The sequence below is a fragment of the Spirillospora sp. NPDC127506 genome (assembly GCF_040302145.1).
Taxonomy (GTDB): domain Bacteria; phylum Actinomycetota; class Actinomycetes; order Streptosporangiales; family Streptosporangiaceae; genus Spirillospora.
In genome coordinates, this window is sequence record NZ_JBEORG010000004.1 from 1 (window position 1) to 57451 (window position 57451).

The following is a 57451-nucleotide window of genomic DNA, read 5'->3' on the forward strand; positions in this document are numbered from 1 at the left end:
CGGTGTCCTCGCCGCCGTCACGGCCGTGGCGGGCTACACCCTCACCCGGCATCCACGCCGCGGATCCTCCTCCCCGCACTGAACCGACCCGGCCCGCGGCCGGGCTGCGAGGCGCCGCTCGGCGTTCCCAGCCGAGCGGCCCGTCAGGCAGACCCGCGATCGGGCGTCTGCAGATGCTCCCGGTGCCCTGACCAGCACGAACCGTCCCATCAACACCAGGAGAACCCCCGGGCCCGTGGAACTGCGACCACCCGACGCGACAGTCGGGCCCAACGGCTGACCCGACGCAGAAGACCAAAACCCGGTTGGGTCGCTCCGCGGCCCAACCGACCTCGCAAAAAATCGAGCTAGTTCTCCGCCTCGGCGGATCGGGCGTGCTCGAGCATGGCGAGGACCATGCCGATGGCGTGGTCGAGGTGGCGCTCGCAGGCGGCCTGTGCGCGCTCGACGTCGCCGGACGCGATGTCGTCGACGATCTCCTCGTGACTGGTGAGCAGCCCGTCGAGGGACTCGTACTGGGTGGTGACCTCCAGCCTGAGCAGTGTGGACAGCAGGCCGCTGTGCCGTTCGAACGCCTGGTGCAGGCGGCGGTTCTCCGTGAGGCGGCACAGTTCCGAGTGGAAGAGCATGTCGAGCCTGGCGAACTCCTTCTGGTCCATCGCCTCCGCCGCCGCCCTCAACTGGCGGGCCACCTCCCGGAGGCGACCGATGGCGGCCTCGTCGCCCGCCTCGCTGATCATGCGTGCCGCGTAGGTCTCCAGAGCGCATCTGAGCTGGTAGATCTCCTTGACGTCCGCAGGAGTGAGGGCCGCCACGAAGGAGCCGCGGCGAGGCTCGTCGTAGACGAGGCCCTCGGCGCGCAGCTGGGCCAGTGCCTCGCGGACGGGACCTCGGCTGATGCCGAGCTGCCGGGCCATCGCAGCCTCGTTCAGCCGCTGCCCCGGGGCGAAGTCCCCGTTGAGGATCTTCTCCCGCAGCAGCTCGGCGGTGGAGTCAGACAGGGGGGTGGGGTCCGCGAGGGGGGATAGATCGCCGGGCGTTGCCATCGAAGAAGCTCCATTGCGAACTGTTGACAGTTTACCGAAAACGAGTTTAGTGTCCGGCAGCGTCAGCGGCAACTCGGGGAAGTAGAGAGAGGATCCGCAGGTGAGCGAGCACGACGCGAGCAGCGAACGGCTCAAGGAGCTCGGGTATGAGCCGGAACTGGAACGCAGGCTGAGCATCAGACACGTCGTCGGCCTCGCCATGGCCGATGTGTCCCCGACCATGGCCGTCGTCTTCCTGACGGCCGGCGTCTTCCTCATCGGCGGTACGTTCGCCGTCGGCGCCAGCATCATCCAGGGCGCGGTGGTCATACTGATCGCGCTGTGCCTGGCCGAGCTGGCCTCGATGTACCCGATCGCGGGCGGGATGTACTCGCTGGTGCGCAACGTGCTTCCCGGGCCGGTCACCTGGGTGACGATGTTCAACTTCCTCATCCAGGGCATCGTGATCCCGGCCTCGATCGCTCTCGGCGTCGCGCAGTTCGTGAAGAGCCTGGTGCCCGGTCTGGGCATGGCCGACCAGCCACTGGCGCTGATCTTCCTCGGGATCGCCGTGGTCATCGCGCTGACCCGCGTCGACGTGGGCGCGTGGGTCACCATCGTGATGGTGGTGGTCGAGCTGGCGGTGCTGGGGATCATCACGGTCGCCGCGCTCACCGCACCCCAGCAGAGCGTGATCGACGTGGCCGTCCACCCCGTGCACCTGAGCGGGACCGAGCTGACCGGGCTGACGTTCGTGGTCATGCTGGCGACCTTCGCCCCGGCCTTCAACGTCATCAACGGCTACGACGCGGCGCTCGGCTTCTCCGAAGAGCTCAAGGGCGGGGAGCGCAGTGTCGCCAAGGCGGTCATCGTCTCCGCCGCGCTGGCCTGCGTGCTGATCATCATTCCGCTGATCGCCGCCGTGGTCGCCGCGCCGGACCTGAAGGAGTTCCTGTCCGCCGAAACGCCGATCGCGTACTCGGTCGAGGCGGCGCTCGGTTCGGCCGCCACCAAGATCATCGACATCGGGGCGGCGGTGGCACTGTTCAACGCCATGCTGTCCCTGCTCATGTACTTCGGCCGCGCCGTCTACACGACCGGCCGCGACGTCGTGTGGCCCGCACCGGTCAGCCGCCGGCTCGGCCGCCTGAACAGGTTCCAGGCGCCGGCGGCGGGCGTCCTGGTCCTGGCCGTGCCGGCCGGCGTCCTCGTCTTCACCTCCGCGCTGGACTTCCTGATCATCTTCGCCGGCACCGTGATCGCGGCCGTCTACTTCTTCATCGGCTGGGCGGCCCTCGTCAGCCGGATCACCCAGAAGGAGCAGCGGCGGGTCTACCGGATGCCCCTGTGGCCGGTGCCGCCCATCATCGTGATCGGGTTCACCGGGATCGCGCTGGTCAAGCAGGAAGGCCGGTACATTCTCGCCGAGGCCGTCCTGATCGTCCTCGCGTTGGCCGCGTGGGGGCTGTCGAAGCTCTGGACGTCCTCCGCGGACGGCGCCCCGCCCGCCCTCGGCGAGACCAGGAAGGCCCAGCTGCACGGGGACGCGAGGTCATGACCGGCGCCCGACGGCCCGAAGCGCCCACCGGCGGGTGGCTCGCGGGCGCGGCGGCCGCGATGGTCCTCACCTTCGACGTCGACGGGGAGTCCCCGCTGCTGGCCGAGGACGCCCGGTACGCCGAGAACGCGATGCTCATGTCGCACCAGGCGTTCGGCCCGGAGGTCGGAGTCTCCCGGATCCTCCGCCTCCTCGCCGAGTACGAGGTGCCCGCCACGTTCTTCGTGCCCGGTGCGACGGCGGAACGGCATCCCCGGACGGTCGAGGCGATCCTCGCCGCGGGGCATGAGATCGGCCACCACTCCTACCACCATCGTCCGTACGTCGAGATGAGCGAGGCGGAGGAGCGGGAGGACTTCGAGCGGGCGCTGGAGACGCTGGCACGGCTCGGCGCCCACGTGACCGGTCACCGGACGCCGCTGTCCAGCGCCAGCCTCCGCACGTCCGGCCTGGTCGCCTCGCACGGGCTGAGCTACGAGTCCACACTTATGGACGACGACCGCCCCTACATGCTGGACACCGGGAACGGGGACATCGTCGAACTGCCGCCGTCGTGGGCGCTCGACGACTGGCTGCAGTACGTGAACCTGCCCATCGGCGAGTCGTACAGGGTCAAGTCGCCGGCGGAGGTGGTCGCGGGCTGGCGGCTCGAACTCGACGCCCTGCGCGCGGAGGGCGGTCTCGTCGTCCTGACCCTGCATCCGTTCGCGACCGGGCGTGCGAGCCGGCTGCGGGCCCTGGCCGGGCTGATCGAGTACGCGCTGGACGCCGGTGACGTGGCCGTCCTCTCCGCCGCGGAGGTCGCCCGGCGCGCTCGTGCGGACGAATCGCTGCCGCGCCGGTCCCTGGACCGGCTCGACCCCCGCCCTGATCCCGCGGTCTACCCGAGCTGAGCATAAGGAGCGTCCATGGAACCCGCGACCCCCTCCTGGCTCCCGGAGGGCAAGACCACCGCGTTCGCGCTCACCATCCCGGTGGACTGCGAGACCGTCGTGCTGGCCGAGGGCCGCCGCTTCGCGCAGCACCCGCTGCCGATGAGCCACCAGGTGTACGAGATCCAGCGCGGCGTGCCCCGCCTGCTCGGGATGCTCGACGCCCTCGGGATCAAAGCCACCTTCTTCGTGCCGGGATGGACGCTGGAACGCCATCCGCAACTGGTGGAGCCGATCGTCGGCGCCGGCCACGAACTGGCCCACCACTCCTACAGCCACCGTCCCCCGACGGACATGTCCGAGAGCGAGGAGCGCGCCGACTTCGAACGCGCGCTGGAGGTCATGGCCGCGTTCGGTGTGACGCCGGCCGGTCACCGGGCGGCGTACTGGTCCGCCAGCTCTCGGACACTCGACATCGTCGCGGAATACGGCCTGCGCTACGACACGAGCCTGATGGGCGACGACAGCCCGTACCTGGTCCGGCGCCGCGACCGGGACGTGGTCGAGCTGCCGTGCCACTGGATCCTCGACGACTTCGACCACTACGCGTTCCTGCCGCAGCCCCGGATCGGGCGCAACGTCGAGGCGCCGCAGACCGCCGTCGGCATCTGGCGCGCGGAACTCGACGGCCTGCGCCGGTACGGCGGGCTCTACCAGCTGACCTGCCACGCCTTCCTCAGCGGCCGGGCCGGCCGGACGCTGGCGCTGCGCGGACTGCTCGAATACGCGCTCTCCTGCGGCGACGTCGAGTTCATGACCTGCGGCGAGGCGGCACGCCGCGCCCTCGCGGCCCCTCCGGCCCGCCCCCGGGCCGGCGTCACCGAAACCCAGTGAAAGGAAAGCATGCAGATGAGCCGTATGAAGGGTAGGACCGCCCTGGTCACCGGCGCGAGCTCGGGGATCGGACGCGCCACCGCGCTGCTGCTGGCGCGGGAGGGCGCCGCGGTCGCGCTCGTCGCGCTGCCGGGTGCCGAGCTGGACCGCGCGGCCGAGGAGTGCCGGGCGGCGGGCGCGCGGGTGCTGCCCCTCCCGGCGGACGTCGCGGACTCGGCGGCCGTCGCGGACGCGTTCTCCCGCGCGGAGGCGCTCGGACCGGTCGACGCGGTGTTCAACAACGCCGGCATCTCCATGGTCGTGCCGGTCACGGAGACGACCGACGAGCAGTGGCATCGCCAGCTCCGGGTGAACCTGACGGGCAGCTTCTTCGTGGCGCGGCAGGCGGCGAGGGTGATGGCGCCGCGCCGCCGCGGCGCCATCGTCAGCACCGCCTCGGAGCTCGCGCTGACGGGACAGGCCGGGTATGTCGCCTATACCGCTACCAAGGGCGGGATCCTCGCCATGACCCGGGCGCTCGCCGCCGAACTGGCGGCGAGCGGGGTACGGGTGAACGCGGTCTGCCCGGGCGCCATCGACACCCCGCTGCTGCGCGCCGAGTTCGACACGGCCGACGATCCCGCGGCCGAGCGCGCCGAGAACGAGCGGTCGATCGTCCTCGGGCGCCTGGGCAGGCCGGAGGAGATCGCGCAGACCGTGCTCTTCCTCCTGTCCGACGACGCGGCCTATGTCACCGGCGCCCACTACGTCGTCGACGGCGGCCGCACCGGCTGCTTCCCGGTCGGCAGCCTGGCGCGTCCGCAGGAGGACGGAGGGGAGCAGGCATGACGACCACGCTCGTGACCGGCGGGCTCGGCTTCGTCGGAAGGTACCTCGTCCGGCGGCTGGCCGCCGACGGCCACCGGGTCATCTCCTACAACCGCGACTTCTCCGAATCGGACGACCCGTCGGTGGTCGCGGTGCAGGGCGAGTTGTACGACGTCCCGCGGCTGCTGCGGACGCTCCAGGAGTACGAGGTCGAACGCATCGCGCACACCGCCGCCATGTCCCACCCGGAGCTGTCGATCGATCTTCCCATCACCACGTTCACGGCCAACGTCGAGGGCACGCTCCACGTGCTCGAGGCCGCCCGCCTCGCCGGGGTCCGCCGGGTGGTGAACTTCTCCTCCGAATGCGCCTACGGCGACCAGGAGACCCACCTGGTCCAGGAGGAGGGGGCGCATCTCCTCCCCAACACCCCGTACGGGGTCACCAAGGTCGCCACCGAGCTCATGGGGCGGATCTACGGCCGGCTCTACGGCGTGGACGTCATCTCACTGCGCATCACCGAGGTCTACGGCCCCGGCAACCCCATGCCGGAGGTGCTCCGGGAGATGATCGCCGCCGCGGTGCACGGCCGGCCGTTCCGGCTGGACGAGGGCGGCGAGCACCGCTTCCAGTTCGTGCACGCCGAGGACGTGGCGCGCGCCGCGCAGGCGGCTCTGGAGGTCGGTGACCACGGGCGCGCGGTCTACAACATCACCGGGGGACGCCAGGTGACGCTGCGGGAGGCGGCGGCGCTCGTCGAGAAGATCCTCGGCAAGGCCGATCTCGCCATCGGCCCCGGCCACATCCCGACACTCGACCGGCAGGGACCGTACGACATCACGGCCGCGAGGGACGAGCTGGGGTACGTGCCGCAGCAGTCCCTGGAGGCCGGCATCGCCTCGTACGCGGACTGGCTGCGGGATCGGCGGTACTAGCCGTGGCCATCGCGAACCCGGCGGGAGCCGGTCTGCGCTTCGACGTCAACTGCTCGATCCTGTTCACCGAGCTCCCGCTGCTCGAACGTCCGGCGGCGGCGAAGGCCGCCGGGTTCGACGCCGTCGAGTTCTGGTGGCCGTTCGACCGGGCGGTCCCCTCCGACCGGGAGGTGGACGCCTTCGTCCGCACGATCGACGATGCGGGTGTCGCCCTGGTGGGGCTCAACTTCGCCGCCGGGAACATGCCGGCCGGCGACCGCGGGCTTCTCTCCGACCCGTCCCATACGGCGGAGTTCACCGACGGCGTCGACATCGCCGTCGACATCGCCCGGCGCACTGGATGCCGTGCCCTGAACGCGCTGTACGGCAACCGCGTCGAGGGGTGCTCTCCCGCGGAGCAGGACGAGCTGGCCGTCGAGAACCTCACGCTGGCGGCACGGGCGGCGGAGCCGGCCGGAGCCGTGGTCCTCCTCGAGGCGCTGAACGCGAAGGAGAACCCGCGCTACCCGTTGCGAACCGCCGCCGACGTCGCCCGCGTCATCGACGTCCTTCCGGCCGGGAACGTACGGTTCCTCGCCGACTTCTACCACCTGGCCATCTCGGGGGAGGCCGCGGCCGAGGTCGTCGCCGCCCACCACGAGCTGATCGGCCACGTGCAGATCGCCGACGTGCCCGGACGCAACCAGCCGGGCACCGGCGGATTCGATTTCGACGAGCTGTTCGGCGCGCTCGGCGCGCACGGCTATTCCGGCTGGGTCGGTCTGGAGTACCGGCCCACCGAGGCGAGCATCGACAGCTTCGACTGGCTGAACGACGGACCGTGAGTCATGGAGGCGAGATGGCGGTCATAGGTTTCATCGGGCTCGGCATCATGGGCGCGCCCATGGCGCGGCACCTGATCCGCGCCGGACATGACGTGCGCGGCTTCGACGTGAACGCCGACGCCGTGGCCGGGCTGGCGGCGGACGGCGGCACCGGCGCCACCTCGTCCGCGGACGCGGTCAGGGACGCGGAGGTCGTCATCACGATGCTCCCCGCCGACCAGCACGTGGAGGCGGTCATCCTCGGGCCGGACGGAGTCCTGATGCACGCCCGGCCGGGGACCCTGCTCATCGACATGAGCACGGTGAGCCCGCAGACGTCCCGGGCAGTCGCGGCGGCGGGACGCGAACGGGGCCTGCGGGTGCTGGACGCCCCGGTGTCCGGAGGGGAGACCGGCGCGGTCGAAGGCGTGCTGTCGATCATGGTGGGCGGTGAGAAGGACGATTTCGAGGCCGCTCGGCCGGTTCTCGAAGCGTTGGGCAGGACCATCGTCCATGTCGGCGAGCACGGCGCCGGTCAGGTGGTCAAGGCCGCCAACCAGCTCGTGGTCGCCGGGATCATCGCCCTGAACGCCGAGGCGCTGGTCCTCATGGAGGCGGCCGGCGTCGACCCGGAGCCGGGCCTCACGGTGCTGAACGGCGGCCTGGCGGGTTCCACGGTGCTGACCCGCAAGATGTCCGCGTTCCTCAAACGGGACTACACGCCGGGGTTCCGCATCGACCTCCATCACAAGGACATGGGCATCGTGCTGCGGGCGGCGGAGGCGGCGGGCGTGGGACTGCCGCTCGCCGGGCAGGTCTCCCAGCTCGTCGCGGCGGCTCGGGCCGCAGGGATGGGTTCGCGGGACCACTCGGCACTGCTCGAGGTCATCGAGAGGCTCAACGGCCGGACGAAGGAGAACGCACATGCCTGAACTGCGCGCCATGGAGGCCGTCGCCGGCGTCCTGAAGTCCGAGGGGGTCGACACCGTGTTCGGGTGCCCGGGCGCGGCGATCCTCCCGCTGTACGCGGCGTTGCGGACCAGCGGCATCGAACATCTGATCGTCCGGCACGAGGAGGGCGCCACGCACATGGCTGACGGCTGGGCGCGGACCTCGGGCGGGGTGGGCGTCGCGATCGGCACCTCGGGCCCCGCCGGAACCAACATGATCACCGGCCTGTACACCGCGATGGCCGACTCGATCCCGATCATTTGCGTCACCGGCCAGGCCCCGTCCACCAAGCTCCACCAGGAAGCGTTCCAGGCGGTCGACATCGTGCAGATCGCCAAGCCGGTCACCAAATGGGCCGTCCAGGTCAAAGAGGCCGCCCAGGCACCGTGGATCTTCCGGGAGGCGTTCCGGGTGGCCCGGTCCGGCCGGCCGGGGCCGGTGCTCATCGACCTGCCGCTCGACGTGCAGAAGCAGACGATCGCCTGGGACCCGTCGGTGGACGCACCGCTTCCCGTCACGCCCGTGGCGCCCCATCCGCTCCGGGTCCGGCGTGCCCTCGACATGCTCGCGGCGGCCGAGCGACCCCTCATCCTCGCGGGCGGCGGGGTCATCCTCGCCGAGGCGTCCGACGCGCTCCGCGAGGTCGCCGAGATGCTGCAGATCCCCGTCCAGGTGACCCTGATGGGCAAGGGAGCGCTGCCGGACGGCCACCCGCTGCACGCCGGAATGACCGGCATCCAGACCACACAGCGCTACGGCAACGCCGCGTTCCTCCAGGCCGATCTCGTCCTGGCCGTCGGCGCCCGGTTCGGTGACCGGCACACCGGTGATATCGACGTCTACCGCGGGGACCGCACGTTCATTCACGTCGACATCGAGCCCACGCAGATCGGCAAGGTGTTCGGTCCGGACCTGGGGGTGGTCTCCGACGCCCGGTTGTTCCTGGAGGCGCTTCGCGACGCCGCCGGGGAGCGGAGCAGCCACCCGGACCGCTCGGAATGGACCGCACGCGTCGCCGAACTGAGGTCCACGCTGACGCGCAGGGACGACTACGACGACGTCCCGATCAAGCCGGCCCGCGTCTTCAAGGAGATCAATACCGCCTTCGGGCCGGACACCTATTTCGTCACGGCGATCGGGCTCTACCAGATCTGGTCCGGCATGTTCCAGCGGGTGTTCAAACCGCGCCACTACCAGGTCTGCGGACAGGCGGGGCCGCTCGGCTGGGAGATCCCCGCGGCGATCGGCGTGAAGAAGGCCAGACCGGACGCCGAGGTGGTCGGCATCGTCGGGGACTACTCGTTCCAGTTCCTCGTGGAAGAGCTCGCCGTCGCCGCCCAGTACCGGGTGCCCTTCGTTCTGGTGATGCTGAACAACGAGTACCTGGGCCTGATCCGCCAGGCCGAGATCGAGTACGACATGAACTTCGAGGTGGACATCCACTACGACGAGTTCGGCTCGGACAACATCAAGATCATGGAGGCGTACGGGTGCTCCGGCCGCCGCGTACATCGTCCGGACGATATCGCCGGCGCGCTGGCCTGGGCCCGCGAGGAGGCCGTACGGATCGGGCGCCCGGTCCTGGTCGAGATCATGATCGAGCGGGAGGCGAACTCCGTGCGGGGCACGGCCATCGACCGCCTCATCGAACCCGAACCGGTGTGATGGGCCCCGCCGTCGCTCAGAGGGGAGAGGCCGCGGGAGCGGGCCTCTCCCTTCCGGGGGCCGCGTCATGAGCCGCGTCCTCCTGGCTCTCGACAAGTTCAAGGGGTCCCTCACCGCGGCCGAGGCCACGCGCCATCTGATGACGGGCCTGCGCAGGGCCGCCGAGGACGCCGAGCTGATCGGCATCCCCGTCGCCGACGGCGGGGACGGCACCGTCGACGCCATCCTCGCCGCCGGGTTCGAACGGGTCACCCGCGTCGTCGAGGGACCGACAGGGCGACCGGTGGAGGCGTCCCTCGCCGTACGCGGCGAGACGGCGGTGGTGGAGTCGGCTCAGGCTTCCGGGCTCCTGCGGCTGCAGGACGGACCGGAACCACTGGCGGCGTCGAGTTTCGGGACGGGGCAGCTCATCGACGCGGTGGTCCGCATGGGCTGCCGGCGCGTGATCCTCGGAGTGGGGGGAAGCGCCTGCACCGACGGCGGGGCCGGCATGCTCCAGGCGCTCGGTGCCCGGCTCCGCGACATCGATGGCACCGAGCTCCCGCCCGGTGGCGCGGCGCTGCGCCGGCTCCACGATCTCGATCTTTCCGGTCTGCTCGACATGACCGGCGTCACCGTGCTGCTCGCGACCGACGTCACCGCCCCCTTGCTCGGTCCGAAGGGGGCGGCGCCCGTGTACGGCCCCCAGAAGGGCGCCGGCCCGGAGGACGTCGCCGTCCTCGAGGCGGGCCTCACGCGATGGGCCGAGGTCCTGGAAAGCCGCACCATGGTCGCGTGCGCGGCGGCTCCGGGCGCCGGAGCCGCAGGCGGCATCGGCTTCGCCGCACTCGCCGCGCTCGGTGCGGAGCGCCTCAGCGGGATCGACCTGGTCCTGGATCTCACGGGATTCCGCTCCGCACTGCACGGCGCCTCCCTGGTGGTCACCGGTGAGGGGAGGATCGATGCGCAGACCGCGCACGGCAAGGCCCCGGCCGGGGTGGCGCGCGCCGCCGCACGGGCGGGAGTCCCGACCGTGGCCGTCGCCGGCTCGTGCGCGCTCTCCGACCGGCAGCTGCGCCGGCTGGGGCTGGCGGCCGCCTACACCCTCTCCGGCATCGAGCCTGACCCGCGCGCCTGCCACGAGAACGCCGGCCCGCTCCTGGAGAAGCTCGCCGCCCACATCGCCCGCGACTGGCTGGCGGCCGACGCGCGGTAGTCGCATGGCCGGCGAGCGTTCGCCTCAAATCCATTGACAATCAGCGCCAAAAGCTGGAGGGTTCACATAGTGAAAATATGTTCACTATGTGAATAATGTTGACGGCGTTCGGAGACCCAGCCGCGGAACATGACCGACATCTTGCCGCTGCCCGGGGCGGTGGCGGAGTTGATCCACGACGGCGACACAGTGGCCATGGAGGGGTTCACCCGTCTCATCCCGTTCGCTGTCGCCCGCGAGGTGATCCGCCAGGGCATCACGGATCTCACGCTGGTCCGCATGACCTCGGACGTGATCTATGACCTGCCGCTGTCGATCGGAGATGTCGAGCTCGCCGAGACGACCGACGCCGTGGTCTCGGTACCGGAGGTGTTCAACTGCCGGCTGCAAGGCGGGCGGTTGACGTCGGGTTCCTCGGCGCGGCCCAGCTCGACCGTCAGTGATGGTCGGAGTCGATGGCCAGTTCGGTCACGAGTGTGCTGATCGCGCGGGCGGTCTCGACGACCTGGGGGGCGATCACAGCCCGCAGCTCAGCCTTGTCCAGCGGACGGGCGATGGAGACGTTGATCGCGGCGATGGGACGACCCGCGGCGTTGAAGACCGGGGCACCGACCCCGCGGATGCCGAGGACCATCTCCTCGTCGTTGAAAGAGTAACCGCGGCTGCGGATCAGGTCGAGTTCGCGCATCAGCTTGTCGCGGTCAGTGATCGTGTACTGGGTGACGGCCTCCAGCACCCGGTCTCCGAGGATTTCCTCGATCTCCTCGCGGGGCAGGAAGGCCAGGATCGCGCGCCCCAGCGAGGTGGCGTGCACTGGCAGGCGGCTCCCGACGAAGAGCCGCAGCGCGAGCAGGTCGTCATTGAGCAGTCGCGCGACATAGACCACCTCGGCACCATCCAGCAGCGCCATGTTGACCGTTTCACCGGTGGTCTCGCGCAGTCTCTGAAGGTAGGGCCGCGCCATTTCGGGGAGCTCCCGGCTGCTCAGCGCGGCGCGCGCCAGCGAGATCGCCTTGAGTCCTGGGCGGAATGTGCGGGAGCTGGTCTCTTCGAGATAGCCGAGGTTCAGCAGCGTCCGGCAGAAGCGGTACGCCGTCGCGCGGTTGAGACCGGTGAGCGTCGCGATGTCACTCGTGGTCAGCGCCGGGCGTCTCTCATCGAACAGCTCTAGGATCCCGAGGGCGCGCGAGACGGACTGGATGCCGTCCTTTTTGCCGAGGTCGCCGTCATCAAGCGAATGAGAGTTCGATTTGCGAGCCACAACGTCGATGCTATCGCACGACGGCGACCGCTTCACGCCGGCGATGGGCTCGGAAGCCCAGGAGCCGGTGCCTGACACCCCTGCATCACCCTCTACAAGGCGAAACACGGGCTTCAGGGATGCCCAAGGGACTCTGGGGCGACGGCCGAACCAGTGCCCGCGATGGAGCCGGGACGCATCTTCACCGGACAGCCCCGGGGCGGTATGCTCATCATATGAACGGTGCGTCGGAATATGAGCGACCTGGTATGGCATCTAGCGGGTCCGCCGCCCCAGCTCGCGACGACGCCGCGGCGCCGTGGAAGACTCGCTTCCGGCGGCTCGGCGGCGCGCAGGTGCGCGACCTGCTCGGCGAGCCGGACCCGGAGACGCGGCTGAAGATCCTGGATCATCTCGACCGCAATTGCCGCGCCTTCATCGCCCATGCGCCATTCTGCTGCCTCGCCACGTCGAACGGCGCCGGTGAGGCGGACTGCTCGCCACGCGGCGACTATCCGGGATTCGCGCGAGTGCTGGACGAGAACACCCTCGCCGTCCCCGACCGGCTCGGCAACAAACTCGGTGACTCCTTCACCAACATCGTCGAGAATCCGCACATCGGAATGCTGTTCTTCGTCCCCGGAGCGGTGGAGACGCTGCGCGTGAACGGACGTGCCTACGTCACCGACGACCGCGATCTGCGGACGATGCTCGAACAGGACGGGGTGCGCCCGCAGATGGCCACCGTCGTCGAGGTGGAGGCGGCCTACCTGCACTGCGGCCGGGCGCTCCTGAGGTCCAGGCTCTGGGAACCGGACATGAAGGACCTGGCCGACGAGATCCCGTCCCCCGGAACGTTCTGGGCGGACGCGGCGAAAGCGGCGGGCGCTGCGGAGGCGGCCGGCCTGGACGCGGAGCGCCTCGACCGCCTGTTCGAGGCCGGCTACCAGGAGCTCTACTGAGATGATGCTCCGTGAGGGAGGCCGCCTCCTGACCGTGGTGAGAACGGAGCGGCAGGCCCGCGACATCGTGGCACTCGACCTCACCGACCCGGCCGGCGAACCGCTTCCCGCGTGGGAGCCGGGAGCGCACATCGACGTCCAGCTGGTCACACGGCATCTGCGCCAGTACTCGCTGTGCGGCGATCCCGGTGACAGGAGCCGGTACCGTATCGCCGTCCTCCGGGAAAGGCTGTCGCGCGGCGCCTCGGCCTATGTGCACTCGTTCCTGCGCGTCGGCAAGCGGGTGCGCGTCTGGGAGCCGCGCAACCACTTCGCCCTGGAACCCGCCGAACGCTACGTGTTCCTTGCGGGGGGAGTCGGGATCACGCCGATTCTGCCCATGGTCGTCCAAGCCGACCGGACGGGCGTCCCCTGGAAACTCGCCTACAGCGTCCGGACCCGTGAAGACGCCGCGTTCAGCGACGAGCTGGCCGCGCTGGACGGCGACGTGACCGTCCGGGCCACGAGCACGGAAGGACGGCTGGACCTCCCCACCTATCTCGGACCGGGGGAAGCGGGGACGGCCGTCTACTGCTGCGGTCCCCCCGCCTTCGTCGACGCCGTCCAGGACGCCATGGCCGGCTGGCCGGACGGCGCCCTCCGGGTCGAACGGTTCGTGCCTGCCCCTGTGGATTTCGGGCCCGGCCAACCGTTCACCGCCGTATGCGCCAGTACGGGCAAACGGGTGCGGGTCGACGCCGACGTCAGCCTGATGACCGCGCTGCGACGCGCGAAGGTGCCGGTCCCCGGCGCCTGCCTGCGCGGTACCTGCGGCTCGTGTTGCGTCAAGGTGCTCGCGGGCGTCCCCCAGCACCGCGACGCGATCCTCCCCCCGGACACCATGGACCGCATCCACCCCTGCGTGTCGCGGTCCGCGACACCGGAGATCGTCCTCGACCTCTGAGACCCGGGTCCGGGCGAGAAGAGATGCGGCCGGTGTCCGGGACACCGGCCGCATCTCTTTGGCCGAGGACGCGAAGCTGAGGTCAGCCGTCGTCGGCTCGGGCCGCACCGGCCGTCCGGCCGACCGCTTCCGGCGAGTCCTCGGGAACCGTTCGCGGCGCCTCCGGTTCCGCGCGGGCCGGAGCCGACCCCTCGAACTGGAGCTCCGCCGAGCCGAGCAGCCCGTGCGGGCGCCATCGGAGCATGACGATCAGGGCGACGCCGAGGACGGCGGAGGAGATCCCCGTCGGGGCGTGGATTTCGGTTCCGGCGACCGACATCCCGCTCTCGACCCGGCGCAGCAGCTCGTTCAGGACGGTGATGACCGCGGCCCCGAGCAGCGCGCCGCTGATCCCGCCGATCCCGCCGACGATCGCCATGGCGATCACCAGGACGAGCTGGGCGATGTAGAACGACGCGGGTGAGAACGCGGTGAGGAGCTGCGCGTACAGCGCCCCGGCCACACCGGTGACGAACGCCGACAGCGCGAACGCCCACAGCCGGGAGCGCAGCACCGACACCCCCGCCGACTCGGCCGCCATGGGCTGGTCGCGGACGGCCCGCGCCCGCAGCCCGGCCCCCGACCACTTGAACAGCGCGCTCACCGCCACCGTCGCCACGAGGGTCGCGTACACACCGGTGAACGTGGTGTTCTCCGGGACGCCGAAGAGCGACTGCGGGCCCCGCGTCAGCGGGGTCGCCTGGGCGAGCACGTTGGTGACGATGATCAGCAGTCCGAGGGTGGCGATGGACGCCGCCGCCCCCGACAGGCGCATCAGGGCCGGCCCCGTGACCAGCGCGACCAGCGCGGCCGCCGCGCCGCCGATCAGCAGCGCGGGCACGAAGCCCACCTCGACGGACGCGAGCGGTCCCGGCAGGTCGGGCAGGACGAGCTCCTTGTCCAGCACGGGAATGGCCGCGATGCCGCCCGCGTACGCGCCGACGGCCATGAACGCGACGTGGCCGAAGGAGACGATGCCGGTGTTGCCGACGAACAGCTGGAAGCCGACCACCATGACGGCGTTGATGCCGAAGAGCAGGACGATCTCCCGCATCGTCGGCGCCAGGAACAGCAGGGCGCCGAGCAGCGTCACCGCTCCGGCGGCGAGCACCGCGCCCGCCGTCGCCCCGAGCCGGCCCGCGGGGCCCGGCAGCCTGTCCGCACGCAGTGCGAGCCTGAGCATCAGGTGGCCTCCGTTCTGGCGCCGCTGAGCCCTCCCGGGCGCAGGACCAGCAGGGTGATGACGACCGCGAACACGATCGCCTGCGCATAGGTGATCGCCCCGGCGGGCAGGACGATGTTCATGGCGACCTCGATCGCGCCGAGGGCGAGGCCCCCGAGCATCGCGCCGGAGATCCGGCCGAGACCGCCGAGGACGATCGCGATGAACGCCTTCAGGGTGGGCTCCAGGTCCGACCGCGGGGTGACCGCGCCGACCTTGGCGAACCACAGCAGGCCCACCACGCCGGCGATCGCACCGCTCACCGCGAACGCGATCATCAGGACGCGGTCGGGCCGGATGCCCATCAGGCGCGCGGTCTGCGGCAGCTCGGCGGCGGCGCGCAGCTGCGCCCCGAACGCGGTCCTGTTCAGCAACGCGTAGAACGCCGCGACGACGAGCGCGCCGCTGGCGATCGTGACCAGCTGGAGCACCGGGATCCGCAGGCCGCCGGTCGTGACGACCCCGGTGAGGAAGCCCGGGACGTCCAGCACCCTCGGCTTCTCCCCGAACACCAGGATCGCGATGTACTGGACGATCAGGAGCACGCCGAACGACGTGATGAGCAGCGTGATCGGCGGCGCACCGATGAAGGGCCGGAACGCGACGCGCCCCATCGCCATGGACAGGACCGTGACGAACAGGATGCACAGCGGCACGACCAGGGCGAACGGCACTCCGGCGTCCACCAGGACGCAGGCGCCGTAGCCGCCCCACACCAGCAGCAGCCCGTAGGCGAAATTGATCAGGTTCATGACGCTGAACACCAGCGTCAGGCCGAGGGCCAGCAGGGCGTAGGTGGATCCGACGCTCAGGGCGTCGAGCACGTGCTGGACGAATGCGGTCACGGCGACTCAGCCCCCTTCAGCCCGAAGTACGCCTCGATGAGCAGCTCGTCGGCCCGCATCTCCTCGGCGTCGCCGTCCAGCACCTTCTCGCCCAGTTTCAGGCAGCAGGCGCGGTCGACGAAGTCGAGCGCACGCCGGGACGACTCCTCCACCACGATCAGGCTCTGGCCCTGCTCGCGCAGCGTGCGCAGCACCTTGTAGACCTCGTTTCCCATCTTCGGGGCCAGGCCGAGGCACGGCTCGTCCAGGACGAGCAGCTTCGGGTCGGCCATCAGGGCTCGGCCGATGGCCAGCATCTGCTGCTGCCCGCCGGACAGGTTGGAGCCCTTGTCCGCCCGCCGCTCGGCCAGCACGGGGAACGTCCCGTACACGCGGTCGAGCACCTCGTCGTTGTGCCGGCGCAGCCGCGCCCGCGACAGGCGCCCCCGCAGGCTGGTCGAGCCGATCAGCAGGTTCTCCTCGATCGAGAGCGTGGTGAAGATGCCGCGGCCCTCGGGGACGAGCGCGATGCCGAGCCCGGCGCGTTCCTCGGCGGGCACGCCCGTCACGTCGGCGCCGTCGAACCAGACGGTCCCCTCCCACGGGGCCACCAGCCCCGAGATCACTTTCATCAGGGTCGACTTGCCCGCGCCGTTCGCGCCGAGGACGGCCACCGCCTCGCCGCGCCGGACCTCGAGGGAGACCCCCTTCAGCACCTTGGTCGCCCCGTACCCGACCACCAGGTCCGTGACCCGCAGCAGCGGTTCCGCGGTCATGACGCCCCCAGGTACGCCTCGACGACATGGGGCTGGTCGAACGCCTCCTGCGGCGGGCCTTCGTAGATGACGCGGCCCTCGTCCAGGACCTGCACACGGTCGCTGATGCTGAGGACGAGGTTCATGTCGTGGTCGATGACCACGATGCCGCAGCCGCGCTCGTCCCGTATCCGGCGCAGCTGCTCGCGCAGCTCGCCGGTCTCGCCGTCGTTCAGTCCGGCGGCCGGTTCGTCCAGGAGCAGCACCGAGGGGTTCCCGGCGAGCGCTCGCGCGATCTCCACGCGGCGCTGCGTCCCGTACGGCAGATCGGAGACGACCTCGCGGGCGACCCCGTCCAGGTGCAGGCTCGCGAGCAGGCGCTCGATCTCCTTCCGGGACGTTCCGGTGGACGCGTTGCCGCCGACCGTCACGTTCTCCCGGACCGTCAGGTCGCCGAAGAGCTTGAGGTTCTGGAAGGTCCTGGCGACGCCTCCGCGGGCCCGGCGGGCCCGGGAGGCGCGGGTGATGTCGCGGCCCCGGAGCCGGATGTCGCCGCCGTCGATCCGCAGCACCCCGGAGATGCAGTTCACGAGCGTGGTCTTGCCGGAGCCGTTCGGTCCGATGAGCCCCAGCACCTCGCCGGCCGCCAGGGTCAGATCGGCCCCGTCCAGCGCGGTGACGCCGGCGAACCGCTTGACCGCTCCCGTCACGCGGAGCAGCGGCGGGTCCGCGTCCGGGGCGGGATCCCGGAGGCGCGAGCCGGATGCGGGCGAAGCGCTCACGACGCGCCGTTCCGCAACACGGTCGGGTCGTAGTCCGCGACGACCTTGAACTTGCCCTTCTGCACCCCGACGACGGTCGTGCTCCAGACGGCGTACCCGTCCTGCCAGTAGGCCAGGGTGCCGCCGGGGACCTTGAGTCCGCGCTGCGCCCGGATCGCGTTCGCGGCCGAGGCGGCGTCGGTGACGTCCTTGCGCTGCAGGGCCTGGTTCACGGCCATGAAGGTCTGGTAGGCGCCCGGCGCGTTGGCCTGCTCGGGGAAGTGCCCGAACATCTTCTCGTACTTCGCGGTGAACGCGGCGATCGCGGGATCGACACCCGCGCCGTCGAAGGCGACCTGGGCGGCGAAGGAGATCGCGTTGGAGCGGTTCGCCCCGACGAGCTTCGGCAGCTCGCGGGTCTGCAGCGTGATGTTGCCGAGCACCGGGGTGTCCACCCCGGCCGCGCGCAGCTGCTTGACGAAGGTGCCGACCGCGGGGAACACGGCCAGGGCTTGGACCACGTCGGGCTTCGCGGCCTTGATCTTGGAGATGGTGGAGCTGAAGTCGGACTGGCCGGCCAGCGAGTCGACCCGGTCCACGCCGGTGACCTTGCCGCCGCCGGGCTCGTACAGCTTCCGGTAGGCGGTGTCCTGCTCGGTGAAGTAGGCGAGGCCGGGGTCGAGGACCTGGAAGGTCGAGCGCCACTTGCGGTCGAGCGCGTACCTGGCCTGCGCGAGGCCGAGTTCGGTGGTGGTGATGCCGCCGCTGAAGAAGCGGTCGCCGACGGCCTTGCCGAAGACGGTCGAGGACGCCGCCAGCGACAGCGTCAGCACCCCCTGCCGCTGCCCGATCCTGGCCGCGGCGACGCCGGTGTCGAAGTCGTCGGCGACGACCAGGATCTGGGCGCCCTTGCCGATGAGCGAGCGCGCCACCTGGGCGGCGACTGCGGGATCGGACTTGGTGTCGCCGGTGATGGTCTTGATGGGGCAGCCCTTGATGCCGCCCTGCGCGTTGATCTCCTCGATCGCGACCTGCAGCCCCCGCTTGCCGGCGACGTCGAAGAAGGAGGCGAAGCCGCTGTCGGCCTTGGCGATGCCGACGAGGATCCGGCCGTCACGGCAGGCGAGGGAACCCTTGCGTTCGCCGGCCGACGATCCGGCGCCGCCGGCGCACGCTACCGCTCCGGACAGGGTCAGGCCGGCGGCGACCAGTGCCGGCCACCGGCGCCTCATCATGTGTGGGAACGACATACCGCCTCCAGGTTTGATCGGTATACGTGCAGTCGTTCGCTTTGTGAAAAGCACACTAGCGCACGCGTTTTTGCAGGTCAAGGTTCGAATGCCGTGGCATTACCGCAGGTAGTGGGAAAATATAGGGATTCTGAGTTGGCTCGACATCGCCGTCATGTTCGGCAAAAGAACGTTCGTTCACATGATCAGCGCCTCCGGGGGGCGGGGATCCGATGCCGCCACCGCCAGGCCGAGGGCGTCGGAAAGCTCGGCGGCCCGCCGGCGGGCCGCCTCGGCGTCCCCGGGAGGCAGCCAGAAGACGCACCGGTGCACGCCGGCCTCGGCGTATCGGGGGACGTCCGCCGGGTCCGCGCCGTACACGGTGACCGGCGCGTCGGCCCAGCCCGCCTCCCGTGCCCTCTCCCGGTACTCGGCGATGCGATCGAGCAGGTCGGGTGCGGGTTCGGGCAGCCATTCGTTCCCGTACGACAGGATCCGGTCCACGACGGTGGGACCGTTTCCGCCGATGAGGATCGGGAGCGGATCCTGGACGGGCTTGGGCCATGACTGGATGCGTTCGAACGAGACGTACGGGCCCCGGTAGGACGCCACCTCCTGCGTCCAGATCGTCCGCATGGCCCGGATGCGGTCCGCGAGCACCCCCAGGCGGCGCCGGGGATCGGTGCCGTGGTTCAGCAACTCCTCGCGGTTCCACCCCGCCGCCACGCCGAACAGGAGCCGTCCGCCGGACAGATGGTCCAGCGTGGCGACCTCCTTCGCCGTGGTGATGGGGTCCCGTTGGGAGACCAGGCAGATTCCCGTGCCCAGCCTCAGCGTGCGGGTCGCGCACGCCGCCGCCGTGAGCGCCACGAAGGGGTCGAGCGTCCGCGAGTACTCGGGGGGCACGTCGCCGCCCTCCGGCTTGAAATGCGCGGTGCGTTCGACGGGCATGTGGGTGTGCTCCGGGAAGAAGAGCGACTCGAAACCGCCGTTCTCGGCCATGCGGGCGAGGTCGGCCGGTCCCATGCCCTGGTCCGTGGCGAAGACGGCGAGACCGAACTTCATGTGAAACTCCTGATCCGCGAGGACGTTGAGCGTGTCCAGCGCTATGCGGATGGTCCGTGTGCAATGCGAACGAGAGGGCCGAGCGGGCGGGACGCGGTCCGCCTGGCCCCCCGCGGGTCCCCGGGCCGCGTCGCCCGGGGAGCCGCGGGGTCGTCAGTGGTCCGGCAGGTCGCCGGTCTCCAGCCGCTCCTTCACCCGGGTGAGGAAGCGCGCCGCGTCGGCTCCGTCGATGATCCGGTGGTCGTAGGTCAGGGCGAGATGGATCATCGACCGCACCGCCACGATCTCGCCCAGCGCCGGGCTTCGGACGACCACGGGCCGCCTGCCGACGGCGCCGGTGCACAGCACCGCGACCTGCGGCTGGTCGATGACCGCCGTGGCGAACAGGGTCCCCGCCGCACCCGCGTCCGCCAGGGTGAACGTGCCGCCCGCCAAGTCCGCGGGGGCGAGGCGGCCGGCCCGCGCCCGCTCCGCCAGCTCCGCCAGCCCGTGCGCCAGCCCGGCCAGGTTGAGGCTTCCGGCGTCCCGCAGGACCGGCGTCACCGTCCCGCCCGGAACCTCGACCGTGACCGCGAGATGCTGACCGTCCGGATGGACGATCACTCCCGCGTCCGGGTCCACCCGGCAGTTGATCTCCGGTGATTCCTTGAGCGCCGCGAGCGCGGCCATCGCGATGATGGGCCGCGGCGTCAGCTCGACGCCCTCGCGCGCCCGAAAGCGCTCCCCGGCGGACTCGCACAGCTCGACGATCTTCGTAACGTCGACTTCGACGACCGTGGTCAGGTGAGCGCTGGTACGCAGCGACTCCGTAACGCGCGCGGCGATCGCCCGGCGCGCAGGACTCAACGCCCCGGTCGTCCCGCGAACACCCTCCTCGAACTCCGGAACCCGCCCGGCAACGGGACTCGGCACCGCGGCGGCCGAACCCGACACCAGGGCGGCCGAACTCGTCGCCGAGGCGACAGGGCTCGGTGCCGGGGCGAGTGGGGATGGGTTCTGGGGTGGAAGTGTCGGTGAGGGTGCGTCGGGTGGTGTCGGGGCGGCTTGGTCTTGATTCTTTCGGGCCGCCAGGACGTCCTGTCTGCGGATGCGGTCGCCGGGTCTGGCGGGACGCACGGATGTCAGGTCCACGCCGTGCTCGAAGGCGAGGCGCCGGACGAACGGTGTGATGTAGCCGCCGCTCCGCCCCGTCGCGGGGGCGCCGGTCCGGTGAGGGGCCGCCGGAGCCGGGGGCGTCTCTACGGGTTCGGGTGGGGTGGGCGGTTTCGGGCTGGATGCGGGCGGGGCGGGGACCGCCGCCGGTGCGCGGTCGAGGGCGGTGATCCGGGCGAGTTCGGTGCCGGTGGAGACCGTCTCGTCCTCGTGGACGCTGATCGACTGGAGGACTCCCGACGCGGGGGCCGGGATCTCGGTGTCGACCTTGTCGGTCGACACCTCCAGCAGCGGCTCGTCGGCCTCGACGTGCTCGCCCACCTGCTTCAGCCAGCGGGTGACGGTGCCCTCGGTGACGCTCTCACCCAGTTGCGGCATGGTGACGGGGACCGCCATGGCGGAGTCCTCTCTCAAGGCGGGGCCCTGGTGGCTAGGACGCGGAGCCCGCGCGCAGCCGCGCGGTCGCCGCCTCGTCGATCGACAGGTCCGCGCGCAGGACGACGCCGTAGACGTCGCGGGCGCGCTCCGCGGTGATCCACCCCTCGCGCACGTCGTCGCGGACCCGTTCGGGCTCTCGGTCCGTGGGCGGCCCGTAGCCGCCGCCTCCCGCGGTGATCGACACGATGCGCTCGCCGTCCGCCAGCTCGACCAGGCCCTGGGACGGCAGGTCGGTCAGCCGGCCCGACCCGTCGCGGCGCAGGTGCCGGGTGAGACCGCCCGCGAGCCCGCCGCGCACGCCGCGCGCGGGGTACACCGCGCCGTCGGACCCGTAGGCCACCGTCATCGACGTGCCGACCGGCCCGTACTCGACCACCGCCGACGGTGCGCCGCGGAACCGGCCCGCGCCCTCGGTGTCGGGGACGAGCCGCTGCCGCTCCACGCGGATCGGGTGCGTCATCTCCGCGATCTCCACGCTGTCGCGGCGCAGCATCCCGGCGCAGCCCACGTGGAAGATCGTCAGCCAGGCGTCGGTCCAGGGGGTGGCGGCCCCGCCGGTGACGGCGAGGAAGATCTGGTTGACGAACGGCTTGCCGCCCGACCTCGGGTCGGTGCCGGACACCACCGCCGCCGCCGCGGGGATGACGGCTCCGCACTCGGCCAGGCCGATGCCCTCGACGAGCTCCGCCATCCCGCGCTGCACGGCGTTGGTCACCCGGTCGGCGAGGTTGGTGGTCGCCGCGGAGCAGCTGTGCGGGTGGGAGGGGACGCCCACCGCACAGCCGTCCCGCAGCGCGACGCTGATGCGGCGCAGGCTCCCGGCGTTCGGCGGGACGTCCTCGCCGATGGAGTTGAAGACGCCGATCAGGGCGGCCGTGGCGGCGGTCGACTCGGTGAGGTTCAGGCCGTTCGGCAGGCAGTCGACGTTGTCGGTGAGATCGATGGCGATCTCCTGCTCCTCCGGCCGGACGTCGATGTCGATCTTGATGTCGACGCCCTCGGGGATCCCCGGGAAGGGGTCGTGCCGGGTGGTCAGGGTGAGCCGTCCGGCGGGCAGCCCGGCGATGGCCGCCCGCATGCGGCCTTCGCTGTAGGCCAGCCACTCGTCCACGAACTCCTGGAGGACGTCCCAGCCGAGTTCCTCGCCCAGCTCGGTGATCCGGCGCTCGCCCAGGCGGACGGCGCCGAGGAGCGCGAGATAGTCGCCCCACCACTGCTCGGGCACCCGGACCCGCAGCCGCAGCATGCGCAGGATGTCGTCGTTGTCCTGGTAGTCGGTCTGGACGCGGCAGGCGTCGAACAGGAGGGTGCCCTCCTCGTAGACGTCCCGGGCGCCGGCCATGTAGGTCGTCGGCTGGGAGTTGCCGCAGTCGGCCTGGTGCGCCTTGGCGAGGACGGAGAACCGGTGGACGCCGTCATCGTCGACGACCGGCACCAGCATCGCGTGGTCGGCGGCATGCGAGTTGCCGTTGTACGGCGAGTTGTGCAGATAAGCGTCCCCGCGCCGCATCTCGGGATGGAAGCGCAGGACGGCCTTTGAGATCAGGTCGGGCCCGCTCATCATGTGGATGGGCAGGCTCTCGGCGCCCATCACCAGCTCGTGGTCGGCGCTCACGATGCAGCAGGAGAAGTCGTGGGCGCTGTTCAGCACCCCCGACCGGCTGGAGCGGAAGACCGTGTTCATCATGCCTTCCACGACCACGTTCAGGCGGTTGCTGATCACCGCCATGCGGACGCCGTCCATCGTCACTTCCCCCCTCGCTCGGCCGCGGCGGCGGGCGCCCCGGGCACGACATGGATCGTTCCGCTGCCGCGGCGGGTGAATGTGGCACCGTCGTCGATGACGATCGTCGTGGTCTCCGACTCGACGACCGCCGGGCCCCGCAGCTCCAGGCCGACGGGCACCGAGTCCAGGCGCCAGACGTCCGCCCGGACGAGCCCGGTGCCCGGCAGGTGGATGTCGCGTTCGCGCCGGACGGCGTCGCCCGTGCCGGCCTCCGGCAGGACCGGGTCGGTGATGCGGCAGCGCGCCCTGGCGTGCCAGCTCTCGAACTCGATCGGCGAGCCGGGATCGTCGACCGCGAAGGTGTCCCGGTGAACCTCGTGGAACGCCTTCTTCAGCCGTTCGAGCCCTTCGCCGTCCAGGGAGCCCTGCTCGCCGAGCTGCACTTCCAGCTCCCAGACCTGGCTCGGGTACCGCGCCTCGACGGAGAACTCGACGGACGTCTCGACGGCCCCGGCACCGGGTCCGTCGACGAAGCCGCGGGCCTCGGCCGCCAGTTCCTCCAGCACCGCGTTGACGCCCGCGAAGTCGAAGTCCTCCGAGGTGGTCCGGAAGGTCCTCTCGAAGCCGCGCGACAGCTCGGAGATCAGCGCCCCGGCCGCGCTGAGGGCCGGGCCCATGACCGGGACGATGACCTCGCGGCAGCCGAGCCGGCGCGCGATGGCCACGGTGTTGAACCCGGCCGCACCGCCGCCCCCGACGAGGACGGCCTGCGCCGGGTCGATGCCCTTCTGCCCGGTGATCTCCTCGATGGCGCCGACCATCCGCTCGGTCGCGAGCCGGTAGACGGCGGCCGCCGCCTCCAGCACGTCCAGCCCGAGCGGCTCGGCGATCTGCTCCCTGATCGCCTCGCGCGCCGCGTCCAGGTCGAGCGCCGAGCGCCCGCCCAGGAAGTAGCCGGGGTCCAGGTAGCCGAGGACGAGGCAGGCGTCGGTCATCGTGGGACGGGTGCCGCCCCGCCCGTAGCAGACCGGGCCGGGAACGGCGCCGGCGCTCTGCGGGCCGACGTGCAGCAGCCCGCCCCCGTCCACCCAGGCGATGCTGCCGCCGCCCGCGCCGACGCTGCGCACGTCGACGGACGGGAAGCCGGTCATGTGGCCGCGGAACGGCTCGCCGATCCAGGACTCGCGCGTCCACGGGATCCGTCCGTTCCGGACGACGCTGACGTCGTAGCTGGTCCCGCCGGTGTCGGCGACGATCGCCATCGGGGCCGCGGCGTCCAGGTCGGCGAAGAAGCGCCCCGCCACCGGCGCCATCGCGGGGCCGGAGTTGAGCGAGTGGATCGGCGCCCGGGCCACGTCCTCGGCGTCCAGCGCGCCGCCCGCGGAGGTCACCATGAGCACCCTCCCGGCGAAGCCCGCGTCGCGCAGCCGCCCCTGCAACCCGCTGATGTACGCGGTCATCAGCGGTTTCAGCGAGGCGTCGATCGCCGTCGCCGAGGCCCGGCGGTACTCGCGCACGCACGGATTGACCTGGTGCGACAGCGTCACCGGTACACCCGGCAGCAGCTCGTCCAGCAGCTCGCCCACGCGCAGCTCGTGGACGGGGTTGACGATCGACCACAGCAGGCAGACGGCGACGGCCTCGACGTTCTCCCGCCGCATCCGCTCGGCGAGGACCGCCACCGCCTCCTCGTCCAGTGCGCGGACCACCTCCCCCTGGGCGCCGACGCGTTCGGGCACCTCGAAGGTCAGCGAACGCGGGACGTAGGGGTCGGGATAGGGCTGCCGCTGGTTGAAGATGTCGTGCCTGCCGCCCTCGCGCAGCAGCAGGATGTCCGGATGCCCTTCGGTGGTGAGGAACGCCGTGCGTGCGACCCTCTTCGTCAGGACGGCGTTCAACCCCCGGGTCGTGCCGTGGACGAGCATGCTCCCCCGGCCCAGCAGCTCGCGCCGCGAACAGCCCCGCTCGGCGGCGGCGACGTCGAAGGCGTCGAGGATGCCCTGGACCGGGTCGGACGGCACGGTCGAGCTCTTGTGGACGCTCAGGTGGCCCTCGTCCTCGACGACGAGGTCGGTGAAGGTGCCACCGGTATCGACTGCAAACCTCATGGTCTGTTCCTGCTCATAGGTCGCCGCGGCGACGATCAGTAATCGGCGAGCTTGCGCAGCTCGGCAACGATGCGTTCGGTGGTAGGCACGACCTGGTCCTCCAGCTCGTGGCCGTACGGGATGGGCACCCGCTCGGACCCGACGCGCACGATGGGCCCGTCCAGGCTCTCGAAGCAGTGCTCGCCGGCCCAGGCGGCCACCTCGCCGCCCCAGCCGCAGAACTCGACAGCCTCGGAGACCACGGCGAGCTTCCCCGTGCGCCGCAGCGAGGCCTCGATCGAGGCCGTGTCCATGGGCCACAGGTAGCGCAGGTCGACGACCTCGCACGCCACGTTCTCGGCGGCGAGTTCCTCCGCCGCCAGCACGCAGCGTTCGACCATCCGGCCGGCGGTCACCACGGTCAGGTCGTCCCCCGGCCGCACGACGCTCGCCGCGAATCCTTCCGGTCCGGTGCGGGTGTCGATGTCACCCGACGTGCGGAAATATAGGTTCTTACTCTCCAAGAAAATCACGGGATCGTCGGAACGCACAGCCTCCCGGAGCATCCAGTAGGCGTCCGACGGGTTGCTCGGCATCGCCACCACCAGGCCCGGGACGTGCGCGAACAGGCTCTCCAGGCTCTGCGAGTGCTGCGGGCCGTGGTTGGTCCCCCCGCCCCCCGGCATCCGGATGGTCAGCGGCACGCTGAACTGCCCGTTGCTCATGTAGCGGATCTTCGCTCCGAGGTTGACGATCTGGTCGAGCGCCAGCAGGACGAAGTCGGAGAACATGATCTCGACGACCGGCCGCATGCCCTCGGCCGCGGCCCCGATCGCGAAGCCCACCATGCCCGCCTCGGAGATGGGCGAGTCCAGCACCCGGTGCTCCCCGAACCGTTCGACCAGCCCCTGGGTCACGGTGAACACCCCGCCCAGCGCCCCGACCTCCTCCCCCATGATCACGACGCTCTCGTCGGCTTCCATCTCGGCCTCCAGGGCGGCACGGACCGCCTCGGCGTACTTGAGCTCACGCACGGTTCTGCAGCTCCGGGGAGGTGTAGACGAATGACTTCGCGTCGGTCGCGGGGGGTCGCGGACCGGCCTCCGCGCGAGCCAGCGCCGCGTTGACGTCCGCGGCCACCTCGGCGTCGATCCGCGCGACCTCATTGCCGGGGAACCGCTCCAGCCTTGTCCGCAGGTTGGCCATCGGGTCGTTGAGCGCCAGCCAGTCCCGCCCGGCCGTCTTGGGCCGGTACCGGTAGTCGGGGTCGGAGAGGCTGTGCGGTCGGACGCGGAACACCCCGCACTCCAGGAAGGCCGGGGATCCCGCCCGCACATGGGCGACCAGCTCCCGGGCCACCTTCGCGACGGCGACCACGTCCCGGCCGTCGACGTAGCGCGAGGTGATCCCGGCGCCCTCGACGGTGCGGGCGATGGTCCCCGGGGCGCCGAACAGGCGGTCGGACGGCATCGAGTGGGCCAGCCCGTTGTTCTCACAGACGATCAGGCACGGGCTCTTCCAGAACCGCGCGAGCAGCAGCGTCTCGTGGGTCACGCCCTGCGCGAAGCCGCCGTCGCCGATGAACGCCACCGCGATGTCATCGCCGCCCCGGCGCCTGCGGGCCCACGCCGCGCCGGCCGCCCATGGCAGCCCGCCCGCGACGATGGCGTTCTCACCGAGGAACCCGCTGGTCCGGTGGTGCAGGTGCATAGAGCCGCCGCGTCCCCCGCTCACGCCGGCCGAGCGGCCGAAGAGCTCGGCGAAGACGCCCTCGATCGGCACGCCCTTGGCGAGCGCGTGCCCGTGTCCGCGGTGCGTGCTGGTGACCATGTCGCCGACGCGCAGCACCGAGCAGACTCCGACGGCCGCCGCCTCCTGTCCCAGCGAGGAATGGAACGACCCCGACATGCGTCCGAGCCGGTGCATCTTCTCGATCTCCAGCTCGACGGCGCGCACGATCGACATGCCGCGGTAGAGCTCATGGGCGGTAGGAAGGTCCGCCTCATCGATCGGAAGGCCGCTGAAGGACCCTTCCGGCGGGTGCGGGGGCGAGGCGATTTGGGTCATGAGAGCTCACTTCAGCGAAACGGGTGGTTTTGCAGGTCGTGCCAGGCGGCGGCGACCGGCAGATCCTTCACGGTCCTCAGGCCGGGCGCCGCGTGCAGGACCCCGGGAATGCTGTTGACCAGCTGCGCCGAGGTGGCCGGGATGGCGTCCATGCCGGGCGACAGCGTGAGGTTGACGGTGTGCAGGCCGTCGATGGTGAGGGTGTCGACGGTCGCGAACCCGGCCTCCTCCGGCCGCAGGTGCAGGATCAGCTCGATCTCGATGAAGAGGTCGCCGCCGATGTGCCCGGTGGCCCGCTGGAGGAAGCCCTCGGTGCGCCCCGCCTCCACGTGCCCGTACCGGGTCGGGGCGGGGGTCGCGGCGACGAACGGTTCGAACGTCTCGGAGACCGGCCCGTCCAACCACAGGCCGAGGCGCTCGCAGACGAGCTCGATCGACTCGGGGAACCCGACATGGCCGGCGATCGTGCCGGCCCGGTGGCCCTCGTCGAACTCCTCAGGGGTGTAGCCGATGCCCAGACGGCGGTGGATGTTCTCCCCGAAGCCGGCCACGTTCACGGCGCGCCGCCCGCGGATCGCGCGCACGTCCCAGGACACGCCGGTCGCCGCCACGACCAACGAGTCGAACAGGAAGCCCGGGTTCACCCCGGTGCCGAGGACGGACGCGCCCCCCTTCCGTGCCGCCGCGTCGATCCGCGCCGCCGCCTCGGTGCAGCGGTTGAACGGGAACGCCAGCTCTTCGCAGGGGGAGACGACGTTGACGCCGGCCCACGCGCAGTCGACGATGTCGTCCTCGGTCTCCTTCAGGAACGAGCCCGTCGCGTAGACCATCACGTGCGGGGCCGCGGCCAGCACCTCCTCCATGTCGGCCACGACCGCGGGCCCGCCGGGGACGGACGACCCGACGACCTCGTGGAGCGGACGGCCCAGGGCCTCGGGCTCCTTGGTCGCAGCTCCGACGATCTCGAATCCCGTTCGATGCTCAAGCAGAAGGCGCGCGGCCGCGCGGCCGATGCTGCCGAGCCCGCACAGGCCGATCCGGATCGGTGGGCCGTTCACGACAGTATCCTCTGCACGATTTGTGAACTCATGCACGCATTATGAAAACATCCCGCAGGGAGTGTCAAGGGTGCGACGGCCGTCCGCGGCCGCCGCAGGGCACCCCCGACCCGGCTGCGCCGACGGATCGCCCGCTCCAATGAGCATGACCAACAGCAAAGATTCGGCAAGGCGCCGCCCCGGGAGCCGACCACCCGGGCGATCCGGTCGCCCGGGGGCCCAGGCGACCGGATCGCCGAACATGGGATATGTTCATAATTCGTGCACCTGCCCGCATAGACCAGAAGCATGCCATACAGACGATCGAGGAGTCGGAATGCCAGAGCCGCAGGAGGTCACCGTCCCCAGCGAGGGCGAGCGCATGAGCGGGCTGCTCTACATGCCGGACGGCCCCGGACCCCACCCCGCCGTGGTGCTCGCCGGCGGATGGTGCTACGTCAAGGAGGTGGCCCAGCCGCTGTTCGCCGAGGTCTTCGCGCAGGCGGGCGTGGCCGCCCTGGTCATCGACTACCGCCACTTCGGCGGCAGCACCGGCGAGCCGCGACGCCACATCGACCCGTGGCGGCAGATCGAGGACTACCGCAACGCGGTCTCCTACCTCCAAGCCCTCGACACCGTCGACGAGAACCGGATCGGCGCCTGGGGCATCTCCTACAGCGGCGGCCATGTCCTGATCCTCGGCGCCATCGACCCGCGCGTGCGCGCCGTGTGCTCAGTGGTCCCGGTCATCGACGGCTGGGACAACCTGCGTCTCTCCCACGGCACCGTGAGCTTGCGCGTCCTTCAGCAGGCCCTGGACCAGGCCCGCGCCAAGCTGTACCGGACCGGCGAGCACACCTACATCGACCACCAGCCCGTCGAACTCGGCGCCGTCGGCACGTTCCCCTTCCCGGCCAGCCGCGAGACCTTCGCCCGTATCAAGGCGTCGGAGGCCCCGGGATACGAGGGGAGCGCGACCGCCCAGTCGACCGAGATGCTCCTCGCCTACAGCGTCCGTCCCTTCCTCACCCGGCTCGTCTCCACCCCCACCCTCATGTGCGTCGCCGAGGGGGACGACCACACCCACTGGGACCTGGCCGCCGAAGCGTTCGAGCAGATCCCCGGGCCGCGCAAGAAGTTCCACGTCGTGCCCCGCTCCACCCACCTGACCCTCTACGAGGACGTCGACGTCCGTCGGCAGACGGCCGCCGTGGCCGCCGAGTGGTTCACCGAGCACCTGTAGCGGCCGCGACGCAACGACCGTGGCGCCATCACGTAGGGATGGCGCCACGACCTCACTTGCGGCGCATCGTTCAGCGAACTCGTGTATTGACAGATCGGGTGTCCGTGGAACGGTGGAAGCCCGTCATCGTCGATGGTCGGGCGGTCATTTGCCGATTGCGGCGGCCGATGCGGCACGTCTTGCAAGGACCTCGTCCTTGGATTCGGCCATCTCCCGCATGGCGGACCTTCGCTCTCGCTTGGACAGTCGGCTCAGATAGAGGCGCCCCTGGAGGTGGTCCATCTCATGCTGAAGGCAGCGGGCGAAGTAGCCGCGGCCCTCGATCACCAGTGGGTCACCGTTCTTGTCACGGCCTGCGACGACGGCACGATCGAGGCGGGGTACCACGCGGTAGGGGCCGGGGACGGACAGGCACCCTTCCCGTTCCTCGATCAGGGCACTTCGCGCGAGCGCCCCGTCCTGCAGCACAGGGTTGGCGATGTGCCCGACATGACGGACGCCCCACTCATCGGTCATGTCCCAGACGAACAGCCGCAGGCCTACGTCCACCTGGTTGGCGGCGAGACCCGCGCCCTCGGCCACGTGGTTGGTGGCGAACATGTCATCGATGAGCTTGGACAGCCAGCCCGTGCCGAACTGGGTGACCTCCTGGCACGGACGGTCCAGGATCTCTTCACCGACGAGGGTGATGCGGCGGACGGCGCCCCGCTTCGTTTCGGGTGCGATCCGCGGATAGGAGTCCACGGGTTCATCTTGGACCCGCACTCGGCGATCCGCGGCGACGTCACCGGACCGCTCCACCATTGATCACCTGCTTTCCAGCGGAACTTCTCCTACGGCGTGCCGGCTCGACGGTTGGGCGGACCCGCCCAGCCGTCGAGGTAGGCGGGGGCGTCGCCGGTCCACGGCCTCTTGCCGTCGTGGACGGGAGGCCCCATGACCGATCCGAATGGGATTTCGCCCGCCCACACCGGGGCGTCCAGGTCCTGCTCGCCGTCGCCTGCGGGCCCGTTCCGCACTTTGACGGAGCACTCCTCGAGAACCAGTTCGACGACTTTCGTGCGCGCCAGTTCCCGGGGGGCCAGAGGTCTCACCTCTTCCAGCCGTCCCGGCGGGAGAAGACGGCCGAGCAGAGCGATCAAGATGTCGCGTTTGGCGTCCACGTCGTCGACCGGGGATCCGTGACCGAAGGCGATCACGGATCTGTAGTTCACCGAGTTCTCGAAGGCCGAGCGTCCCATCACAAGCCCGTCGAGCAGCGTCGCCTCAGCGCAGATGGGTGCTCCGGACGCAACAGTCTCAAGGGTCCGGTTGGCGGCCGAGCCATGTAGGTAGAGGCGGTCGCCCACCCGTATGTGGAGCATGGGCATGACGTATGGGACGGCATCGATGGTGTACCCGACGTGGCACATCAGCGCCTCGTCGAACACCTCGCGCACCGCCGCCGGGTCGTAGTCCGCACGGGCGGGACGACGTCTGAGCCGGACACGTTCGCTGGCGGGCCGGTACTTGCGGCCGGACGGTTCGCCAGGGTCGTTCACGAGCTTGCCTCCATGGGCGAGGAAACGTCCTTTCCGGGGATCGGCGCCGGGGTGAGGTGCCAGTCGGTCGACTGTTCGTACTCTCGTGCGAAGCCGAGGAGCCGGTTCTCCTCGAAGGGCGGGCCGATCCACTGGACGCCGGCCGGAAGCCCGCCCGGCCGGCCCATCGGCTGGGTCACCACGGGCAGGTCGGCGAGGCTCACGGGGATGGTGAAGGCACCGGCCCGCGCTTCGAGCGCCGGCAGTTCTTCGGGTGTGCAGGCGGTGATGGGGACGGTCGGCGCGACGCAGGCCGCGAGATCGTGGTCGGCGAACAGGCTTCGCCAAGCTCGAGAGATCCGCCCGAGGTCCGCCTTCGCCCGCGCGTGGGAGTCGGCGTCGACGCCCTCGCCGGCGCGGATGACCTCCAGAACCTCCGGCGAGTACAGGTGGGACCTTGTCCGGACCGTCGAGATGTGTTGCGCCGCCAGCTCATGCAACGCCACCGCCTGATAGGTCGGCATGACCATCTCGGGCAGCGGGCAGGTGACGTCCACGAGTTCGGCGCCGTGCTCCCTGATGATCGCCGCAGCGGTGGCGAAAGCCTCGGCCACCGCCGGGTCGGCGTCCTCGGCCCACTCGCGGATGACGCCGATCCGCGCTCCGCGCAGCGGAGCGGACGCACCGCGCCGCTGGTGGGCGAGGGCCGCCGTGTCGCTCGCCGGATCCGCCGGGTCGTGTCCGGTGAGCGCTTCGAGCAGGATGCCGGCGTCCCCGGCGGTCCGGGCGATCGGCCCGACCCGGTCGAAGGACGTGGCCGCGGGCAGCACACCGCTCCGGGAGACGACTCCGCCCGTGGGACGCAGGCCCACCACGCCGCAGAAGGCGGCCGGGATGCGGATCGAGCCGCCGGTGTCGGAACCGACCGAGACGGCGCACTCGCCGGCGGCCACCGCAGCGGCCGATCCGCCGCTGGATCCGCCCGCCACGCGGCCCGTGTCCCACGGGTTGGTCGTCGGCGCGCAGGCGATGCCGACGGCGCATTCCTGCGTGGTGTTCTTGCCGATGAGAACGGCTCCGGCCTGCCGCAGGCGGGTCACGGCGAAGGCGTCGCGCTGCGGGCGCCTGTCGTCGAACGCCTTCGAGCCGTAACGCGTCGGGAGGTCGGCGGTGTCGATGATGTCCTTGACGCCGACCGGGATGCCGTGCAGCGGACCCTTCCATCCGCCGCGGGCGAGTTCGCCCGCGACGCGATGTGCCTCCGCGATCGCGTGATCGCGATCGATGAAGGCGAAGCCGCGGACGATGGGCTCGACCTCGTCGATCCTGGTCAGATACGCCTCGGTGAGCTCGACCGGGGACAGTTCGCGATCGCGGATCAGCCGGGCCGCTTCGGTGATGGTGAGCGAGATGAGAGAAGGTACGGTCATGATCAGTGGTCGTCCCTTGCGCTAGGGCGTTCGGGCGGTCCGATGCATGAGGGCCGCCGGGAGAGGGCGTCAGCCGCCGAGAAGGTCGGCGAGCGCGCCGAAGTCGAGCGGGAACGGGGTGATCCGGTAGGCCGGCGGTTCGGCTCCCATGAGGTGGCGCACCAGGTAGTCCCAGCGCCGCCGGGTGGTGTAGGCGCCGTGGACCACCATCGTGTGATCGGCGTTCGGCACCAGCAGGAGGTCGAAGTCGCGGTCGGCGCGGATGAGGGCTTCGGCGAACCTGAGCGTCTGGGCGGGCAGGACGTTGTCGTCGAGTTCGCCGTGGATCAGCAGGAGACGGCCTTCGAGCCGTTCCGCGAGGGCCGCGTTCGACCGGGCGCGGTAGTCGGTCTCGGCGGGGAGACCGAAGTATTTCTCCCCCCATGCCGGCTGGTAGACGAGGTCGTCATGGTCGCCCGCGGTGGACACCGCCGCCTTGTAGAAGTCCGGCCGGTGCAGCATCGCCCGCGCCGAGGCGTATCCGCCGCCGGACGTGCCGAACGCCCCGACCCGGTCGAGGTCCATCCACGGCCGGGTGGCGGCCAGTTGTTCGATCGCGGCGACATGGTCATCGATGAACGCCGTCCGCCGCGGGTCGCGCCGCTGATGCTCCTGGAACGATTTGGAGCGGTAGGGCGTGCCCCGCCCGTCGATGACCACGGTGACGAAGCCGAGCGCGGCCATCGCGGCGGCTTCGCCGGTCGGGACGAACTCGCCCGACTGGGGGAACCTGACGGGCGCGGCCTTGACCTGCGGCCCCGGGTAGAAGTTGTCGAGAACGGGATAGCCGGCGGCGGGGTCGAGGTCGTGCGGCGGATACAGGACCCCGTAGATGTCGGTCGTTCCGTCGGCCGCCTTCACACAGAAGCGCTCGGGCGGCCGCCAACCCGCCGCGTACAGATCGTCGGCGTCGGCCGTCTCCAGGTCGGCGACGACCTCGCCGGAGGTGTCGAGGACGCGGCTGACGGCCGGCCGGTCGAGGCCGGACGCCACATCGAGCAGGTAGGTTCCCGCGGGTGAGACGGTCACCTCGTGGTCGAGTTCGTCATCGGTGAGCCTGCTGATCTGGCCGTCGTCGAGGCCGACCCGGTAGATCTGCCGCAGGTAGGGGTCGAGGCCGGGTTCGCGGCCGGAGGCCGTGAAGATCAGCTCCCGGCGCCGCTCGTCCACGGCCAGCGTCTCGCGCACCAGCCAGGGACCGCGGGTCAGTTGCCGGAGGGTGCCGTCGGCGGCGCGCAGGTAGGCGTGGCCCCAGTCGTCGCGCTGCGACCACCAGACGATGTCGCCGCTCGACAGTTCCAGGACGTTGGGTGCGTGGTAGCGGATCGGGTGCGTCTGGACGTGGGTGTCGGACCGTTCTTCCAGAAGGCACTCGACCTTCCCGGTGGCGGCGTCCATGCGGAACAGCCGGACGTGCCTGTCGCCGCGGTCTCCGGCGTGCCAGTAGAGCCGGCGGCAGTCCGCCGACCACCAGGTGCGTCCGAACGCGGTCGCGGGCTCGAAGGGGGTGAGCAGGGGTTCGCCTTCGGATTCGACCCAGGTCGCGCTGTCGAGGTGGTAGACGAGGGGTCTGGACGTGGGCTGGCGTTCTTCCCCTGCCATGGCGTATGCGTACGTGCGCAGACGCGGCCGCGACCCGTCCGCAGGAGAGGACTGCACGAGGGCCGCCTTGGCGACGCCCCGCTGGTCGACCCGGTGCGTCGCGAAGGCACTGCCGTCCGGCGACCAGACCACGGAGGGCGGAAGCACGGCACCGATGTGGTCCAGCAGGGAGCGCAGCGCCATCGGGTCGGGCGGCGCCCCGTAGCCGTGGTCGCTCGTGCCGTCGTCGGTCAGGGTACGGTCGCCCGCGATCCCGTCCAGGTCGCGGAGGACGAGGTTGTGATCCTCGACCGCGACGGCCCAGCGTCCCGTCGGATCGACGGACTCGCCGGCGGCGGGTGGACGGCGGGGCAGGCGACGCAGCTCGTAGGTGGTCCGGTCGCACTGCCATGCCGCGCCCAGGGCGTGGAACGCGAGCCCTCGATCCGACCAGGAGAGGCGGCTCAGCGGCAGCGCACGGGGATCGGCCTCCTTCCCGGTCGCCTTGCTCAGCGACTTCGCGAGCCGTTCATGGTCGAAGGCGCGTGCGCGAAGCCCGGACCTCAGGTCGACGCGGTAGAAGCGGACACCCTCTCTCGTGCGGGTCTGGTACCAGAACTCGTGCTCGCTCAACCAGTTGGGCCGTACGCGGGAGCGATGGACGAGTCTGCCGATGTTCGAGGGAAGTAGGGCCTCGGCGCGCTCGTACCGGGACCTCAGATCGGTCATGGCGTCTCCTTAACTGAGGCCATGGGGCACCGGTGCGGGCGTGGACCGGGCTCACCGCATGGTCACTGTCAGTCAGGGAGAACGTCGTCTGTTTCGCCGGTCGTCCTCGGGTGCGCTGCTCACCCGGACCGGGGGGACATCGGTTCTGTGGTCTGCTTATTATGCTGGTCTTTTCCCGTCCGTCAACTGAACGGACCGATCCATTCGGGCTCCCGCTGGAGGCAGCCACGTGTCAGCGACACCACTCAATTCGGAGAAGAAGACTCCGCCGACGGACACGGACGGTCCGGACCGGCTCGTCGTGGTCAGCGGCTACGCCAAGATGCCGGTGGGGACGGCGGCCCGCGCGCTCTACGAGACCCTGACTCTCGGTGTGCTGGTCGACCCCAGGACGCATACCGTGCTCAAGGCGTCCTCCACCCTGGTCACCGACGTCGGGCGCGAGTGGGTGGAGCAGGAACTCACGGGCCAGCAGCTGCTGAGCGAACCGGCCGAGTTCCTGAGAAAGGTCAAGCACGACTACTGGGGCGCGTCGAGCGGTGCCCTTACCCAGGCCTATCGCGACCTGGTTCGCCGCTACCGCGAGCGACTGAAGGCGGAGGGCATCGCGGTGCCGGCGATCCCGGCCAAGAGCGCCGAAAGCGGCGGCGCGGCAGAACCGCGGCCTTGACAGCGCCCGCTCCCTTCACGTAGATACGTCTCACCACAGAGTCCGCCCAGGTGCCCGCCGCGACGACCGCGCCCGGCACCAGCACGGCACCTCTCCCTGGCCATGGCCGAAGGCATGTTCACCAGGGAAGAGGTTCCGATTGAGCTCCGATCCACGACCGAGGACCGGCCCCCTCACCGACCTGACCGTCGTCGACCTGACGCAGATGCTCGCGGGGCCGTACTGCACGATGACCCTCGCCGACCTGGGCGCGGACGTCATCAAGGTCGAGCCGCCCGCGGGCGACCTCACCAGGCGGATGGGACCATGGCGCGCCATGGACGGGCCGGAGGCCCTCGGCGGGTACTTCCAGTCGGTCAACAGGAACAAGCGCGGGATCGTGCTTGATCTGAAGACCGAGGCCGGCAAGGACTCACTCCGCCGGCTGGTGGCCGACGCCGACGTCCTGGTGGAGAACTTCTCCGTCGGCGTGATGGACCGGCTGGGCCTGTCCTACGAGAGTCTCAGCGCCATCAATCCGGCGCTGGTCTACGGCTGCATCCGGGGTTTCGGCGACCCGCGATCGGGTCGCAGCCCGTACGCGGACTGGCCGGCGTTCGACGTCACGGCGCAGGCGATGGGCGGGCTCGTGGGCATCACGGGCCCGGGCCCCGGGCAGCCGCTGAAGACGGGCCCGGGCATCGGCGACATCTTCCCCGCCGCACTCTGTGCGATCGGCATCCTCGCCGCCGTGGTCGAGGCACGGCGCTCGGGACGCGGCCAGTTCGTCGACGTGGCGATGTACGACTCGATCCTGTCCCTGTGCGAACGCATCGTCTACCAGTACGACTACACGGGCGAAGCCCCCGGTCCCCAAGGGAATGCGCACCCGCTGCTGTGCCCCTTCGACATCTTCCCCACCAGCGACGGCTTCGTCGCCGTTGCCGCGCCCAGCGACCGGCACTGGCGGCGGTTCTGCACCTTGATCGGCCGTCCCTCCCTCGGGGACGACCCGCGTTACCGGACGAACTCCGACCGGATCGCGCGTGCGGATGAGGTCCGCTCGATCGTCGCCGGGTGGCTGTCGTCCAGGACGACCGAACAGGTGCTGTCGGTCATCGGCGGCCAGGTGCCCTGCGGCCCGGTCAACGACGCCCAGGCCGTGTTCGGGGATCCGCATGCCCGCACGCGCGACATGCTTCCGGCGGTCGAGCAGCCGGGCTCGGGCGACCCGGTGACCGTCGCCGGGCAGCCCATCAAGTTCAGCCGGACGCCGTCCAGTGTCCGGCACCGAGCGCCTCTTCTCGACGAGCATCACGACGAGGTGCTCGCCGACCTTTCCCGGCCGTAGCGGGCCGGCCCGACCACCGAGGAGACGAGCAATGCTGGCAATACGTGGCGCGCAGATCATAGACGGGACCGGCCGCGATCCCATCAGGGGAGCCGCCGTCCGGGTCGACGGGAACAGGATCGCCGGGATCGGCCCGGTCGAGCGGGACGACGAGGTCATCGACATCGAAGGCGGCACGATCCTGCCCGGCCTCATCGACGCACACGTCCATTTCGGTCTCGCCAGCCCGATCGGCCCGATGCTGGCCAAGGAACTGAGCATCGCCGAACGGGCGGCCGACATGTTCCGCGTCTGCGAGGACACCCTCCAGCAGGGGTTCACGACGGTGCGGGACACCGGCGGGATCGACTGGGGACTGGTGAACACCGTCGAGTCCGGCCGGGTCCGCGGCCCGCGCATCCTGTGCTGCGGCGCGATCCTCGCGCAGACCGGGGGTCACGCGCACTACACCTCACCGAACGAGTGCGTGCACGAGTGGAAGAGCCGTGACCTGCCGGGGTTCGCAACGCTCAGCGTCATCTGCGACACGCCCGACCAGGTCCGCGCGGCCGCCCGCGACAACTTCCGGCGGGGGGCGAAGTTCCTCAAGATGAACATCACGGGCGGCGTCATCTCGCTCACCGACTCCATGGACGACACCCAGTTCACGCTCCCGGAGATCGAGGCGGCGGTGATCGAGGCGCTGGCGCGGCGAACCTACGTCACCGTCCACGCCCACAACAACCGGGGAATCCGCAACGGGATCGCCGCGGGCGCCAGATGTGTCGAGCACGGCACCGACATCGACGAGGAACTCGCCGAAGAGATGGCGGCCCTCGGAGTCCACCTGGTGCCGACGCTCGCGGTGATGCACATCCACGCGCGGGACTTCGACGACATGTCGCTGCACGGCGGCATCCGCGAGCGCTTCAGCGGTGTGGAGGAGCGGATGAGCAGGGCGATCAAGGCCGCCACCGAGGCGGGCGTGCTGGTCGGCTCCGGTACCGACTACGTCGGCCCCAAGCAGGACAACCGGGGACTGGAGATCGCCCTGCGCGCGGAGATCGTGGGTGCGATGCAGGCCATCATGGCCGCGACCTCGGTCAACGCGGAGATCATCGGCATGCGGGACGAGATCGGCACCCTGGAGCCCGGCAAGCTCGCCGACGTGGTCGCGGTGGACTTCGATCCGCTCGCCGAGCCGGGGCTGTTCGCCGAATCGCGCCGCACCGTCCTCGTCGTCAAGGACGGCGAGGTAGTCCGCAACGACCGGTCGTAGGACGCGAGTGAACGCGGGCCGCCCCCAGCGAGTGAACGCAGACCGCCCCCATCGGACGGTGGGGGCGGCCTGCGTCCCGGCGCCCGGCGGCGAGTCTCAGCGTCCCAGCAGCGCGTCGGAGATCACGCGGAGCTGGATCTCACTGGTCCCCTCGAAGATCTTCGTCAGCCGCGCGTCCCTCCAGTAGCGTTCGACGGCGCAGTCGGTGGTGTACCCGGCGCCGCCGTGGATCTGGATGCCCTCACTGGTGACCCGTTCGGCCATCTCGCTGGCCAGCAGCTTGACCATCGACGCCGCCGTGCCGGCCCTCCGCCCGGCGTCGAGCTCGCGGCACACGGCGTACATCAGCTGCCTGACGCCCTCGATCTCGGCGGCCATCCCGGCCAGCTTGAACCGGATCGCCTGGAAGTCGGCGATGCGGCTGCCGAACTGCATGCGCGTCGCCGCGTAGGCGGCGAAGTCCTCAAGGGCGCCCCGCGCGAGCCCGATGGCCCGGGCCGCGGTGTGGACCCTGGCGACGTCGAGCACCTGCATGATGCCGCCGAACGCCTTCCCCTCCTCGCCCAGCAGCGCGTCCTCGGGGACGAAGAAGTCGTCGAAGGCCAGGTTCCACGTCCGCCATCCCCTGTAGCCGATCTTGCGCACCCTGGTCGCGGACACGCCGTCCGGGAACGTCCCGCGCTCCTTGGGGACGAAGAAGGCCGAGACGCCCTCGTGCCGGCGGGCGGGGTCGGACGGCGGCGACGTCCGCGCGAACACCACCAGGTAGTCCGCGCCGTCGGCGAACGTGCACCACATCTTCGTGCCGTTGAGGACCCATCCGCCGCGCGCCCGCACCGCGCGGCAGCTGATGTTGGCGACGTCGGAGCCGGCCTCGGCCTCGGATATCGCGATGGCGGCGAGGAAATCGCCGCGGGCGACCAGCGGCAGCAGTTCGGCCCGCTGCTCGGGCGAGAAACCCGCGTACATGCCGTTGCCCCTGGCGATCAGGCTGCCGACGCTCATCCAGGCCCGCGACAGCTCTTCCGCGGTGACACAGTATTCGAGCACGCCGAGCCCGAGACCACCGTGCTCCTGCGGCACCATGATGCCGAAGAACCCGACGTCGGCCATCTTCGCCCGCAACTCCATCGGGATGTCCCCGTCGACCGGGTCGAGTTCGTTGGCCAGTGGGAGCACTTCCTTCGCCGCGAACTCCCGCGCCAATTGCTGCAGTTCGCGTTGCTCCTCGTTAAGGCCCATGCCCGTGTGCTGTTCAAGTCTCATGCTGTTTCCGTCTTCGTGCTCCGTGCGTCCGGGAGGGACGCGGCAGGGTGCTGACCGAGCAGCCCGGTCAGTCGATCGATGTGAGGCAGCGCGTCGAGTCCGGCCACCAGAGCGACGAGGGCGTCGGCACGGGAAGCCCCGACGACCGGCGCCGCGAGGGTCCGGAACTTGGTTTCCAGGCGGTCCCACTGGTGACCGAGTTGGTCGGGCGCGGCCGGTTCGCCCACGTCGACCGCTTCGCGCAGGCAGGTTCCGTCCCGCAGGGTGACGTGTACGGCGGTGCAGGTGAACGGCCTGGCCGGATCGACGGTGACCCTCACCTTGGCGGCCAGTTCCCGCAGGTCCTCCCGCGCCAGCACCGCGGCGGTGAAGCTGCGCTCGCCCACATCGCCGAGCACGAGCGCCATCGCCGCCGTGAACGCCAGACTGAACTTCGCGTCCAGAGGCGTCTCCACGGGGTGCCTGGTGCACATCCCCACGTGCATGGGCGCGACGCACAACTCGAGATCGGCGATGTCGTCCACGGCCAGTCCCGGACGCAGCCGGAGGAGGGCCTCCACGCTGGAATGCGTTCCGTAGCAAGAGGCATGGAACTTGTAGAGGATTTGCCGGCAGTACCAGGGGTCGCCCACGGCGGACATCGCGCCGGCGATGTCGGCGGCGTCCGCATGGGTGGACGCGAACCCCTGGGCACCGGTGAGCGCCTCGGCAGGACCGACCGCGCCGTCCCGGGCGAGCAGCGCCGCGTGCAGCCCCTCGGCCGCGGCCCGGCCGACCTGCAGGGACTTCCCCCACGACCCGAAGGCGACCTTCAGCCCGGACGCCGCGGTCGCGGCCAGGCCGAGCGCGTGGACCGTGCGCTCGGGTCCCAGCCGCAGCAGCCGGGCCGCCGCCGTCGCCGCACCGAAGACGCCGATCGAGGCCGTGGTGTGGAATCCCTTCCGGTAGTGCGACGGCGTGACGATGCGGTTGATGCGCGTCTGCGTCTCGATGCCCGCGACGAGCGCGGTCACCAGGTCCCGGCCGCCGGCCCGCTCCACTTCGGCGATCGCCAGGATCGACGGGAGGATCGGTGCGGTCGGGTGCCCGTCGAACGCCGTCAGCACGTCGTCGAAGTCGAGGACGTGCCCCGCGGTTCCGTTGATCCGCGCCGCGTCGGCCGGCGACGCCCTGGCGGCGCGCGCCAGGACCGTCGCGTCCGGCCCGGCCGCCGGGGGGTACGCCACCTCCGCGACAGCGCGGGCCGCCGGTTCGCCGGCGCCGGACAGGGCGACACCGAGCCAGTCCAGGATGCTCGACTTGGCGATCAGCACGACGTCCGGCGGTATCCGCTCGTAGTCGTACGATGCCGCCGACCTCGCCAGGTGCGCGGTGACCGCCGGTTCCTCGGTCCCCACCGGCTCACCCCCTCTCAGTGGTGCATCCCGCACATGCGGGCCCGCTCGATGACCGCCTCGTAGCCGCGCCGCGACGCCGCGTCGATCAGGCCGCCCCGGTAGGTGGCGGCCCCCAGCCCCTTCTCCTCGGCCTCGCGGAGGGCGGCCAACACCGCGATCGCCTTGTCGATCTCCGCCCGCGCCGGAGCGAACACCTCGTTGGCGAGGGCGATCTGGGCGGGATGGATGCACCACTTCCCGGCCGCGCCGAGGGCCGCGGCCTGCCAGGCGACCGCTCGGTAGCCGGCGGGGTCGGCGATGCCGGCGAAAGGGCCGTCGATCGCGTCGATGCCGTTGGTCCGGGCAGCGATGATCATCCTGCTGCGCGCGTAGTGCCAGATGTCCCCGGGGTACGCGGGCACGTCCGGATCGCCGCCGGCCCCGACATGGTCGCCGCGCATGCCCTGGCCGGCGGAGAGGTCTCCCACGCCGAGGATCAGCGCCTCGACGCGCGGGCTGCTCGCGGCGATGTCGTCGACGCGGGCGACGGCCTCGACCTCCTCGATGAGGAGTTCCAGCCCGATCTTCCGCTCCGGCAGGCCCAGCTTCGTCTCCAACTGGGTGAGCAGATCGTCGACGAACCACACGTCCCTGGGCGTCCGGACCTTGGGGACGATGAGGACGTCGAGCGCCTCACCCGCGCCGCCGACGACCTCGACGACGTCGTCCAGGCACCAGGGCGTCTGGACCCCGTTGATCCGGCAGGCCCGGACCGTGCGGCCCCAGTCGAGGCCGGTCAGGCCCTGGACGGCCTTGGCGCGGGCCGCGTCCTTCTCGGCCGGGGCCACAGCGTCCTCAAGGTCGAGGAACACCAGGTCGGCGTCGCTCTCGGCCGCCTTGGCGATCATCTTCTCGCTGCTGGCGGGCACCGCCAGCTCACTGCGGCGCAGCCGGCGCACGGGGGTTCGCTCGCTCATCGGGATTCCCAGTGACTCCTTCTCTTGATCAGCGCGGTGCGGACTCCCTCGAACACCACGACGCCGTCCTGGCGGACGCCCCAGTGCTTGAAGGTGACGAGGCCGGCGTCCGGGCGCGTGGACGGCTCGACGGCCAGCACCTCGCTGAGCGCGGTGAGGGTGTCGCCGTGGTGGACGGGCGCGCGGAATCGGAAGCCGTCGTAGGACACTTCGGCGATGGCGTGCTCGGTGGTGTCCTGGGAGGCCAGTCCCAGCACGGTCGCGGCGGTGGCCAGGCCGAAGACCAGCCGGCCGGGACCGAGTTCGGGGGTGTCGCCCTGGTGGTCGTTCCAGTGCGCATGGGCGGTGTTCATGACCTGCTTGGCGAGGAACGAGCCCTCCGCCTCACCGATGGTCGACGACCGCGCGTGGCGCAGGCACGCGCCGACCGCGAAGTCCTCGAACCAGCCCTTCGGGCCGAGCAGGGCGGAGGTCCGTCGCGCGACGGGTCGCTCCACAATGCCCCCTTCCTTGGTTGCGTCGAGGGTTGCGTCGAGTGCGGGAACGCGCCGGGGCGTGGTCAGCCGGCGTTCTTCAGCAGCCGGATGTTCGTCCCCTGCGCGAAGTCGAGCTGGGACGGGGGCCTGCCGTAGACGAGGCCGCCTCCGAGCACGGTGACCTGTGCGCCCTGGTAGACGGGGATGTAGGGGACGTCCTCGGCGATCGAGGTGAGCAGCGACTTGGTGGCCTCCCAGCGCTCGGGGCCGTCACCGGTCAGCTTGTCGAGCTGCTCGCGCGTGTCCGAGGTCCGGTACTTGGCGACGTTGAACGCGCCGTTGCCGACGACCTTGTCGAGCCCGTTCGGAACCGGCGCGAACGTGCCCAGGTTGAACGGCGTGGGCGTCTTGACCTTCCCGGCGTAGATGCTCTCCAGCCACTCGTTGCGGCCCAGGGGCTTCGCCTCCGCCTTGACGCCGAGCTTGGCGAGGTTCTCCTGGAGGTTGAGCGCCGCCAGTTTGGTCCAGGGCAGCTCGTTGACGAAGGTGACGGGGAAGGACAGGCCGTTCGCGTGGCCGGACTTCTCCAGCTCCTGCTTGGCCTTGTCCAGGTCGAACGGGTAGGCGGGCAGGCCCTTGAGGAAGGTCTCGGCCTCGGCGGGCGAGGGCGCGGTCCGCTGGACGATCTCGTCCGGCAGATAGGACCGCAGGGGACGCACCTGCCCGCCGAAGCCCGCCGCGATCACACCGGGACGGTCGAGCGCGTAAGCCACGGCCCGCCGCACGTGGACGTCGTCGAAGGGCGGCTTGGTCACATCGAGCGCGAGGAAGTTCGACTGGAGGGCCGGCACGTTGTAGACGCGGGCGTCCTTGATCCGCTGCCATTCCTTGATGGAGGCGAAGTCGGCGATCAGCGCCCCCTGGATCTCACCGGACCGCATCGCGAGCTGGTGCTTGGTCTCACCGGTCATGGTCCTGAAGGCGAGCCGGTCGGGAAGGGGCTTCTCGCCCCAGTAGCGGCCGTTGCGCTTCATGGTGATCTCGTCCGGTGTGTAGCCGTCCACCACGTAGGGGCCGGTGCCCACGGGCACGGCGCCGGACGAGCCGAGATCGGCGGCGTGCGACTCGGCGAACGCCTTCTGCTGGATCAGGCCCACCACGCAGAGGGTGGCGCGGGTCAGCGGGTCGGGGGCCGACAGCTTCACCGTGACCTGGCTTCCGCCGGTGACCTCGACGGACTTGACGTACTCCAGCGTGTTCTTCGTCTGGGCCGTGTCCGCGGTGACGTGCCGCAGGCTCCAGGCGACGTCCTCCGCCGTCAGCGGCTTGCCGTCGGAGAAGGTGACGCCGGGCCGGAGGTCGTAGACGATCGTCGTCCTGTCGGGCTGGGTGACCTTCTCCGCCAGCAGCGGCGTGTACTTCCCCTCCTGGGTCACCGCCTCCAGCGGCTCCGTGACCATGGCCATGATGTTGGTGTCGGCGACGTTGTAGTTCTTCGCCACGTCGAGCGAGGCCGGCGCGGACGAGGCGAACGTGACCGTCGCCGGCCCGGACGAGGTCGTGCCGGCCGACCCGCAGCCTGCGATGAGTGTTGCCGTGGTGACGACCACGGCAAGTGTCCCGGTCAAACGGCCCATCACTTCTCCTCACGGATGGTCCATTGAGGCGTCCGCGCATGCGCCGGCACACGAGCCGACGTCGACCGTGAACGGGACGGCCTTCGGCAGGTCAGTGCCGTGACGGCAGGACAGAGCCTCGATCGGATGGAACTCGATCGGTCAGAGCTCGCGCCGTTGCCGGACCCGCGATGACCGGAACCGCGGTCAGAGAGACCGCGGACGAGGGGGACGACGTGCGGAGAGGCGCCCCGGGCTTCCGGGCTGTGTGCCACTGCGGGGCACGTCGGTCACCGCAGATTCGCACCACCCACCCTGCATGTCAATATCCCGCCCGCGATCCGTTCGAGCGATACGGGCAGGCCCGGCCTATTGACAGCCGGAATGGTCGATGTCACGATGCCGCAACCGACGTGCCGAAACGAGACGCCAGATCCGCCACTCGGAGCGCCTCCCCCGCACGCCGCATCTCCGCCCGCGACCACGTTGCAGCGGGCCCGGTCATCGTTCAGTGACGCAAGCGGTGCGCCGATTTCCCCGATCCACCGAGGCCACGCCGCCGTGAGACGTCCAGGCCACCGTGCCCGCCGCCTCTTCCACGCGCGTCGTGCCTCGTGACCACGGCCCGCCTGGCGTGCCGTGCGAGGAGGCGTCTTATGGCCGATGTCGATTTCGATCGGTTCGTCCTGCAGGAGAAGGGGCGCGTCTTTGGCGACTTCACCCTGCACGAGGTGATCGAACACCACTGGGGGCGGACCGTCACCGAGGCCGAGAGCATCCTGTTCTCTACCACCACCTGCTCGTGGCTCCCCCTCTACGTCAACTCCGAGTTCGCGCGCGCGCACGGGCACGAGCGGCTCGTCGTCAATCCGATGCTGGTGCTGTGCACCGTGGTCGGGCTCTCGGTCGAGGACCTGAGCGAGTCGGGCGGCCCCTTCCTGGGCGTCGACGCGATCGAGTTCGGTGTTCCCGTGTACCCGGGAGACACCCTCTCCGCCCGCTCGACCGTCGTGGCGCTCCGCGAATCGGCGAGTCGGCCCGGAACCGGCGTCGTCACCTGGGAGACGGTCGGGACCAACCAGGCCGGCGCCGAGGTCGTGCGGCTCCGGCGGACCAACCTCGTGCGCAAGGACCGTGCCTCGGCGGAGGCGGCCGATGCCCGCGCCTGACGGTCCCCGTCACCAGCCCGGGCCGGTGCGGCCATGGCACTGATCCGATTCGCGCTGAAGCGCCTCGCCGTCAGCGCGGGCCTTCTGCTCGCGGTGAGCTTCCTGATCTTCGGGCTGCTGCAACTCGCACCCGGCTCCGTGCTGACGACGCTTCTCGGCGGAGAGGACGCGAGCGAGGAGCAGATCGCGGCCCTGACCCGGGAGTACCGCCTCGACGAGCCGATCATGGTCCAGTACTGGAACTGGCTGGAACGCGCCGTCCACCTCGATTTCGGCCGGTCGCTCCGCTCGCACACCCCCGCGCTGGCCCGCATCGGCGAGTTCGCCCCGGTGAGCGGCCAGCTCGCGGCCCTCACCCTCGTCTTGGTCGCGGCGGTGGGCATTCCCGCGGGGGTCCTCGCGGGCCTGCGGCGCGGCGGGACGACCGATCGGCTCACGTCGTTCGTCGCCGTGATCGGCATGAGCTCGCCGCCGTTCGCCACGGGCATTCTGCTGATCTACGTCTTCGGGGTGGGGCTCGGCGCACCGGTGTTCGGCGCCGGCGATGCGGGGATCGACCGGTTCGAGCACCTGGTCCTGCCGGCGATCACGCTGGCGATCGTCCTGGTCGCCATCGTCATCCGGCAGACCAGGGCCGCCGTCCTGGACATCTCCCGGCAGGACTACGTCACCTTCGCCGACGCCCGAGGTCTGCGGACGGGGCGTGTGCTCGGCCGGTACGTGCTGCGCAACAGCGCCCTGCCGGTCGTCAACACGATGGGGCTCATCGTCGTACAGCTCGCGGCGGGCACCGTCCTGGTGGAGAGCGTCTTCTCGCTCCAGGGAATCGGCACCCTCATGGTCGACTCGGTCGAGGCCAAGGACATCCCCGTCATCCAGGCGCTCGGCCTGCTGATCGCGGTGGTGGTCGTCCTGACCAACCTGCTCGTGGACCTGGTGGCCCTTCTGGTCGACCCCCGGCTGAGGCTGGGAGGGAGGACGTCCCCGTGATCACGGACCGGACCATGAAGTCGGGCGGGACGGCGGCCGCCGGCACCGACCCGGCCACTCCCCCGGCACGCAAGGCCGCCGCCGTGGTGCGGAAACCACTGCGGATGGCGCTGCCCGGCGTCCTCATCGCGGTCGGCCTGACCTCGGTGTTCGGTGCCTGGCTCGCCCCGCAGGACCCGGACGCGCAGAACCCGGGGCTGGGAGTGACGCCTCCCAGCGCGGATCACCTGCTGGGAACCGACGTCCTCGGACGGGACGTGCTGTCGCGGGTGATCGCGGGAACGCTGCCGGCCGTCGCCGGACCGCTGGCGGTCGCCGTCAGCGTGCTGGTGATCGGCGGGCTGCTGGGGCTCGCCGCCGGATACCACGGCGGCCGGATCGACGGGCTGATCTCCAGAGGGGCCGACGTCCTCTACTCCATGCCCGCCCTGCTGGTGGCCATCGTCGTCATCGGAACCGTCAGCGGCAGCTACCCCGTCACGATCGGCGTGCTCACCGTGCTCACCATGCCGGGGACGATACGCATGGTCAGGAGCAGCGCCCTGGCGCAGGCGCAACTGCCGTACATCGACGCGGCCCGCGCCCTCGGCGTCCGGCCGGCGGTCATCCTCGTCCGCCACCTCCTGCCGAACGTCCTGCCGACGATCGTCGCGACCTTCCTGCTGGAGTTCGTGACCGCGCTGGTCTCCTTCTCCGCACTGTCGTTCCTCGGGCTCGGGGTGGCGCCCGGCGCCGCCGACTGGGGCACGATGCTCGCCGACGGTCAGGAACTCATCTTCGAGAACCCGTTCATGTCCCTGGCGCCCGCACTGCTCATCATGATCACGGCCGGCAGCGCCACCCTCGTCGGCGACCGGATCCACGACAGGGCGACTGTCGGGACGGAGAAACGATGACCGATCAGACTCCCCTGCTCACGGCGGCGAACCTGACGATCACGGCCGGCTCCGGCGGCCGGAGACGCCGGATCGTCGACCCCGTCGACTTCACCCTCATGCGGGGGGAGGCGATGGGGCTCGTCGGCGAGTCCGGATCAGGCAAGTCGATGACGCTCCGGTCGCTCGTGGGCCTCCTTCCCCGCACGGTGCGAGCCGCAGGCGAGATCGTCCTGGACGGACTCTCCCTTCTCGATCTGCCGGAGAAGCGACTGAGGAACATCCGGGGCCGCCGGATGAGCCTCCTCCTGCAAGATCCGTTCACGATGCTCAACCCGCTCCAGCCGGTGGGCGAGACGATCAAAGAATCGCTGGAACCCGGTGTCCGGAGTGACACCGCCGTCCGCAGGCAGCAGGTGGAGCGCCGGCTCGCCGAGGTCGGGCTGGACCCCGACGTGGCCGCCAGGTACCCCTTCCAGTTGTCCGGCGGCATGCGGCAGCGGGCCGCGATCGCCGCGGCGCTGGCCCGCGACCCCGACGTGCTCTTGGCCGATGAGCCGACCACCGCCCTGGACCCGTCCTCGCAGGCCGACGTCCTGGAACTGCTCGGCCGGCTACGGCGGCGGCGCGGGATGTCATTGATCCTCGTCACCCACGATCTCGATATCGCCTTCGGCTCATGCGACCGCGTGCATGTCATGTACGCGGGGACCGCGCTCGAAAGCGCCCCGGCCGGGGCCCTCGCCGCTCGGCCGCGTCACCCGTACACGCTCGGCCTGCTGATGTCCCGGATCCCCCGCGACCGCTACCTCCGCGAACTGGCCTTCATACCCGGCAACGTACCGCCTGCCGAGAACGTCCAGCGCAAATGCGCTTTCACCGACCGTTGCCGATGGAGCACCGAGGAGTGCCGCACAGTAAGGCCAGAACTGTCACCGGTGAACGACGGGCACCTGACCGCCTGCCTGCGCGCCGCGGACATCGCCGACGAGATGGACGCCACCCGCGCAACGCACGACCGCGGACGAACAGAGCAGGCCGAAGCCCGAAACCGGCGGGACGAACTCCTCACGGTTCGCAATCTCCGCAAGACCTTCCGGACTCGGCCCATCATCGGGTCGTCCCGCACTACGGTCGCGCTGGACGGCGTGTCATTCCAGATACGCACCGGCGAATCCCTCGGCCTACTCGGAGAATCCGGTTCCGGAAAGACGACCATCGCACGTATTCTTCTCGGCCTCGAAAGCGCAGATTCCGGAGAGATACGCTTCGGCTCCGGCATGAGCCCTAATGGCGCGCGAAGAAACCCCCCAAGGGTGCAGATCGTCTTCCAGGATCCCTACTCTTCCCTCAACCCGTCCCTGAGCATCGGCTCGACCCTGCGGGAAGCGATCAAGCACCGCGCGCTCCGCGCGGACGGCCGCCCCGTACCCGACCACACCGACCTTCTCGCCTTGGTCGGCCTCCCCGTTAGTTACGCAGGCCGCCGCCCATCGGACCTGTCCGGAGGGGAGCGGCAGCGCGTGGCGATCGCCCGGGCGATCGCCACGGACCCTGATCTGCTCATCTGCGACGAGCCCGTCGCCGCGCTCGACGTCTCGGTCCAAGCGCAGGTTCTCGAACTGTTCCGGAACCTGAGGCGGCAGAACGGGATCACCATGCTGTTCATCACCCATGACCTGGCGGTCGCCCGCCAGATGACCGACCGCGCCATCGTCCTCCGCGAAGGCAAGATCGTAGAGAGCGGTGAGACAGCGGAACTCTTGTCCAGCCCGACTCACTGGTACACGAAGAAGCTCGTGGCCGCCGCCCCAGGAACGACCATCTCAACGGAGTGACAGGGAGTTTCCATGATTGGTTTCGTCGGTGCGGGAAACATGGCGCGGGCGATGGCCCGCGGCTGGGGCGAGCCGGTGTTGGCCACGGACTCCGGTTCGGGCCGCGCGGCCGCGCTCGTCGCCGAGCTGGGCGGTGCGGCGCTCCGCGACAACGAGGAGCTGTTCGACCAGGCGGACACCGTGGTCCTGGCCCACCGGCCGGACCAGCTCGAGGAGATCGCCCGAGGGGTCGATGCGACCGGAAAGATGATCATTTCCGTACTCGGTCCGACGACCGTCGCCCAGCTGCGCCATGCCTACCCCGGAGCGACCGTCGTACGGACGATGCCCAACACGCCGGTCGAGGTCCGCCGCGGCGTTGTCGCGGTCGCGGCAGGCGGCGAGGCGGCCATGCCGCTGCTCAGCCGGCTCGGCCGGGTCGTCGTCCTGCCGGAGCACCAGATGGACCTCGCGACGGCGACCAGCGGCGTCATGCCCGCCTACATCGCGCTCATCGCGGAGGCCGCCATCGACGCGGCGGTCTGCTACGGCCTGCCGCTGCAGCAGGCCACCGACATGTTCCTCGACACGCTGGCCGGCACGGCGGAACTGCTCATCGAGCGGCGCGGCGACACCGGCGCCGTCCGGCGCGAGGTGGGCTCGCCCGGAGAGTCGACGGTACGCGGTGTGGCGACCCTCGAACGGCACGGCATCCGCAGCGCGTTCAACGACGCGGCGCGCAATGTCCTCGAACGGCTCAGCCTTCCTTACACAGGCGAGGCGGTCATCTCTTCGACCTGAGTACCGAGGAGCAGGTGACGCTGGTTCCGGATCAACACGCGGTCGAGGAGCTCGCGGCGGCAGGTCTGAGGAACCGTGCCCGGCAGGCGGCGTCCTCCACGTCCATGACCGGGTTCCTCGCCGGCGGCTAGTCTCCGCGGTCGTCCCGCTGTGGCCGGCGCGCGAGGGCGGCGATTCTGGCCGTGCTGAGGATGATGCCGAGGATTCCGGCGGAGATCAGCCAGATCTCGATCGCGGGCATGGCCAGGAACAGCTGGGTGTGGGAGAACACGCGGCCGGCGGTGCGCCCGATCAGCCAGGGGAGCGCGGCGGCCAGGGCGGCGACGGCCGGTGGCCAGGCGATCTGGGGCACGGTCAGTGCGAGTGTCCGCCACCTGCTCCTGGCGCGTGCCGTGGCCGTCCAGCGGCGGATCCGGGTCAGGGCCCGGACGCGCAGGGCGGCGGAGCCGATGGTGAGGGCGCCGAGCAGCACGGCGGTGACGCGCCCGTCGGGGAAGCGGGTGCCCGGTGGGTGGCGTCCCGTGGCCAGCGCGATGATCCCCTCCTTGATGCCCTCGGTGTCGGCGAGCGCGTTCTGGGCGGGGTACAGCAGGGCGATGCCGGTGCGGCTGCCGGGCAGGACGACCTGGTCGGCGCTGTAGGTGGCCAGCACGCCGTGGTGCTCGATCCGGTGGGGCGTGCGCGCCAGCCAGCCCATCGCGTAGCCGCCGTCCACGCCGGACGGCGGGGTGTGCAGGGTGCGGATCGCCGCCGCGCTGAGGAGCCGCCGCCCGTCGGGTGCGGTGCCGGTGGCGTGCTGGACGAGCCAGGCCGTCATGTCGCGTGCGGTGGTGATGACTCCGCTGGACCCGGCGAGCAGGCCGTGGAGTTCGGGCCGGCCGACGGGGAACCCGTACAGCAGGATGCCGCCCTGGGCGAGGCGCGGGGCGGCGCGGGGGCCGTCCTGGCTGGTGGGGACGGCGAGGGTGGCGTTCATGCCGAGCGGTGCGAACACTTCGTCGCGCAGTACCGCCGACAGCGGCCGCCCGGTCACGACCTCCAGCAGCCTGCCGAGGACCTGGTAGTTCAGGTCGCTGTAGTGGAACGCGCGGCCGGGGGCGTCCACCAGGTGCGCGTGCCTGAGGTCGGCGACTCGTCCGGCGAGGCTGGTGACTTCGTCGTGCGCGATCTGGGGGAAGCCTCGGTCGCCGAGCCCGCTGGTCTGGTTCAGCAGTTCCCGGACGGTGATGCGGTCGCCGGCCGGGTCGGCGAGGCGGAACCCGGGCAGCGACCGGCGGACGGGCCGGTCCAGGTCGATCCGTCCCGCTTCGGCCAGGCGCATGACGGCGAACGCGGTGAAGGACTTGCTCAGCGAGGCGATGTGCAGCTGCGCGTCGGGGGTGAGGGGATCGCCGCGCCCGTCGTGGCCGTAGCCGCGCAGCATGACGGTCGTGGTGCCGCGGGTGACGGCCAGCGCCAGCCCCGGCAGCCTGGTCGAGGCCAGCCGTTCGCGGACGAACTGGTCGATGGCCGCGGTGTCGGGACCGTCCTCGGCGTGCCCGGCGGGAGCGCAGACCAGGCCGAGGATCGTCGCCGCGGCGAGCGCGGCGGTCCATCGCACCGCACGTGTCCGGAGGGACGGCCTGGGCACGGCGGTCAGCCGCCTAGCTTGGCGTCGAGCAGCCGGTTGACGGTGGCCTCGCCGGTCGCGAGCGCCACCTGCGGGTCATCGGTGCGGGCAGTCATGAAAGCGGCCTCCTTCCGCGAGGCGAGCGAGATATTGCCGGCCGACCCCAGGGTCAGGGCGTGGCTGGTCGTGGCGGTGTGAGGACGGCTTGGCCGAGGGCGGCGAGGTCGTCGGCGAGGTCGGGGCGCCGGCGCAGGTGCTGGATGCGGGCCAGGTCGTTGACGATGGCGAGGACGGCCTGGGTGATCACGCGGGCTTCGGGTTCGGTGAGGCCGGGTGTCTGGGTGGTGAGGAGCTGGACCCATTCGCCGACGTAGTCGTGTTGCAGGCGGCGGATGGTGTGGCGCTGGTCGTCGGGCAGGTGGACGAGTTCGGTGATCAGGGCGCCGGTGAGGTGGCTGGAGGTCAGGGTCAGGTCGATGTAGGACCGCAGGAGGCTGCTGAGGGCCTGGCCGGGGGTGGACGCGGCGGCGAAGATCCGCGAGGCGTCCATGTGCAGGGCGTCGGCGGCGCGGGTGAGGGCGGCGACCAGGAGTTCGGGTTTGCCCGTCACGTGCTTGTAGATTGCGGCGCCGCTGATGCCGGCGGCGGCGCCGATGTCGTCCATGCTGACGGCCTGGTAGCCGTGTTCTCCGAACAGGCGTGCGGCGGCGTCCAGGACCGATTCCCTGCGTGAGGCGCGGGGAAGCCCGGCGTTGGGGCCGGGTCTCGGTGCGCCGGTGTCGCGGGCGGCGGGGAGTTCGGCGCCGACGACGGTGCCGCCCAGGCGGCGCAGCAGGGCGTGGAAGCGGGTGCGGGGAAGCTGTACCGCGTGGTGCGAGGGGCTGGCGAAGACGGCGAACAGCGCCCAGGTCAGCAGGTCGGCGTCGGCGGGGGCGAGTTCGGGCCTGGCCGCGTGGATGACCGCCGCGGTGCGTCGTGCGATGTGGCGGAAGCGGGCGCGGAGCAGGTCCCGGTCTGCCGCGGGCAGGTTCCGGGATTCGCGTTGCCACAGTACGCCCAGGTCACGTCGGTCCAGTGTGATCGTGGCCATGACGTCCAGGAGGGCGTCGATGTCTCCGGGCGGTGTGTCGGTGACGGCGGTCTCGAAGGCCGCCAGGCCGTCGTCGACGGTGCGGGCGAGCAGTTGCTCCTTGTTGCGGAAGTGGCGGTACAGGCCTCCGGCCGTGATGCCGACCGCGCCGGCGATCTGTTCCATCGTCACGGTGTGGTAGCCGGAGCGGTGGAACAGATCCGCGGCAGCGGACACGATCTGCGCTTTGCGGTCGCGGGGGCGCCTGGCCCGTGCGGGAGAGGTGTCCGCCGGTGTGGCCGGGGTCATCTCGGCTTTGTCCTCGGTCGGCATCACGTGGGGAATGTTAGGTCCGTTCAGGAGTAGCCGCCGCCGCAGACGACGACCTGGCCGCTGATGTAGTCCGACTCGGGCAGGCACAGCAGGTAGACCGCCCCGGCGGCCTCTTCGGGGGTGCCGGCCCGGCCGAGCGGGATCATCCGCTCCATGGCGGTGAGCAGGCCGGGGTTGACGCCGACTTTGATCCGGCGTCCCTGGACGTCGATGGCGGCGTCGGTGTCGGCGGCCGCTTCGGTGAGGCGGGTCCGGATGAGGCCGTAGGCGACGGCGTTGACGTTGACGTTGTAGCGGCCCCATTCCTTGGCGAGGGTCTTGGTGAGGCCGACGATGCCGGCCTTGGCGGCGCTGTAGTTGGCCTGGCCGGCGTTGCCGCCGAGCCCGGCGATCGAGGAGATGTTGACGATCTTGCGGTGGATGCGCAGGCCGCCGGCTTGTTCGGCCTTGGCGCGGGCGCCGATGACCGGCTGGACGGCGCGCAGGATGCGGAACGGCGCCTTGAGGTGGACGTCCAGGATGGCGTCCCACTGGTCGTCGGTCATCTTCTGGATGACGGTGTCCCAGGTGTAGCCGGCGTTGTTGATCACGATGTCGACGCCGCCGTAGGTGTCGACGGCGGTCGCCGCGAACCGTTCGGCGAAGTCGTCGTCGGTGACGCTGCCCAGGCAGGCGACCGCCTCGCCGCCCGCGGCCTTGATCGCCGTCAGGGTCTCCTCCGCCGGTTCGGGGTCGAGGTCGTTGATGACGACGCGGGCGCCGTGGCTCGCGAGTTTGAGGGCGATGGCGCGGCCGATGCCGCGGCCGGAGCCCGAGACGAGGGCGGTCTTGCCGTCGAGTGTTCCCACGGGGGTCCTTTCCGGTGGTGTCATGTCAGTGCGATGAGGGCCTGGCCGCTCAGGGTGACGGTGCCGTCCCCCAGGGCGACCTGGAGGTCGAGGCGGGCTCGGCGTTCTCCGTCGTCGTCCTCGATCGCGGTGACGCGTCCGGTGCAGACCGGCTCGGCGTGCAGCGGGGTGATGGCGGTGAAGCGGACGCTGTAGGAGCGGATGCGGTCCTGGGGCACCCAGCCGGTCAGGAGCCGGCCCAGGTAGGCCATGGAGAGCATGCCTTGGGCGAAGACGTCGTCGAGTCCGGCCTTGCGGGCGGCGTCGAGGTCGATGTGGACGGGGTTGTGGTCTCCTGATGCGCCCGCGTACAGGGCCAGGGTCGTCCGGCTGATCCTCGGCACCCGGAGGGGCGGTAGTTCGTCGCCTTCGCGCAGTTCGGTGAGAGGCGTCATGCTCGGGCCTCCGGCTGCCGGACGACGATGACGTTGCCGAGGTCGGCGATCGGCTCCCGTCCCCGGGTGACGCGGGTTTCGCGGACGAGGAAGCGGAGCGTGCCGCCCTTGCGTTCGTAGTCGTCGGTGATGCGGGACTCGAAGGTCAGGCTGTCGCCGGCGTGGCAGAGCGCGTGGTAGGTGAAGCTCTGCTCGCCGTGCAGGACGTGCGCCAGATCGATCCCGGCCTCGGTCAGGAAGGCGAACGGGTCCGGCCGGTCCATCTCCAGGCAGAACAGGAAGGTCGGGGGGACGGGCAGGTCGCGGTGGCCGGCCTTGAGAGCTGCGTCGAGGTCGGTGTAGACGGGGTCGGTCTCTCCGATGGCCTTGGCGAACAGGCGCAGCCGGCCGCGCTCGACGTCGACCGTCGATGGCGGGGTGGACAGGCCGATCGCCGACGGGGCGGCCATCAGGCGGTCCTCTCGTAGAGGGTGACCACGGCGGCTCCGCCAAGTCCGATGTTGTGCTGCAGTGCCAGCCGGGCGCCCTCGACCTGCCGCGCGTCGGCCTGGCCGCGCAGCTGCCAGACCAGTTCGGCGCATTGGGCCAGGCCGGTGGCCCCGAGCGGGTGCCCTTTGGACAGCAGCCCGCCGGAGGGGTTGGTGACGACCTTCCCGCCGTAGGTGTTGTCCCCGTCGAGAACGAACCTCTCGGCGGTCCCCTCGGGGGTCAGGCCGAGCGCCTCGTAGCTGATCAGCTCGTTGGTGGTGAAGCAGTCGTGCAGCTCCACCACGTCCAGGTCTTCGGGGCCGACGCCGGCATCGGCGTAGACGCGTTCCGCGGCTGCCCGGCTCATGTCGTATCCGACGACCTTCAGCATGTCCTTGGCGTCGAACGTGGACGCGGTGTCGGTGGTGAGCGCCTGGGCCCGGATGGCGACCGAGGTGTCCAGACCGTGCCGCCGCGCGAACTCGGCGCTGCAGACCACGGCGGCGGCCGCCCCGCACGTGGGCGGGCAGCATTGCAGGCGGGTCAGCGGACCCCAGATGCGGGGGGAGGCCAGTACTTCCTCCTCGGTGAGCGCCGCCCGGAACACCGCGTGGGGGTTTCCGGCGGCGTGCCGCCGCGCCTTGACCGAGATCTTGGCGAACGTCTCGGGCGCCGTCCCGTGGGCGTCGGCGTAGGCCTGGCCGGCTCCACCGAAGTACTGCGCGGCCACCGGCGCGTGCGGGTCGACCTCTTGGACCTGCGACATCACCGCCTCGAACCGGTCGAGAGGGTCGGCGCGGTCGTCCCAGACGCTCGCCAGGGCACCGGGCCGCATCTGCTCGAATCCCACGGCCAGCGCGCACTCCGCCACCCCGCTCTGGACGGCCTGGCGGGCCAGCCACAGCGCCGAGGAGCCGGTGGCGCAGTTGTTGTTGACGTTGACGATCGGGATCCCCGTCCGGCCCAGCCCGTACAGGGCCGCCTGGCCGCAGGTCGAGTCTCCGTAGACATATCCGGCGTACGCCTGCTGCACCTGGTCGTAGCCGAGCCCGGCGTCGGCGAGGGCGGCCCGTGCGGCCTGTTCGCCCAGCACGTTGTAGGCGGGGCTGGCACTCGGTTTGGCGAACGGCGTCATCCCGACGCCGGCGATGTGAACGACACGCTCCACGCAGAACCTCCGCACTCCCAGTGTGCTCACTCTTGCCAAGGAAGGTTAATCCATATTTACTTACGCCACCAGGAGTGCACCTTAGACCTACAACCGGACATCAAGATCAAGTATCAGATCTTCACTCTTTGGAGGAGCGATGGCGTTGCCCTCCCGGCTGGACCATCTCGCGCTCCCGCTCGTGGCGGCACCGATGACCGACGTGTCGGGCCCGGACCTGGTGATCGCGGCGTGCCGTGCCGGGGTCGTCGGATCATTCCCGACCCACAACGCGTGGACCGTCCTCGAACTCGACGGCTGGCTGGAGCAGATCACCGCCGGCCTCATCGACCTGGGGGACGCCGCCGCGCCGTTCGCCGCCAACCTCGTCGTTCACCGCTCGAACGACCGGCTCGAACGCGACGTCGCCGCGCTGGTCCGCCACGAGGTGCCGCTGGTGATCACCAGTGTGGGCTCCCCCGTCCCGGTCCTCGGACCGCTGCAGGACGCCGGCTGCCTGGTCTTCGCCGACGTCGCGAGCATGCGCCACGTCGACCGCGCGATCGACGCCGGCGTCGACGGCCTGGTGCTGCTGACGGCGGGCGCCGGCGGGCAGACGGGGTGGGCGAACCCGCTGTCGTACGTCCGGGCCGTCCGCAGCCGCTTCGACGGACCGATCGTCCTCGCGGGAGGCGTGTCGGACGGCGTCGCACTGTGGGCGGCCCAGACCTTGGGCGCCGACCTGGCCTACATGGGCACCAAGTTCATCGCGACCACCGAGAGCCTTGCCGAGGACGCCTTCCGGCAGGCCCTGGTCGACGCCACCTTGGACGACGTCACCCTCACCACGGCCCTGAGCGGGCTACCGGTCAACTTCCTGGATGAATGGCTGAAGGCGACCGCCGACGCATTGTCCCCGGCCGCGGACGGCTTCGCCCAGCAGCGCCTCCTCAACCAGCGCAACGTATGGAGCGCCGGCCACAGCGTCTCGGGAATCAACGAGGTCCTCAGCGTCGCCGAACTCGTCCAGCAGACCCAGCGCGAGTACGACCAGGCGCGGCGAGCGACGGCCGAGGCGCTCCAGCGATCCACCGGGCACCGGCGACCCTCACCACCACGGCAATCCGCGGCCACCACGGGATCAGGAAGGTAGACGCCATGTGGGGAACACTGCCCAAGGTCTTCGACCGGACGTGCACCTACTACGCCGACCGCACCGCCCTCGTCGACGCCGACCGGCGCCTCACCTACGCGCAGATGCACCAGTGGGCCAACCGCGTCGGCCACGGCCTCGCCGGACTCGGGGTCGGCGCCCATCATCGCGTCGGGCTTCTGATGCCCAACTGCCTGGAGTTCATCCCGACCATGTGCGGGATCTGGAAGGCCGGCGCGGCCGTCACCCAGATGCCCACCCGCGCCTCGGCCGAGGACTTCCACTACTACCTCGACGAAGTCGGGGCCTCCACGCTGATCTACCATGCGTCCTTCGACGACCAGATCGCGCACATCCGCGACCGGCTCCCCGAGCTCCAGCACCTCATCCGGCTCGGCGACGGCGACCCCCGCGACGGCGTCCTGGACTACCGGACCGCCTTCGACACGCGGCCCCCGGCCGACCCGGGCGTGGAGGTCAGTCCCGACGACCTGGCCTTCGTCGGGTTCACCTCCGGCACCACCGGCGTCCCCAAGGGCGTCCTGCAGACCCACGCCACCTGGTCGCACTACGCCATCACCGCCGGCCTGGAGATCGGCGACATCCGCCCCGGCGAGATCTTCGCCCACGCCGCGCCGCTCACCCACTTCACCCAGACCTTCGTGATGCCGGTCTTCATGCGCGGCGGCACCAACGTCCTGCTGCCCGGCTTCGACCTCGACCTGCTGCTGGACACCATCGAGCGGGAAGGCGTGACGGCCACCGCCGTCGTCCCCACGATCGTCTACATGCTGCTGGACCACCCCCGCCGGGAGAAGGCCGACCTGTCCACGCTCCGCACGATCATCTACGCCGGGTCGCCGATGGCGCCCGACCGGCTCCGGCGCGCGCTGGAGACGTTCGGACCCGTCTTCGCCCAGACCTACGCCGGAACCGAGCCCGGCTACATGACCTGCCTGCGCAAGGAAGACCACC

50 protein-coding genes and 2 pseudogenes (1 of these 52 cut by a window edge) are annotated in these 57451 nt (G+C 70.7%); 23 read left to right on the plus strand and 29 right to left on the minus strand.

Going from position 1 to position 57451, the window contains the following annotated elements; translation table 11 throughout:
* Positions 1-347: 347 nt before the first annotated feature.
* Complete coding sequence (locus ABTW95_RS05915; protein WP_396449704.1) at positions 348-1046, minus strand: GntR family transcriptional regulator; 699 nt, start codon at positions 1044-1046, stop codon at positions 348-350.
* A 100-nt stretch (positions 1047-1146) separates the two neighbouring features.
* On the opposite strand from ABTW95_RS05915, the gene ABTW95_RS05920 reads away from it, so the two are divergent.
* The 10 genes and pseudogenes from ABTW95_RS05920 to ABTW95_RS05965 all read left to right on the plus strand — a co-directional run.
* Entirely contained in the window at positions 1147-2583 is a 1437-nt protein-coding gene (locus ABTW95_RS05920) for an APC family permease (RefSeq protein WP_396449703.1), read from the plus strand.
* A complete protein-coding gene (locus ABTW95_RS05925) occupies positions 2580-3476 on the plus strand; it encodes a polysaccharide deacetylase family protein (protein WP_396449702.1) in 897 nt (298 codons plus the stop codon). The genes ABTW95_RS05920 and ABTW95_RS05925 overlap by 4 nt, the downstream gene beginning before the upstream one ends.
* Before the next feature lie 15 nt (positions 3477-3491).
* Positions 3492-4349, plus strand: a complete 858-nt coding sequence (locus ABTW95_RS05930; RefSeq protein ID WP_396449701.1) for a polysaccharide deacetylase family protein — start codon at positions 3492-3494, stop codon at positions 4347-4349.
* Between the two features lie 24 nt (positions 4350-4373).
* Complete coding sequence (locus ABTW95_RS05935; RefSeq protein ID WP_500225051.1) at positions 4374-5177, plus strand: SDR family NAD(P)-dependent oxidoreductase; 804 nt, start codon at positions 4374-4376, stop codon at positions 5175-5177.
* Complete coding sequence (locus ABTW95_RS05940) at positions 5174-6091, plus strand: NAD-dependent epimerase/dehydratase family protein (RefSeq protein WP_500225054.1); 918 nt, start codon at positions 5174-5176, stop codon at positions 6089-6091. The genes ABTW95_RS05935 and ABTW95_RS05940 overlap by 4 nt, the downstream gene beginning before the upstream one ends.
* A 2-nt stretch (positions 6092-6093) precedes the next feature.
* Positions 6094-6915 carry a hydroxypyruvate isomerase family protein gene (locus tag ABTW95_RS05945; protein WP_500225056.1) on the plus strand — a complete coding sequence of 274 codons (822 nt, stop codon included), beginning with the start codon at positions 6094-6096 and terminating at the stop codon, positions 6913-6915.
* Positions 6916-6929: 14 nt separating this feature from the next.
* Positions 6930-7826 (plus strand): 2-hydroxy-3-oxopropionate reductase, encoded by an 897-nt coding sequence (locus tag ABTW95_RS05950; protein WP_500225058.1) that lies wholly within the window; start codon positions 6930-6932, stop codon positions 7824-7826.
* The gene (gene gcl, locus ABTW95_RS05955) at positions 7819-9510 is read left to right on the plus strand and encodes a glyoxylate carboligase (RefSeq protein WP_500225060.1); all 1692 of its coding nucleotides are present in this window, start codon (positions 7819-7821) and stop codon (positions 9508-9510) included. The genes ABTW95_RS05950 and gcl overlap by 8 nt, the downstream gene beginning before the upstream one ends.
* Before the next feature lie 67 nt (positions 9511-9577).
* Positions 9578-10705, plus strand: coding sequence for a glycerate kinase (locus tag ABTW95_RS05960; RefSeq protein ID WP_500225062.1), 1128 nt, complete (start codon positions 9578-9580; stop codon positions 10703-10705).
* A gap of 129 nt (positions 10706-10834) precedes the next feature.
* Positions 10835-11142, plus strand: a pseudogene (locus ABTW95_RS05965) (CoA transferase); the annotation flags it as partial.
* On the opposite strand, the gene ABTW95_RS05970 reads toward ABTW95_RS05965, so the two are convergent.
* Positions 11142-11966 carry an IclR family transcriptional regulator gene (locus tag ABTW95_RS05970; protein WP_500225064.1) on the minus strand — a complete coding sequence of 275 codons (825 nt, stop codon included), beginning with the start codon at positions 11964-11966 and terminating at the stop codon, positions 11142-11144. The pseudogene ABTW95_RS05965 and the gene ABTW95_RS05970 sit on opposite strands and share 1 nt — an antisense overlap.
* Positions 11967-12214: 248 nt before the next feature.
* On the opposite strand from ABTW95_RS05970, the gene ABTW95_RS05975 reads away from it, so the two are divergent.
* Positions 12215-12907 carry an MSMEG_1061 family FMN-dependent PPOX-type flavoprotein gene (locus ABTW95_RS05975; protein ID WP_500225067.1) on the plus strand — a complete coding sequence of 231 codons (693 nt, stop codon included), beginning with the start codon at positions 12215-12217 and terminating at the stop codon, positions 12905-12907.
* A 1-nt stretch (position 12908) separates the two neighbouring features.
* Positions 12909-13850: a PDR/VanB family oxidoreductase gene (locus tag ABTW95_RS05980; RefSeq protein ID WP_500225069.1), complete on the plus strand. Its 942-nt coding sequence runs from the start codon at positions 12909-12911 to the stop codon at positions 13848-13850.
* 82 nt (positions 13851-13932) lie between these two features.
* On the opposite strand, the gene ABTW95_RS05985 is transcribed toward ABTW95_RS05980, so the two are convergent.
* From ABTW95_RS05985 to ABTW95_RS06040, 12 genes and pseudogenes are all read right to left on the minus strand, one after another.
* Positions 13933-15072 (minus strand): branched-chain amino acid ABC transporter permease, encoded by a 1140-nt coding sequence (locus ABTW95_RS05985; protein WP_500225071.1) that lies wholly within the window; start codon positions 15070-15072, stop codon positions 13933-13935.
* Positions 15072-15956 carry a branched-chain amino acid ABC transporter permease gene (locus ABTW95_RS05990; RefSeq protein ID WP_396449691.1) on the minus strand — a complete coding sequence of 295 codons (885 nt, stop codon included), beginning with the start codon at positions 15954-15956 and terminating at the stop codon, positions 15072-15074. The genes ABTW95_RS05985 and ABTW95_RS05990 overlap by 1 nt, the downstream gene beginning before the upstream one ends.
* Positions 15953-16711: an ABC transporter ATP-binding protein gene (locus ABTW95_RS05995; RefSeq protein ID WP_396449690.1), complete on the minus strand. Its 759-nt coding sequence runs from the start codon at positions 16709-16711 to the stop codon at positions 15953-15955. Before ABTW95_RS05995 ends, ABTW95_RS05990 begins: the two co-directional genes overlap by 4 nt.
* Entirely contained in the window at positions 16708-17472 is a 765-nt protein-coding gene (locus tag ABTW95_RS06000; protein WP_500225075.1) for an ABC transporter ATP-binding protein, read from the minus strand. Before ABTW95_RS06000 ends, ABTW95_RS05995 begins: the two co-directional genes overlap by 4 nt.
* Positions 17469-18701, minus strand: coding sequence for an ABC transporter substrate-binding protein (locus ABTW95_RS06005; protein WP_500225077.1), 1233 nt, complete (start codon positions 18699-18701; stop codon positions 17469-17471). The genes ABTW95_RS06000 and ABTW95_RS06005 overlap by 4 nt, the downstream gene beginning before the upstream one ends.
* A 177-nt stretch (positions 18702-18878) precedes the next feature.
* Positions 18879-19745: an LLM class F420-dependent oxidoreductase gene (locus ABTW95_RS06010; RefSeq protein WP_500225078.1), complete on the minus strand. Its 867-nt coding sequence runs from the start codon at positions 19743-19745 to the stop codon at positions 18879-18881.
* Between the two features lie 153 nt (positions 19746-19898).
* A pseudogene (gene sucB / locus ABTW95_RS06015) lies at positions 19899-21362 on the minus strand (2-oxoglutarate dehydrogenase, E2 component, dihydrolipoamide succinyltransferase); the annotation flags it as partial.
* The gene (locus tag ABTW95_RS06020) at positions 21328-23079 is read right to left on the minus strand and encodes a hydantoinase B/oxoprolinase family protein (protein ID WP_396449685.1); all 1752 of its coding nucleotides are present in this window, start codon (positions 23077-23079) and stop codon (positions 21328-21330) included. The gene ABTW95_RS06020 and the pseudogene sucB, both read right to left, overlap by 35 nt.
* A gap of 2 nt (positions 23080-23081) precedes the next feature.
* Positions 23082-25169: a hydantoinase/oxoprolinase family protein gene (locus ABTW95_RS06025; protein ID WP_396449684.1), complete on the minus strand. Its 2088-nt coding sequence runs from the start codon at positions 25167-25169 to the stop codon at positions 23082-23084.
* Positions 25170-25204: 35 nt separating this feature from the next.
* On the minus strand, positions 25205-26182 hold the full coding sequence (locus tag ABTW95_RS06030; protein ID WP_396449683.1) for an alpha-ketoacid dehydrogenase subunit beta: 978 nt from the start codon (positions 26180-26182) through the stop codon (positions 25205-25207).
* On the minus strand, positions 26175-27113 hold the full coding sequence (locus ABTW95_RS06035; RefSeq protein ID WP_500225080.1) for a thiamine pyrophosphate-dependent dehydrogenase E1 component subunit alpha: 939 nt from the start codon (positions 27111-27113) through the stop codon (positions 26175-26177). Before ABTW95_RS06035 ends, ABTW95_RS06030 begins: the two co-directional genes overlap by 8 nt.
* Before the next feature lie 113 nt (positions 27114-27226).
* Entirely contained in the window at positions 27227-28273 is a 1047-nt protein-coding gene (locus ABTW95_RS06040; protein ID WP_396449681.1) for an NAD(P)H-dependent amine dehydrogenase family protein, read from the minus strand.
* Positions 28274-28589: 316 nt separating this feature from the next.
* On the opposite strand from ABTW95_RS06040, the gene ABTW95_RS06045 reads away from it, so the two are divergent.
* Complete coding sequence (locus tag ABTW95_RS06045; RefSeq protein ID WP_396449680.1) at positions 28590-29495, plus strand: alpha/beta hydrolase; 906 nt, start codon at positions 28590-28592, stop codon at positions 29493-29495.
* A 144-nt stretch (positions 29496-29639) separates the two neighbouring features.
* On the opposite strand, the gene def is transcribed toward ABTW95_RS06045, so the two are convergent.
* From def to ABTW95_RS06065, 4 genes are all read right to left on the minus strand, one after another.
* A complete protein-coding gene (gene def, locus ABTW95_RS06050) occupies positions 29640-30299 on the minus strand; it encodes a peptide deformylase (RefSeq protein WP_500225084.1) in 660 nt (219 codons plus the stop codon).
* Between the two features lie 29 nt (positions 30300-30328).
* Positions 30329-31036: a pyridoxamine 5'-phosphate oxidase family protein gene (locus ABTW95_RS06055; RefSeq protein WP_500225085.1), complete on the minus strand. Its 708-nt coding sequence runs from the start codon at positions 31034-31036 to the stop codon at positions 30329-30331.
* Positions 31033-32445 (minus strand): amidase, encoded by a 1413-nt coding sequence (locus ABTW95_RS06060; RefSeq protein ID WP_500225088.1) that lies wholly within the window; start codon positions 32443-32445, stop codon positions 31033-31035. Before ABTW95_RS06060 ends, ABTW95_RS06055 begins: the two co-directional genes overlap by 4 nt.
* A gap of 69 nt (positions 32446-32514) precedes the next feature.
* Positions 32515-34794, minus strand: a complete 2280-nt coding sequence (locus ABTW95_RS06065; protein WP_500225090.1) for a S9 family peptidase — start codon at positions 34792-34794, stop codon at positions 32515-32517.
* A 229-nt stretch (positions 34795-35023) separates the two neighbouring features.
* Between ABTW95_RS06065 and ABTW95_RS06070 the strand changes: the two genes are divergently transcribed.
* From ABTW95_RS06070 to ABTW95_RS06080, 3 genes are all read left to right on the plus strand, one after another.
* Positions 35024-35464, plus strand: a complete 441-nt coding sequence (locus ABTW95_RS06070) for a DUF3870 domain-containing protein (protein WP_500225092.1) — start codon at positions 35024-35026, stop codon at positions 35462-35464.
* Between the two features lie 139 nt (positions 35465-35603).
* Entirely contained in the window at positions 35604-36794 is a 1191-nt protein-coding gene (locus tag ABTW95_RS06075; RefSeq protein ID WP_500225094.1) for a CaiB/BaiF CoA transferase family protein, read from the plus strand.
* Between the two features lie 31 nt (positions 36795-36825).
* The gene (locus tag ABTW95_RS06080) at positions 36826-38052 is read left to right on the plus strand and encodes a metal-dependent hydrolase family protein (RefSeq protein ID WP_500225096.1); all 1227 of its coding nucleotides are present in this window, start codon (positions 36826-36828) and stop codon (positions 38050-38052) included.
* 96 nt (positions 38053-38148) lie between these two features.
* Here ABTW95_RS06080 and ABTW95_RS06085 read toward each other — a convergent pair whose 3' ends face one another.
* From ABTW95_RS06085 to ABTW95_RS06105, 5 genes are all read right to left on the minus strand, one after another.
* A complete protein-coding gene (locus tag ABTW95_RS06085; RefSeq protein ID WP_500225098.1) occupies positions 38149-39318 on the minus strand; it encodes an acyl-CoA dehydrogenase family protein in 1170 nt (389 codons plus the stop codon).
* Positions 39315-40715 carry an MmgE/PrpD family protein gene (locus ABTW95_RS06090; protein WP_500225100.1) on the minus strand — a complete coding sequence of 467 codons (1401 nt, stop codon included), beginning with the start codon at positions 40713-40715 and terminating at the stop codon, positions 39315-39317. Before ABTW95_RS06090 ends, ABTW95_RS06085 begins: the two co-directional genes overlap by 4 nt.
* 14 nt (positions 40716-40729) lie before the next feature.
* The gene (locus ABTW95_RS06095) at positions 40730-41671 is read right to left on the minus strand and encodes an HpcH/HpaI aldolase/citrate lyase family protein (protein ID WP_500225102.1); all 942 of its coding nucleotides are present in this window, start codon (positions 41669-41671) and stop codon (positions 40730-40732) included.
* A complete protein-coding gene (locus ABTW95_RS06100) occupies positions 41668-42168 on the minus strand; it encodes a MaoC family dehydratase (RefSeq protein WP_500225105.1) in 501 nt (166 codons plus the stop codon). The genes ABTW95_RS06095 and ABTW95_RS06100 overlap by 4 nt, the downstream gene beginning before the upstream one ends.
* Before the next feature lie 62 nt (positions 42169-42230).
* Complete coding sequence (locus ABTW95_RS06105) at positions 42231-43784, minus strand: ABC transporter substrate-binding protein (protein ID WP_500225107.1); 1554 nt, start codon at positions 43782-43784, stop codon at positions 42231-42233.
* A gap of 635 nt (positions 43785-44419) precedes the next feature.
* Between ABTW95_RS06105 and ABTW95_RS06110 the strand changes: the two genes are divergently transcribed.
* Genes ABTW95_RS06110 through ABTW95_RS06130 form a run of 5 tightly spaced genes read left to right on the plus strand, consistent with a single transcriptional unit; the run spans position 44420 to position 49415 of the window.
* Positions 44420-44932, plus strand: a complete 513-nt coding sequence (locus tag ABTW95_RS06110) for a MaoC family dehydratase (protein ID WP_500225109.1) — start codon at positions 44420-44422, stop codon at positions 44930-44932.
* Between the two features lie 33 nt (positions 44933-44965).
* Entirely contained in the window at positions 44966-45922 is a 957-nt protein-coding gene (locus ABTW95_RS06115) for an ABC transporter permease (RefSeq protein ID WP_500225112.1), read from the plus strand.
* Complete coding sequence (locus tag ABTW95_RS06120) at positions 45919-46818, plus strand: ABC transporter permease (protein ID WP_500225114.1); 900 nt, start codon at positions 45919-45921, stop codon at positions 46816-46818. The genes ABTW95_RS06115 and ABTW95_RS06120 overlap by 4 nt, the downstream gene beginning before the upstream one ends.
* Complete coding sequence (locus tag ABTW95_RS06125; RefSeq protein WP_500225116.1) at positions 46815-48635, plus strand: ABC transporter ATP-binding protein; 1821 nt, start codon at positions 46815-46817, stop codon at positions 48633-48635. The genes ABTW95_RS06120 and ABTW95_RS06125 overlap by 4 nt, the downstream gene beginning before the upstream one ends.
* Before the next feature lie 12 nt (positions 48636-48647).
* Positions 48648-49415, plus strand: a complete 768-nt coding sequence (locus ABTW95_RS06130) for a pyrroline-5-carboxylate reductase family protein (protein ID WP_396449644.1) — start codon at positions 48648-48650, stop codon at positions 49413-49415.
* 127 nt (positions 49416-49542) lie between these two features.
* Here ABTW95_RS06130 and ABTW95_RS06135 read toward each other — a convergent pair whose 3' ends face one another.
* The 6 genes from ABTW95_RS06135 to ABTW95_RS06160 form a co-directional block, all read right to left on the minus strand.
* Positions 49543-51015, minus strand: a complete 1473-nt coding sequence (locus ABTW95_RS06135) for a serine hydrolase domain-containing protein (protein WP_500225117.1) — start codon at positions 51013-51015, stop codon at positions 49543-49545.
* Positions 51016-51193: 178 nt separating this feature from the next.
* A complete protein-coding gene (locus ABTW95_RS06140; protein ID WP_500225436.1) occupies positions 51194-52426 on the minus strand; it encodes a TetR/AcrR family transcriptional regulator in 1233 nt (410 codons plus the stop codon).
* 23 nt (positions 52427-52449) lie between these two features.
* Positions 52450-53274, minus strand: coding sequence for an SDR family NAD(P)-dependent oxidoreductase (locus ABTW95_RS06145; RefSeq protein ID WP_500225118.1), 825 nt, complete (start codon positions 53272-53274; stop codon positions 52450-52452).
* Between the two features lie 20 nt (positions 53275-53294).
* Complete coding sequence (locus tag ABTW95_RS06150) at positions 53295-53708, minus strand: MaoC family dehydratase (RefSeq protein ID WP_500225120.1); 414 nt, start codon at positions 53706-53708, stop codon at positions 53295-53297.
* Positions 53705-54157: a MaoC family dehydratase N-terminal domain-containing protein gene (locus ABTW95_RS06155; RefSeq protein WP_396449640.1), complete on the minus strand. Its 453-nt coding sequence runs from the start codon at positions 54155-54157 to the stop codon at positions 53705-53707. The genes ABTW95_RS06150 and ABTW95_RS06155 overlap by 4 nt, the downstream gene beginning before the upstream one ends.
* Positions 54157-55344, minus strand: a complete 1188-nt coding sequence (locus ABTW95_RS06160) for a lipid-transfer protein (RefSeq protein WP_500225122.1) — start codon at positions 55342-55344, stop codon at positions 54157-54159. Before ABTW95_RS06160 ends, ABTW95_RS06155 begins: the two co-directional genes overlap by 1 nt.
* Positions 55345-55483: 139 nt before the next feature.
* Here ABTW95_RS06160 and ABTW95_RS06165 point away from each other — a divergent pair, with 139 nt between their 5' ends.
* A complete protein-coding gene (locus ABTW95_RS06165; RefSeq protein WP_500225125.1) occupies positions 55484-56476 on the plus strand; it encodes an NAD(P)H-dependent flavin oxidoreductase in 993 nt (330 codons plus the stop codon).
* Between the two features lie 5 nt (positions 56477-56481).
* Positions 56482-57451, plus strand: partial view of an acyl-CoA synthetase gene (locus ABTW95_RS06170; RefSeq protein WP_500225127.1) — the 5' portion only. Its footprint extends 590 nt past the window's final position; 970 of the gene's 1560 nt are visible here — the first part of the coding sequence; the start codon lies at positions 56482-56484; the stop codon falls past the right edge of the window.

Coding starts and splice junctions, on each gene's coding strand:
- ABTW95_RS05915 (WP_396449704.1), bottom strand. CDS start 1,046: ATGGCAACGCCCGGCGATCTATCCCCCCTCGCGGACCCCACCCCCCTG.
- ABTW95_RS05925 (WP_396449702.1), top strand. CDS start 2,580: ATGACCGGCGCCCGACGGCCCGAAGCGCCCACCGGCGGGTGGCTCGCG.
- ABTW95_RS05930 (WP_396449701.1), top strand. CDS start 3,492: ATGGAACCCGCGACCCCCTCCTGGCTCCCGGAGGGCAAGACCACCGCG.
- ABTW95_RS05935 (WP_500225051.1), top strand. CDS start 4,374: ATGAAGGGTAGGACCGCCCTGGTCACCGGCGCGAGCTCGGGGATCGGA.
- ABTW95_RS05940 (WP_500225054.1), top strand. CDS start 5,174: ATGACGACCACGCTCGTGACCGGCGGGCTCGGCTTCGTCGGAAGGTAC.
- ABTW95_RS05950 (WP_500225058.1), top strand. CDS start 6,930: ATGGCGGTCATAGGTTTCATCGGGCTCGGCATCATGGGCGCGCCCATG.
- gcl (WP_500225060.1), top strand. CDS start 7,819: ATGCCTGAACTGCGCGCCATGGAGGCCGTCGCCGGCGTCCTGAAGTCC.
- ABTW95_RS05960 (WP_500225062.1), top strand. CDS start 9,578: ATGAGCCGCGTCCTCCTGGCTCTCGACAAGTTCAAGGGGTCCCTCACC.
- ABTW95_RS05975 (WP_500225067.1), top strand. CDS start 12,215: ATGGCATCTAGCGGGTCCGCCGCCCCAGCTCGCGACGACGCCGCGGCG.
- ABTW95_RS05980 (WP_500225069.1), top strand. CDS start 12,909: ATGATGCTCCGTGAGGGAGGCCGCCTCCTGACCGTGGTGAGAACGGAG.
- ABTW95_RS05985 (WP_500225071.1), bottom strand. CDS start 15,072: ATGCTCAGGCTCGCACTGCGTGCGGACAGGCTGCCGGGCCCCGCGGGC.
- ABTW95_RS05995 (WP_396449690.1), bottom strand. CDS start 16,711: ATGACCGCGGAACCGCTGCTGCGGGTCACGGACCTGGTGGTCGGGTAC.
- ABTW95_RS06005 (WP_500225077.1), bottom strand. CDS start 18,701: ATGTCGTTCCCACACATGATGAGGCGCCGGTGGCCGGCACTGGTCGCC.
- ABTW95_RS06010 (WP_500225078.1), bottom strand. CDS start 19,745: ATGAAGTTCGGTCTCGCCGTCTTCGCCACGGACCAGGGCATGGGACCG.
- ABTW95_RS06020 (WP_396449685.1), bottom strand. CDS start 23,079: ATGGACGGCGTCCGCATGGCGGTGATCAGCAACCGCCTGAACGTGGTC.
- ABTW95_RS06025 (WP_396449684.1), bottom strand. CDS start 25,169: ATGAGGTTTGCAGTCGATACCGGTGGCACCTTCACCGACCTCGTCGTC.
- ABTW95_RS06035 (WP_500225080.1), bottom strand. CDS start 27,113: ATGTCGATCGTGCGCGCCGTCGAGCTGGAGATCGAGAAGATGCACCGG.
- ABTW95_RS06045 (WP_396449680.1), top strand. CDS start 28,590: ATGCCAGAGCCGCAGGAGGTCACCGTCCCCAGCGAGGGCGAGCGCATG.
- def (WP_500225084.1), bottom strand. CDS start 30,299: ATGGTGGAGCGGTCCGGTGACGTCGCCGCGGATCGCCGAGTGCGGGTC.
- ABTW95_RS06060 (WP_500225088.1), bottom strand. CDS start 32,445: ATGACCGTACCTTCTCTCATCTCGCTCACCATCACCGAAGCGGCCCGG.
- ABTW95_RS06065 (WP_500225090.1), bottom strand. CDS start 34,794: ATGACCGATCTGAGGTCCCGGTACGAGCGCGCCGAGGCCCTACTTCCC.
- ABTW95_RS06080 (WP_500225096.1), top strand. CDS start 36,826: ATGCTGGCAATACGTGGCGCGCAGATCATAGACGGGACCGGCCGCGAT.
- ABTW95_RS06085 (WP_500225098.1), bottom strand. CDS start 39,318: ATGAGACTTGAACAGCACACGGGCATGGGCCTTAACGAGGAGCAACGC.
- ABTW95_RS06095 (WP_500225102.1), bottom strand. CDS start 41,671: ATGAGCGAGCGAACCCCCGTGCGCCGGCTGCGCCGCAGTGAGCTGGCG.
- ABTW95_RS06105 (WP_500225107.1), bottom strand. CDS start 43,784: ATGGGCCGTTTGACCGGGACACTTGCCGTGGTCGTCACCACGGCAACA.
- ABTW95_RS06110 (WP_500225109.1), top strand. CDS start 44,420: ATGGCCGATGTCGATTTCGATCGGTTCGTCCTGCAGGAGAAGGGGCGC.
- ABTW95_RS06115 (WP_500225112.1), top strand. CDS start 44,966: ATGGCACTGATCCGATTCGCGCTGAAGCGCCTCGCCGTCAGCGCGGGC.
- ABTW95_RS06125 (WP_500225116.1), top strand. CDS start 46,815: ATGACCGATCAGACTCCCCTGCTCACGGCGGCGAACCTGACGATCACG.
- ABTW95_RS06130 (WP_396449644.1), top strand. CDS start 48,648: ATGATTGGTTTCGTCGGTGCGGGAAACATGGCGCGGGCGATGGCCCGC.
- ABTW95_RS06140 (WP_500225436.1), bottom strand. CDS start 52,426: ATGCCGACCGAGGACAAAGCCGAGATGACCCCGGCCACACCGGCGGAC.
- ABTW95_RS06150 (WP_500225120.1), bottom strand. CDS start 53,708: ATGACGCCTCTCACCGAACTGCGCGAAGGCGACGAACTACCGCCCCTC.
- ABTW95_RS06155 (WP_396449640.1), bottom strand. CDS start 54,157: ATGGCCGCCCCGTCGGCGATCGGCCTGTCCACCCCGCCATCGACGGTC.
- ABTW95_RS06165 (WP_500225125.1), top strand. CDS start 55,484: ATGGCGTTGCCCTCCCGGCTGGACCATCTCGCGCTCCCGCTCGTGGCG.